60 protein-coding genes and 1 pseudogene (2 of these 61 only partly in view) are annotated in these 54,231 nt (G+C 67.8%); 30 read left to right on the top strand and 31 right to left on the bottom strand.

Annotated elements, in window-relative coordinates:
* Window positions 1–6, bottom strand: the 5' portion of a protein-coding gene (gene iolC, locus MRBLWS13_RS15440) for a 5-dehydro-2-deoxygluconokinase (RefSeq protein WP_349426219.1). It extends 954 nt beyond the left edge of the window; 6 of the gene's 960 nt are visible here — the first part of the coding sequence; its start codon is at window positions 4–6; the stop codon falls past the left edge of the window.
* A 172-nt stretch (window positions 7–178) separates the two neighbouring features.
* Between iolC and MRBLWS13_RS15435 the strand changes: the two genes are divergently transcribed.
* Window positions 179–937 carry a GntR family transcriptional regulator gene (locus MRBLWS13_RS15435; RefSeq protein ID WP_349426218.1) on the top strand — a complete coding sequence of 253 codons (759 nt, stop codon included), beginning with the start codon at window positions 179–181 and terminating at the stop codon, window positions 935–937.
* A 45-nt stretch (window positions 938–982) separates the two neighbouring features.
* On the opposite strand, the gene MRBLWS13_RS15430 is transcribed toward MRBLWS13_RS15435, so the two are convergent.
* The 8 genes from MRBLWS13_RS15430 to MRBLWS13_RS15395 form a co-directional block, all read right to left on the bottom strand.
* The gene (locus MRBLWS13_RS15430) at window positions 983–2,686 is read right to left on the bottom strand and encodes a M20/M25/M40 family metallo-hydrolase (RefSeq protein WP_349426217.1); all 1,704 of its coding nucleotides are present in this window, start codon (window positions 2,684–2,686) and stop codon (window positions 983–985) included.
* Window positions 2,617–2,973 (bottom strand): hypothetical protein, encoded by a 357-nt coding sequence (locus MRBLWS13_RS15425; protein WP_349426216.1) that lies wholly within the window; start codon window positions 2,971–2,973, stop codon window positions 2,617–2,619. Before MRBLWS13_RS15425 ends, MRBLWS13_RS15430 begins: the two co-directional genes overlap by 70 nt.
* Window positions 2,974–3,490: 517 nt before the next feature.
* Window positions 3,491–4,351 (bottom strand): 3-methyl-2-oxobutanoate hydroxymethyltransferase, encoded by an 861-nt coding sequence (panB, locus tag MRBLWS13_RS15420; RefSeq protein ID WP_349426215.1) that lies wholly within the window; start codon window positions 4,349–4,351, stop codon window positions 3,491–3,493.
* A complete protein-coding gene (panC, locus tag MRBLWS13_RS15415) occupies window positions 4,351–5,202 on the bottom strand; it encodes a pantoate--beta-alanine ligase (protein ID WP_349429080.1) in 852 nt (283 codons plus the stop codon). Before panC ends, panB begins: the two co-directional genes overlap by 1 nt.
* Window positions 5,199–5,993 carry a DUF2520 domain-containing protein gene (locus MRBLWS13_RS15410; RefSeq protein WP_349426214.1) on the bottom strand — a complete coding sequence of 265 codons (795 nt, stop codon included), beginning with the start codon at window positions 5,991–5,993 and terminating at the stop codon, window positions 5,199–5,201. Before MRBLWS13_RS15410 ends, panC begins: the two co-directional genes overlap by 4 nt.
* 68 nt (window positions 5,994–6,061) lie before the next feature.
* The gene (locus MRBLWS13_RS15405; RefSeq protein WP_349426213.1) at window positions 6,062–6,253 is read right to left on the bottom strand and encodes a hypothetical protein; all 192 of its coding nucleotides are present in this window, start codon (window positions 6,251–6,253) and stop codon (window positions 6,062–6,064) included.
* Window positions 6,250–6,540: a hypothetical protein gene (locus tag MRBLWS13_RS15400; protein ID WP_349426212.1), complete on the bottom strand. Its 291-nt coding sequence runs from the start codon at window positions 6,538–6,540 to the stop codon at window positions 6,250–6,252. Before MRBLWS13_RS15400 ends, MRBLWS13_RS15405 begins: the two co-directional genes overlap by 4 nt.
* Before the next feature lie 13 nt (window positions 6,541–6,553).
* Entirely contained in the window at window positions 6,554–7,144 is a 591-nt protein-coding gene (locus tag MRBLWS13_RS15395) for a cytosine permease (protein WP_349426211.1), read from the bottom strand.
* Window positions 7,145–7,323: 179 nt separating this feature from the next.
* Between MRBLWS13_RS15395 and MRBLWS13_RS15390 the strand changes: the two genes are divergently transcribed.
* The 7 genes from MRBLWS13_RS15390 to MRBLWS13_RS15360 all read left to right on the top strand — a co-directional run bounded on the left by MRBLWS13_RS15390 (window position 7,324) and on the right by MRBLWS13_RS15360 (window position 16,837).
* On the top strand, window positions 7,324–7,956 hold the full coding sequence (locus MRBLWS13_RS15390) for a helix-turn-helix domain-containing protein (RefSeq protein WP_349426210.1): 633 nt from the start codon (window positions 7,324–7,326) through the stop codon (window positions 7,954–7,956).
* A gap of 149 nt (window positions 7,957–8,105) precedes the next feature.
* On the top strand, window positions 8,106–10,244 hold the full coding sequence (helR, locus tag MRBLWS13_RS15385; protein WP_349426208.1) for an RNA polymerase recycling motor ATPase HelR: 2,139 nt from the start codon (window positions 8,106–8,108) through the stop codon (window positions 10,242–10,244).
* 32 nt (window positions 10,245–10,276) lie between these two features.
* Complete coding sequence (locus tag MRBLWS13_RS15380) at window positions 10,277–10,771, top strand: hypothetical protein (protein WP_349426207.1); 495 nt, start codon at window positions 10,277–10,279, stop codon at window positions 10,769–10,771.
* A gap of 27 nt (window positions 10,772–10,798) precedes the next feature.
* Window positions 10,799–11,263: a hypothetical protein gene (locus MRBLWS13_RS15375; protein WP_349426206.1), complete on the top strand. Its 465-nt coding sequence runs from the start codon at window positions 10,799–10,801 to the stop codon at window positions 11,261–11,263.
* A 76-nt stretch (window positions 11,264–11,339) separates the two neighbouring features.
* Entirely contained in the window at window positions 11,340–12,644 is a 1,305-nt protein-coding gene (locus MRBLWS13_RS15370) for an MFS transporter (protein WP_349426205.1), read from the top strand.
* A gap of 140 nt (window positions 12,645–12,784) precedes the next feature.
* Window positions 12,785–14,287 (top strand): SPFH domain-containing protein, encoded by a 1,503-nt coding sequence (locus MRBLWS13_RS15365; RefSeq protein ID WP_349426204.1) that lies wholly within the window; start codon window positions 12,785–12,787, stop codon window positions 14,285–14,287.
* 183 nt (window positions 14,288–14,470) lie between these two features.
* On the top strand, window positions 14,471–16,837 hold the full coding sequence (locus MRBLWS13_RS15360; protein WP_349426203.1) for an arylsulfatase: 2,367 nt from the start codon (window positions 14,471–14,473) through the stop codon (window positions 16,835–16,837).
* A gap of 9 nt (window positions 16,838–16,846) precedes the next feature.
* Here the strand turns inward: MRBLWS13_RS15360 and MRBLWS13_RS15355 are convergent, their stop codons facing one another.
* Window positions 16,847–17,524, bottom strand: a complete 678-nt coding sequence (locus MRBLWS13_RS15355; protein WP_349426202.1) for a response regulator transcription factor — start codon at window positions 17,522–17,524, stop codon at window positions 16,847–16,849.
* Window positions 17,525–17,758: 234 nt separating this feature from the next.
* Here MRBLWS13_RS15355 and MRBLWS13_RS15350 point away from each other — a divergent pair, with 234 nt between their 5' ends.
* Window positions 17,759–18,670, top strand: coding sequence for a hypothetical protein (locus MRBLWS13_RS15350; RefSeq protein WP_349426201.1), 912 nt, complete (start codon window positions 17,759–17,761; stop codon window positions 18,668–18,670).
* Window positions 18,671–18,704: 34 nt separating this feature from the next.
* On the opposite strand, the gene MRBLWS13_RS15345 is transcribed toward MRBLWS13_RS15350, so the two are convergent.
* The 3 genes from MRBLWS13_RS15345 to MRBLWS13_RS15335 all read right to left on the bottom strand — a co-directional run bounded on the left by MRBLWS13_RS15345 (window position 18,705) and on the right by MRBLWS13_RS15335 (window position 20,950).
* Window positions 18,705–19,295, bottom strand: a complete 591-nt coding sequence (locus MRBLWS13_RS15345; RefSeq protein WP_349426200.1) for a dihydrofolate reductase family protein — start codon at window positions 19,293–19,295, stop codon at window positions 18,705–18,707.
* 87 nt (window positions 19,296–19,382) lie between these two features.
* Window positions 19,383–20,180 carry an ABC transporter permease gene (locus MRBLWS13_RS15340; protein WP_349426199.1) on the bottom strand — a complete coding sequence of 266 codons (798 nt, stop codon included), beginning with the start codon at window positions 20,178–20,180 and terminating at the stop codon, window positions 19,383–19,385.
* Window positions 20,177–20,950: an ATP-binding cassette domain-containing protein gene (locus MRBLWS13_RS15335; RefSeq protein WP_349426198.1), complete on the bottom strand. Its 774-nt coding sequence runs from the start codon at window positions 20,948–20,950 to the stop codon at window positions 20,177–20,179. Before MRBLWS13_RS15335 ends, MRBLWS13_RS15340 begins: the two co-directional genes overlap by 4 nt.
* Before the next feature lie 137 nt (window positions 20,951–21,087).
* On the opposite strand from MRBLWS13_RS15335, the gene MRBLWS13_RS15330 reads away from it, so the two are divergent.
* Window positions 21,088–21,630, top strand: coding sequence for a helix-turn-helix domain-containing protein (locus MRBLWS13_RS15330; RefSeq protein ID WP_349426197.1), 543 nt, complete (start codon window positions 21,088–21,090; stop codon window positions 21,628–21,630).
* Between the two features lie 44 nt (window positions 21,631–21,674).
* Here the strand turns inward: MRBLWS13_RS15330 and MRBLWS13_RS15325 are convergent, their stop codons facing one another.
* A complete protein-coding gene (locus MRBLWS13_RS15325) occupies window positions 21,675–22,283 on the bottom strand; it encodes a hypothetical protein (RefSeq protein ID WP_349426196.1) in 609 nt (202 codons plus the stop codon).
* A 52-nt stretch (window positions 22,284–22,335) separates the two neighbouring features.
* On the opposite strand from MRBLWS13_RS15325, the gene MRBLWS13_RS15320 reads away from it, so the two are divergent.
* Window positions 22,336–22,605 carry a hypothetical protein gene (locus tag MRBLWS13_RS15320; RefSeq protein WP_349426195.1) on the top strand — a complete coding sequence of 90 codons (270 nt, stop codon included), beginning with the start codon at window positions 22,336–22,338 and terminating at the stop codon, window positions 22,603–22,605.
* A 116-nt stretch (window positions 22,606–22,721) separates the two neighbouring features.
* Here MRBLWS13_RS15320 and MRBLWS13_RS15315 read toward each other — a convergent pair whose 3' ends face one another.
* Together MRBLWS13_RS15315 and MRBLWS13_RS15310 are read right to left on the bottom strand one after the other, a co-directional pair.
* Window positions 22,722–23,138: an Hsp20/alpha crystallin family protein gene (locus MRBLWS13_RS15315; RefSeq protein WP_349426194.1), complete on the bottom strand. Its 417-nt coding sequence runs from the start codon at window positions 23,136–23,138 to the stop codon at window positions 22,722–22,724.
* Window positions 23,139–23,648: 510 nt separating this feature from the next.
* The gene (locus MRBLWS13_RS15310; protein WP_349426193.1) at window positions 23,649–24,146 is read right to left on the bottom strand and encodes a nucleoside deaminase; all 498 of its coding nucleotides are present in this window, start codon (window positions 24,144–24,146) and stop codon (window positions 23,649–23,651) included.
* 245 nt (window positions 24,147–24,391) lie between these two features.
* Here MRBLWS13_RS15310 and MRBLWS13_RS15305 point away from each other — a divergent pair, with 245 nt between their 5' ends.
* The 3 genes from MRBLWS13_RS15305 (at window position 24,392) to MRBLWS13_RS15295 (ending at window position 26,690) form a co-directional block, all read left to right on the top strand.
* The gene (locus MRBLWS13_RS15305; protein WP_349426192.1) at window positions 24,392–25,174 is read left to right on the top strand and encodes a serine hydrolase domain-containing protein; all 783 of its coding nucleotides are present in this window, start codon (window positions 24,392–24,394) and stop codon (window positions 25,172–25,174) included.
* Window positions 25,175–25,247: 73 nt separating this feature from the next.
* Window positions 25,248–25,919 (top strand): MerR family transcriptional regulator, encoded by a 672-nt coding sequence (locus tag MRBLWS13_RS15300; RefSeq protein ID WP_349426191.1) that lies wholly within the window; start codon window positions 25,248–25,250, stop codon window positions 25,917–25,919.
* Window positions 25,920–26,522: 603 nt separating this feature from the next.
* The gene (locus MRBLWS13_RS15295; protein WP_349426190.1) at window positions 26,523–26,690 is read left to right on the top strand and encodes a hypothetical protein; all 168 of its coding nucleotides are present in this window, start codon (window positions 26,523–26,525) and stop codon (window positions 26,688–26,690) included.
* Between the two features lie 135 nt (window positions 26,691–26,825).
* Here MRBLWS13_RS15295 and MRBLWS13_RS15290 read toward each other — a convergent pair whose 3' ends face one another.
* Window positions 26,826–27,650, bottom strand: a complete 825-nt coding sequence (locus tag MRBLWS13_RS15290; protein ID WP_349426189.1) for an alpha/beta hydrolase — start codon at window positions 27,648–27,650, stop codon at window positions 26,826–26,828.
* 6 nt (window positions 27,651–27,656) lie between these two features.
* On the opposite strand from MRBLWS13_RS15290, the gene MRBLWS13_RS15285 reads away from it, so the two are divergent.
* From MRBLWS13_RS15285 to MRBLWS13_RS15270, 4 genes are all read left to right on the top strand, one after another.
* Window positions 27,657–27,938 (top strand): hypothetical protein, encoded by a 282-nt coding sequence (locus MRBLWS13_RS15285; RefSeq protein WP_349426188.1) that lies wholly within the window; start codon window positions 27,657–27,659, stop codon window positions 27,936–27,938.
* Between the two features lie 294 nt (window positions 27,939–28,232).
* A complete protein-coding gene (locus MRBLWS13_RS15280; protein WP_349426187.1) occupies window positions 28,233–28,652 on the top strand; it encodes a hypothetical protein in 420 nt (139 codons plus the stop codon).
* Window positions 28,649–28,846 carry a helix-turn-helix transcriptional regulator gene (locus MRBLWS13_RS15275; protein WP_349426186.1) on the top strand — a complete coding sequence of 66 codons (198 nt, stop codon included), beginning with the start codon at window positions 28,649–28,651 and terminating at the stop codon, window positions 28,844–28,846. The genes MRBLWS13_RS15280 and MRBLWS13_RS15275 overlap by 4 nt, the downstream gene beginning before the upstream one ends.
* Window positions 28,847–29,163: 317 nt before the next feature.
* The gene (locus MRBLWS13_RS15270) at window positions 29,164–29,448 is read left to right on the top strand and encodes a hypothetical protein (protein ID WP_349426185.1); all 285 of its coding nucleotides are present in this window, start codon (window positions 29,164–29,166) and stop codon (window positions 29,446–29,448) included.
* A 153-nt stretch (window positions 29,449–29,601) separates the two neighbouring features.
* Here the strand turns inward: MRBLWS13_RS15270 and MRBLWS13_RS15265 are convergent, their stop codons facing one another.
* Both MRBLWS13_RS15265 and MRBLWS13_RS15260 read right to left on the bottom strand, forming a co-directional pair.
* Complete coding sequence (locus tag MRBLWS13_RS15265) at window positions 29,602–29,898, bottom strand: HigA family addiction module antitoxin (RefSeq protein WP_349426184.1); 297 nt, start codon at window positions 29,896–29,898, stop codon at window positions 29,602–29,604.
* A 13-nt stretch (window positions 29,899–29,911) separates the two neighbouring features.
* Window positions 29,912–30,193, bottom strand: a complete 282-nt coding sequence (locus MRBLWS13_RS15260; RefSeq protein ID WP_349426183.1) for a type II toxin-antitoxin system RelE/ParE family toxin — start codon at window positions 30,191–30,193, stop codon at window positions 29,912–29,914.
* Between the two features lie 348 nt (window positions 30,194–30,541).
* On the opposite strand from MRBLWS13_RS15260, the pseudogene MRBLWS13_RS15255 reads away from it, so the two are divergent.
* From MRBLWS13_RS15255 to MRBLWS13_RS15245, 3 genes and pseudogenes are all read left to right on the top strand, one after another.
* Window positions 30,542–31,000, top strand: a pseudogene (locus MRBLWS13_RS15255) (DUF6596 domain-containing protein); the annotation flags it as partial.
* 661 nt (window positions 31,001–31,661) lie between these two features.
* The gene (locus MRBLWS13_RS15250; protein ID WP_349426182.1) at window positions 31,662–32,240 is read left to right on the top strand and encodes a TM2 domain-containing protein; all 579 of its coding nucleotides are present in this window, start codon (window positions 31,662–31,664) and stop codon (window positions 32,238–32,240) included.
* 51 nt (window positions 32,241–32,291) lie between these two features.
* The gene (locus MRBLWS13_RS15245; RefSeq protein ID WP_349426181.1) at window positions 32,292–33,683 is read left to right on the top strand and encodes a DUF2252 domain-containing protein; all 1,392 of its coding nucleotides are present in this window, start codon (window positions 32,292–32,294) and stop codon (window positions 33,681–33,683) included.
* A 106-nt stretch (window positions 33,684–33,789) separates the two neighbouring features.
* Here MRBLWS13_RS15245 and MRBLWS13_RS15240 read toward each other — a convergent pair whose 3' ends face one another.
* Window positions 33,790–34,371: a hypothetical protein gene (locus MRBLWS13_RS15240; protein WP_349426180.1), complete on the bottom strand. Its 582-nt coding sequence runs from the start codon at window positions 34,369–34,371 to the stop codon at window positions 33,790–33,792.
* A 156-nt stretch (window positions 34,372–34,527) separates the two neighbouring features.
* A complete protein-coding gene (locus MRBLWS13_RS15235; protein WP_349426179.1) occupies window positions 34,528–35,217 on the bottom strand; it encodes a hypothetical protein in 690 nt (229 codons plus the stop codon).
* A 256-nt stretch (window positions 35,218–35,473) separates the two neighbouring features.
* Here MRBLWS13_RS15235 and MRBLWS13_RS15230 point away from each other — a divergent pair, with 256 nt between their 5' ends.
* Entirely contained in the window at window positions 35,474–36,364 is an 891-nt protein-coding gene (locus MRBLWS13_RS15230) for a hypothetical protein (protein ID WP_349426178.1), read from the top strand.
* Complete coding sequence (locus MRBLWS13_RS15225; RefSeq protein WP_349426177.1) at window positions 36,361–36,708, top strand: GntR family transcriptional regulator; 348 nt, start codon at window positions 36,361–36,363, stop codon at window positions 36,706–36,708. Before MRBLWS13_RS15230 ends, MRBLWS13_RS15225 begins: the two co-directional genes overlap by 4 nt.
* A 114-nt stretch (window positions 36,709–36,822) precedes the next feature.
* Here MRBLWS13_RS15225 and MRBLWS13_RS15220 read toward each other — a convergent pair whose 3' ends face one another.
* Window positions 36,823–37,185, bottom strand: coding sequence for an SdpI family protein (locus MRBLWS13_RS15220; RefSeq protein WP_349426176.1), 363 nt, complete (start codon window positions 37,183–37,185; stop codon window positions 36,823–36,825).
* Between the two features lie 167 nt (window positions 37,186–37,352).
* Here MRBLWS13_RS15220 and MRBLWS13_RS15215 point away from each other — a divergent pair, with 167 nt between their 5' ends.
* Both MRBLWS13_RS15215 and MRBLWS13_RS15210 read left to right on the top strand, forming a co-directional pair.
* Window positions 37,353–38,720, top strand: coding sequence for a hypothetical protein (locus MRBLWS13_RS15215; protein ID WP_349426175.1), 1,368 nt, complete (start codon window positions 37,353–37,355; stop codon window positions 38,718–38,720).
* 212 nt (window positions 38,721–38,932) lie between these two features.
* Window positions 38,933–39,772, top strand: a complete 840-nt coding sequence (locus MRBLWS13_RS15210) for an HIRAN domain-containing protein (protein WP_349426174.1) — start codon at window positions 38,933–38,935, stop codon at window positions 39,770–39,772.
* A 58-nt stretch (window positions 39,773–39,830) separates the two neighbouring features.
* On the opposite strand, the gene MRBLWS13_RS15205 is transcribed toward MRBLWS13_RS15210, so the two are convergent.
* The 3 genes from MRBLWS13_RS15205 to istA form a co-directional block, all read right to left on the bottom strand.
* Window positions 39,831–40,418: a hypothetical protein gene (locus tag MRBLWS13_RS15205; RefSeq protein WP_349426173.1), complete on the bottom strand. Its 588-nt coding sequence runs from the start codon at window positions 40,416–40,418 to the stop codon at window positions 39,831–39,833.
* A gap of 325 nt (window positions 40,419–40,743) precedes the next feature.
* Entirely contained in the window at window positions 40,744–41,541 is a 798-nt protein-coding gene (istB, locus tag MRBLWS13_RS15200) for an IS21-like element helper ATPase IstB (RefSeq protein ID WP_349426172.1), read from the bottom strand.
* Complete coding sequence (gene istA / locus MRBLWS13_RS15195) at window positions 41,541–42,752, bottom strand: IS21 family transposase (RefSeq protein ID WP_349426171.1); 1,212 nt, start codon at window positions 42,750–42,752, stop codon at window positions 41,541–41,543. Before istA ends, istB begins: the two co-directional genes overlap by 1 nt.
* Before the next feature lie 349 nt (window positions 42,753–43,101).
* On the opposite strand from istA, the gene MRBLWS13_RS15190 reads away from it, so the two are divergent.
* On the top strand, window positions 43,102–43,668 hold the full coding sequence (locus MRBLWS13_RS15190; protein ID WP_349426170.1) for a hypothetical protein: 567 nt from the start codon (window positions 43,102–43,104) through the stop codon (window positions 43,666–43,668).
* 95 nt (window positions 43,669–43,763) lie between these two features.
* The gene (locus tag MRBLWS13_RS15185) at window positions 43,764–44,075 is read left to right on the top strand and encodes a hypothetical protein (RefSeq protein ID WP_349426169.1); all 312 of its coding nucleotides are present in this window, start codon (window positions 43,764–43,766) and stop codon (window positions 44,073–44,075) included.
* A gap of 37 nt (window positions 44,076–44,112) precedes the next feature.
* Here the strand turns inward: MRBLWS13_RS15185 and MRBLWS13_RS15180 are convergent, their stop codons facing one another.
* The 3 genes from MRBLWS13_RS15180 to MRBLWS13_RS15170 all read right to left on the bottom strand — a co-directional run bounded on the left by MRBLWS13_RS15180 (window position 44,113) and on the right by MRBLWS13_RS15170 (window position 47,211).
* The gene (locus MRBLWS13_RS15180; RefSeq protein WP_349426168.1) at window positions 44,113–44,799 is read right to left on the bottom strand and encodes a tetratricopeptide repeat protein; all 687 of its coding nucleotides are present in this window, start codon (window positions 44,797–44,799) and stop codon (window positions 44,113–44,115) included.
* 420 nt (window positions 44,800–45,219) lie between these two features.
* The gene (locus MRBLWS13_RS15175; RefSeq protein WP_349426167.1) at window positions 45,220–46,143 is read right to left on the bottom strand and encodes a trypsin-like peptidase domain-containing protein; all 924 of its coding nucleotides are present in this window, start codon (window positions 46,141–46,143) and stop codon (window positions 45,220–45,222) included.
* Window positions 46,144–46,212: 69 nt separating this feature from the next.
* A complete protein-coding gene (locus MRBLWS13_RS15170) occupies window positions 46,213–47,211 on the bottom strand; it encodes a squalene cyclase (protein ID WP_349426166.1) in 999 nt (332 codons plus the stop codon).
* A gap of 108 nt (window positions 47,212–47,319) precedes the next feature.
* Here MRBLWS13_RS15170 and corA point away from each other — a divergent pair, with 108 nt between their 5' ends.
* A complete protein-coding gene (gene corA / locus MRBLWS13_RS15165; protein WP_349426165.1) occupies window positions 47,320–48,318 on the top strand; it encodes a magnesium/cobalt transporter CorA in 999 nt (332 codons plus the stop codon).
* 29 nt (window positions 48,319–48,347) lie between these two features.
* On the opposite strand, the gene MRBLWS13_RS15160 is transcribed toward corA, so the two are convergent.
* The 3 genes from MRBLWS13_RS15160 to MRBLWS13_RS15150 all read right to left on the bottom strand — a co-directional run bounded on the left by MRBLWS13_RS15160 (window position 48,348) and on the right by MRBLWS13_RS15150 (window position 51,755).
* On the bottom strand, window positions 48,348–49,715 hold the full coding sequence (locus MRBLWS13_RS15160) for an extracellular solute-binding protein (protein WP_349426164.1): 1,368 nt from the start codon (window positions 49,713–49,715) through the stop codon (window positions 48,348–48,350).
* A gap of 70 nt (window positions 49,716–49,785) precedes the next feature.
* A complete protein-coding gene (locus MRBLWS13_RS15155; protein ID WP_349426163.1) occupies window positions 49,786–50,736 on the bottom strand; it encodes a carbohydrate ABC transporter permease in 951 nt (316 codons plus the stop codon).
* Window positions 50,736–51,755 (bottom strand): sugar ABC transporter permease, encoded by a 1,020-nt coding sequence (locus tag MRBLWS13_RS15150; protein ID WP_349426162.1) that lies wholly within the window; start codon window positions 51,753–51,755, stop codon window positions 50,736–50,738. The genes MRBLWS13_RS15155 and MRBLWS13_RS15150 overlap by 1 nt, the downstream gene beginning before the upstream one ends.
* A gap of 295 nt (window positions 51,756–52,050) precedes the next feature.
* Here MRBLWS13_RS15150 and MRBLWS13_RS15145 point away from each other — a divergent pair, with 295 nt between their 5' ends.
* The gene (locus tag MRBLWS13_RS15145) at window positions 52,051–53,409 is read left to right on the top strand and encodes a D-alanyl-D-alanine carboxypeptidase (protein ID WP_349426161.1); all 1,359 of its coding nucleotides are present in this window, start codon (window positions 52,051–52,053) and stop codon (window positions 53,407–53,409) included.
* Between the two features lie 75 nt (window positions 53,410–53,484).
* On the top strand, window positions 53,485–54,231 hold the 5' portion of the coding sequence (locus MRBLWS13_RS15140) for a beta-propeller fold lactonase family protein (protein WP_349426160.1). It continues 294 nt past the right edge of the window; only the first 747 of its 1,041 coding nucleotides appear in the window; it begins with the start codon at window positions 53,485–53,487; its stop codon lies off the right edge, out of view.

Below are 54,231 nucleotides of genomic sequence, written 5' to 3'. Positions count from 1 at the left end.
GGTCATACTCCGCTGTACAACTCTCCGCGTGCGCCGATCGACGCCCGCATCGGTGGACAATTTGTCCTGACAATAACACAACGATCGAGCCTGCGACACTCCGCGCCGTGGTCGACTGACAAAGTGGCGACGATGTAGCATTGTCGGGACATTATGCTGTCGGGACTTGGAGTGTGTGATGGCAGACGACGTGGTCAAGCTGGACGACTTGCTCGCCGACCTGGATCGCACCGGTCCGGTGCCGCTGTACTTCCAGGTGTCGAGCGCGATGGAACGAGCGATCCGCTCCGGTGAGATCCCACCGGGCGCGCGCCTCGAGAACGAGATCGCGATCGGCCAGCGTGCGGGACTGTCGCGGCCGACGATCCGGCGCGCGATGGAGGAGCTCGTCGACAAGGGCCTGCTCGTACGGCGGCGAGGCATCGGCACGCAGGTCGTCCAAGGCCAGGTCACCCGTCAGGTCGAGCTGACCAGTCTCTACGAGGACCTCAAGAACTCGCAGCACGAACCGGGAACACTCGTCCTCGAGCACGACACCCGCCCGGCCGATCCGGTGACGGCCGAGGCGCTGCGCGTTCCCGTCGGCTCGGACATCGTCTACCTCCGGCGCCAGCGCTCGACCGACGGCGTGCCGGTCGCGGTGCTCACGAACTACCTGCCGCTCGACTTCGCCGACATCACGACGGAGCAGCTGCAGCAGAAGGGCCTCTACGAGATCATGCGCGCACGGGGCGTGACGATCCGCGTGGCGAACCAGAAGATCGGCGCACGCCGCGCGCACGGCGACGAGTCGGGGCTCCTCGACATCGACAAGGGCGGTCCCGTGCTCACCATGGAGCGGGTGGCCTTCGACGCCTCCGGTCGTGCCGTCGAGTTCGGCCACCACTGCTACCGCCCCGACATGTACAGCTTCCAGACGACGCTCGTCGCGAAGTGACGAGAGGGACGGATGCCGCCGGTCGCGGCATCCGTCCCCACATCGTCAGCGCAGCGCGCGGTCTCCCTTGAACGCGGGCGACCACTGGCCGAGGGCCTTGCCCTTGGCCGTGCCGTTCACCGACGACTGCGTGTCGGCGAAGACCAGCGTCGCGTGCGCCGCGGCGTCGGCCAGCTGTTCGAACAGCACCGGGTTGATGTTGGTCGACGTGTCGCACGCCTGGTGGTAGCAAGGGTCGAGCGCCACACCCGCTGTGCCGCCGAACTTCGTCACCTGCTCCGCGGTCTTGATGTCTTCGGCACCCGAGAACAGACCGCCGGCAGGGATGCCCGCGCCGATGAAGGCGAAGTAGTCGCTGCGGCCGTCGAACGCGGTCGGCTCGGTGACCAGGTTCTGCGAGGCGAACCAACCGTCGAAGACGCCCTCCACCACGTCGGAGCCGTTCGGACCGGTGGTGCCGAACGCGTCGCCGTCACCGTCGTACACGAAGCGGCCGCCGTTGGGGGAGCCGAGCATGTCGAAGTTCAGGTTGACGAGATGCTCCTTGACCTCCGCCTTGCTGAGCTGCGCCACATAGTGGTTCGACCCCTGGAGGCCGTCCTCCTCACCGCCCCAGAACGCGAAGCGGATGCGGTTCTCGGTCTCGATTCCGAGATCGGCCAGCTGCAGCGCCGTCTCCATGAGCGACGCCGTGCCCGAGCCGTTGTCGTTGATGCCCGGCCCCGCGGGAACCGAATCGAGGTGGGCGCCGACGACGACCGTGCGGTCGGTGCGGCCCGTCGGGGTGTCGGCGAGCAGGTTCCACGTGTCGATGGTGGTCGAGTTGGTGACCACGTCGATCCGCAGCACGAGCCCTGCCGTGCCGACGAACTCCTCGCCGACCTCGAAGGAGGTGCTGATGACCGGGACGGGCGTTGCCGTCCAGGTCGAGGTGCCGAGCGTGCCGCCGAAGACACCGAACCGGTCGTCTCCTTCGACGTCATTGCCCTGGTTGAAGATCACGACGCCGACCGCGCCGGCCGCCACGGCGTTCGTCGCCTTGACGCTGAAGTCGCACGATCCGCGCTGGATGAGGGCGATGGATCCGGCCAGGAACCCGGCGAAGTCCGCGGATTCGCAGCCGCTCGTGGACGCACGGTCACCGGAGAGATTCACGTCGACTGCCTGCACGGCCGCCTCGACGGTGCCGCTGCCCGTGTACTCCATCGGGTAGAAGTCGTCTTCGAAGGCATACGACTCGTCGCCGGGCGCGGTCTGGTCGAGCGTGGAGCCCTCGTAGTCGATGAGCTCGTACGAGAACGGCTGGCGCTGCGTGAGGTAGCCGGCTTCCCCCAGCGCCTCCTCGACGTACTCGAGTGACGCCAGATAGCCGGGAGTCCCTGCTGCGCGGTTGCCGCCGTTGGCAGTCGCGATCGCCTGGAGCGCATCGAGATGGGTCTGGAGCCCTGCCGCGGTGACCGCTTCCGTCAGGTCGGACGTGTCGGCAGGTGGCGCGGCGAGCGCCGGAGCGCCCTGCTCGCCGATGCCCGAGACGGCCTCCCCCGCACCCGAGACGAGGTCACCCGCGCCGCCCAGGTCGACGCCACCTGCGATCGCGTCGAGGTCCACCGCACTCGCGACAGCATCGAAGTCGATCCCCGTCGCCACTGCCTGCGCCAGCAGCGGGGCCGCGACGGCGCTCACCACGGCGGCACCCGCGATCGCACCCAGCAGTCCGCCGGCACCGACGAGCGCGGCGCTCTTCGCCATCCCACCGCCCTGCGGTGGATTGCCTCGACCTGGTGCGGGTCCGACGTCTGCAGAAGGTACTCGTAGCGTGCGATCGCGGCGCGGTCCGTGGCCGGCGGGGTCCAGCTGCCCGGCGCCGCGGGCGGTGCCGCCGACCGAGGCTCGCCGGTGACGGCGCCGCCGACGTCGCGCACCATCGCGCGCGAGTCGCGTCCGTTGCCGGATGTCTGCGGGCCGGAGGAGGCCTGCGAGCCCGAGGAGTCCAGCGCCTTGGCGGCGAAGTCGAAGAGGCGGTTGAGAGAGCCCATGGGGGTTCCTTCCCTATCGGAGACGTGGCGTGTCAAAAGACCGCCAAGGTCTCCTCCGCCCCGAAGGGCCGGCAACCCGGGATCCGGCGCTAGATCCGTAGTGACGAGTGTGCCGCAGGCGGGAGTACTCCCCTTGTGCTCTCCACCCTACGGTCGGCGACGCATCGCACCCGCCGCTTCGGCGAGCTCATCGGGCTCTCTCAGCGAATTGATCGGATCCGGCTGCGCCGGCCGCGGCATCCGCTCCCCACCGTTTCAACGCGGGACGAGCGCCTCGCTCACGTCGTACGCCCGCAGTCGCCCGCACATGCCGAAGCCGCGCTCGCCTGCCGGCGCTGACGACCGTGGAGGTCGACCTCGAGGGCCTGGGCTCACGCGCGATGGCACGGCTCATCAGGGCGCTGCGTGACGAGCCCCTCCCGACCGAGGTCCGACCGATCCACCGCGTCATCTGGCGCGAGTCGAGCGGCGCCGCACCGCGCTGACGGAATCGGACACCACGGGCCGCGGGATCCGCTCAGTCCGTGGCGGGCGTGGCGAGCGCGTCGCGGGCAGCGGAAACCGCAGCCTCGTTCGCGTTGTACCCGTGCTCAGCGCCGGGGAACACGCCGCCGCGCACCTCCGCCGCGTACGCCGCGACGCCGCCGACCATCTCGTCGCCGACGGCCGCGAAGCGCTTGACGAAGGCCGCCGTCTTGCCCTCGGTGATGCCGAGGAGGTCGTGCATCACCAGCACCTGGCCGTCGGCGCGACCCGCGCCGATCCCGATCACGGGGATGTCGAGGGCAGGAAGCACCACGTCGACGACCTCGGCCGGCACCGCCTCGACCACGAGCACGCTGGCGCCGGCCTCCTGCACCGCGACCGCTTCACGGGCGAACCGCGCCGCGGACTCGGCGGTGCGGCCCTGCGCGCGCATTCCGCCGAGCGCCACCGCGGTCTGCGGCGTCAGCCCGACGTGCGCGACGACCGCGATGCCGGCCGCAGCGATCGCGCGGATGCGGCTCAGCCGCGCCTCGCCGCCGCCCTCGAGCTTCACGGCGTCGGCCCCCGCCTCCCGGACGAACCGCACCGCTGTCGCGACCGCCTGCTCGTCCGACACCTCGGTCGAGCCGAACGGCAGATCGCACACGACGAACGCCGACCGCACGCCGCGACGGACGGCGCGGGCGAGCACGAGCATCTCGTCGATCGAGACCGCCACGGTCGAGTCGTAGCCGAGCACCACCTGCGCGCCCGAATCGCCGACCAGCACCATGTCGACCTCCGCCCGCTCGGCGACCCGCGCCGTCGGATAGTCGTAGGCCGTCACCATGACGATGGGCTCGTGGCCGGCCTTCATGTCTTCCAGCCGCCGAAGCGTCACCTGCGGGCGCATCACGAACCTCCTGCGTCGATCACGGTGTTGTCGATGAGCCGCGTCGCGCCGACGCGCGCGGCGATGGCGACCAGTGTCGGTCGGTCGACCTGGGGAACCGGCTCGAACGTCTCCGGGTCGACGAACGCGACGTATTCGAGCGCGATCATCCCCTCGGCCAGCACGTCCAGCGCCCGGTCGCGCAGCGCGCGGGAGTCACGGATGCCGGAGGCCGCGGCATCCGTCACCGCCTGAAGTGCGCGCGGAATGGCCAGCGCGCGTGCGCGCTCATCGGGCGACAGCCGCGCGTTGCGGCTCGAGCGGGCGAGGCCGTCGTCATCGCGGGACGTCGGGCACACGACGAGCTCGACCGGCACGTTGAGGTCGGCGGTCAGCCGGCGCAGCACCGCGACCTGCTGCGCGTCCTTCGCGCCGAAGTAGGCGGCATCGGGGAGCGCTGCGAGCAGCAGCTTTGTCACGACGGTCGCGACGCCGTCGAAGTGCGCGCGCCCGCGCTGGGCGCCCTCGAGGGTCTCGGCGACGGATCCGGTCACGCTCACCGTCGTGGAGAAGCCGTCGGGATACATCTCGCCGGCGTCCGGGGCGAACACCACGTCGACACCGGCTTCCTCGGCGAGCGCGACGTCGCGCTCCTCGGTGCGCGGGTAGGCGGCGAGGTCGGCCTGCTCGGTGAACTGCGCGGGGTTCACGAAGATCGACATCACGACGGTGTCGTTGTCGGCGCGAGCCGCCCGCACGAGCGTGAGGTGTCCCTCGTGCAAGGCGCCCATCGTCGGCACCAGGCCGATGGATCCGCCGCGGCGATCGCGCAGGGCGGCGCGCAGGTCGGCGACGGTGCGGACGACGATCACCACGTGGTCTCCCCCGCTACGGGTCCCGAACCACGGACGACCGTCGTGGCGTGCGCGGCGGCCAGCTGCCGCGTCGCCGTGACGAGGGCATCGAAGAGCTCGGCCTGCTCGGGCATGCGCTCCCGCACCGCCTCGCGCTGGCGTGCCACTGTCTCGTCGTCGCCGCGCGCGATGGGGCCGGTGAGGGCCGAGGCACCGCCGGCATGCCAGTTCTCGACCGTCGCGCGCACGAGCGGTGCGAACGCGTGGCGGGGGACCCCGGCCGTCGCGGCGAGGTCCTCGGCGAACCACTCGAGTGTCACGAGGAAGTTCGAGGCGATCGATGCCGCCGCGTGGTACGCGGCGCGATCGGCGTCGGCGACCTCGAACGGCGCCATCCCCAGGGCGTCCGCGAGGGCACGTGCGGCAGCGTCGGCGCGAGGGGTCGAGCCGGCGACGGCGGCCGGAACCCCGTCGAACGACGCGGCCGCACCCGCCACCGTCGTGAGGGGATGGATGCTGAACGCCTCGTGCGGTGCGAGCGGCTCGAGCGTCGACGCACCCGAGAAGTGCCCCATGAGGGGTCCCGGCACGATCACAGCCGCGGCTGCCGCGATCTCGGCATCCGGAACGGCCAGCAGCACGAGATCGGCACCGTCTGCGGTGTCACCGCGGCCGAGCGGTCCGCGCACCTCAGCGCCCGCGGCCCGCAGTGCGGCAGCCATCGACCGGCCGACACGCCCGTCGCCGACGATCGCGATCACGCCGAGGGCACCGCGGGGGCGCGCGCGCTCGGGGTCGAGGTCCGGCATCGTCGTCGTCTCCCGTCGCGCGCGGTGTAAGTGAACCTCGTTCAAAATACCCCGTTGCGCGGCGGACGTCAGGCGCGGGCGGGCCTCCCCGCCTTTCCGAGCGGCGTGCGCAGCAGCACGATGTAGACGCCGACCGACACCAGCATCCCGACCGGCACCGAGAGATCGACGTAGCCGAGACTCTCGGCGACGGGCCCGGTCCAGACCTCGGTCGACAGGCAAAACGCGGTCGCGATGCCGCCGATCACGACAGCGGTCATGCCTGGGATGCTCCATCCGCCGGCCCGAGCCACGCGGGCAGCATCCCGAGGAGCGCGGATTCGATGCCGGCCTCCATCACCGCGCCGGCGGCGACGGTCGCCAGCAGCGCTCCGACGATCGTGAACACCATGCCGGGCAGCGCGCCGCCGAGGGCGGTCGCGGCGATGATGTGCGAGGGCTTCGTCGACCGCGGCAGGTATCGCGCGATCTCGGGGCTGTTGATGAACGAGATCGGCGACGAGGCGATGATCGTGAAGCCGATCGTGATCGCCGACCACAGTGGCACGCCCGACAGCGGCTCAGGCTGCTGGAAGCTCCATTCGACCTGGGGCCAGGATGAACGCCGCGACGGTCACGAAGATGACGGCCAGCACGATCGCCAGCCATGAGTGGACACGCAGGATCAGCGCGTGGCCGTAGACCGCCACGAGCACGGTGAGTGCAGAGATCACGAGCGTCACGGCGATCGGCACGACGACGGGGTCGCTCAGCCCCAGTCCCGCGAGCAGGCCCGCGCCCAGGAACGACGACGCGAGCCAGTTGAGCGCCAGGAACACTGCTCCGATCAGCCACCCGGTGAACGCCACGACGGGCTTGTTGCCGATGATGCCGTAGATGGCCCGCGTGATGACCGAACCCGAGGTGCCTGCCGCAGGCCCGCTGATCGCGATGAGGCCGGGGAAGACCCACAGCACCGATCCGGCGATCACGACGAGCACCGCCTGCCACAGTTCCAGCCCGAGCAGCACGAGCGTGGCCCCGACGGTGAAGTTCAGGATGCTGACGCTCGGCGCCGCCCAGACGAAGAAGAGGTCGCGAGCCCGGCCATGACGCTCGCCGGCTCCGATCAGCTCGATGCCGCGCGTCTCGGGCTGGTTCGGGGCGTCCACGAACTGGCCGGCGGCGCCGGCGCCGGCGCCTGCGCGGTCTGCGGGTGCTGCGACACGGTGATCCTCTCGGGCGGACCGGACGACGTCCTCGGACCGCGGCTTCGTTGCTCTCGGGACACGGTGACTATTGGCCGTGCGGACAATAGGCTATTGGTCACACATCCAATAGCATGGGCGGCATGGTGTCAAGCGGCGATGCGCGACGCGTTCGCAAACGGCCGGAAGAGCGGCGCGAAGAGATCCTGGCGACCGCGGCCGACATCGCGCTCACCGAGGGCCTCGAGCGCATCACCCTGCGCGCGGTCGCTGACCGGCTCGGCGTGCGTCCGGGGCTGATCACGCACTACTTCCCCGCCGCCGAGGGTCTCGTCGTCGCCGCGTTCGCGCGCGCGGCTGCCGCCGAGCGCGCCGACCTCTTCCCGAGGGAGGGCACCGCGACGCAGCGGCTGGCACGCCTGGTCACCGGGTTCGAGAGCCGAGACTCGTGGGATCTCGCGCGGCTGTGGCTGAATGCCCGCCACCTCTCGCGTTTCAGCCGGACGCTGAACGAGGCGCTGGTCGAACGGGAGACGCTCAACCGGGCCGGCATCGTCGACATCATCGCGCACGGCATCAGCGCCGGCGAGTTCGCCACCGTCGATGCGCACGCGGCGGGCATCCGCATCCTGATGGCCGTGGACGGGCAGAGCGCCTCGGTGAACAACAGCCACGATGCCGGTGACGGCGCGCACGAGCAGTTCGTGTCGGACGTCGCCGAGTGGACGCTGGGTCTGGAGCCGGGAACCCTGCGGGCGACCGCCCGTTCGAACTGAGTTCCTCCCCCGCCCGCACTTCCAGGATACCGGGCGGAGGGCGCCTTGCGGCAAGGGCCCCCTGGGGGCGCATACTGGTCGATCGCGACGCCACCCCGCCCCTTCCTTCACCGAACGCCGCGTCGCGATGTCCGCCAGGAGCAGATGCCGTGAATCCCATCCAGACCGGCCCTTTCCAGCTGCCCGAACGCCTCTCCGCCAAGTCCGATCCCGCGCTGATCAGCGCTGACGAACGGCAGTTCGCCGCCATCGCCGAGAGCCTCGCCCGCTCCATCGACGGCCTCGAGGAGCGCCTTGCGGAGCTCCGTCGACGCCCCGGCGGGCACGGGCAGGCCGGTCTCGAGCGCGACCTCGAGATCCATCGCCTCTCCGCACGCTTGCGCGTGCTGCGCCGCTTCACGATGAACGCGTGCCTCGGCCGCATGGTGCCCGCGGACGGCTCCGAGACCGTCTACATCGGCCGCTTCGGACTCACGGATGCCGGGGGCCGGCGCCTCCTCGTCGACTGGCGCACGCCGGCTGCCGAGCCGTTCTTCGCCGCGACCCATGCGCACCCCTCGGGCCTGGTGAGTCGTCGCCGCTACCGGTGGACGGGCGGCCGCGTGACCGACTACTGGGACGAGGTGTTCACGGCCGACGGGTTGGAGCAGAGCGCCGCGCTCGACGACCAGTCCGCGTTCATCGCAAGTCTGGGTGCGAGCCGCTCGCCGCGCATGCGCGACGTGCTGGGGACGATCCAGGCGGATCAGGATGCGATCATCCGCGCCGGCTCGCGTGGCTCGCTGGTCGTCGACGGCGGTCCGGGCACCGGCAAGACGGTGGTGGCGCTTCACCGCGCCGCGTATCTCGTGTATTCCGACCCGCATCTGGGCGAGGGCCGCGGCGGCGTGCTGTTCGTCGGCCCGAGCCCCGCCTACCTGTCGTACGTCGAGGACGTGCTGCCGAGCCTCGGTGAGGAGAGCGTGCAGACGTGCACGCTGCGCGACCTCGTCGCCGAGGGCACGACCGCCGAGCCCGAGCGCGACCCGGTCGTCGAGCGGCTCAAGGCCGATGCGCGCATGGTGGACGCGATCGAGCCGGCGGTGCGCCTGTACGAAGAGCCGCCCGCCGATGGCCTCGTCGTCGAGACGCCGTGGGCGGAGCTGTGGCTCAGTCCCGAGGACTGGGCGGAGGCGTTCGCGTCGGCCGAGCCCGGTACGCCGCACAACGAGGCTCGGGACCAGGTCTGGGAGACGGTTCTCGACATCCTCGCCGACCAGGCGGACGGCGAGGAGGTGCCGCCGCATCAGCTGCGGCGAGCGCTCGCGCGTCACGAGGAGTTGACCCGAGCGTTCGGGCGTGCGTGGCCGCTGGTGGAGGCATCCGTCCTCGTGTCGGACCTCTGGTCGGTGCCCGCCTACCTGCGCCGCTGCGCACCGTGGCTCACGCCCGAAGAAGTGGCTGTGCTGCAGCGAGGCGACGCCACCGCGTGGACAACGTCTGATCTGCCGCTGCTCGACGCGGCGCGGCGCCGGCTCGGCGACCCCGGCGCCTCGCGTCGGCGGCGGGAGCGCGAGGCGAAGCTCGCGCAGGAGCGCGAGTACATGGCGCAGGTGGTCGACCGCCTCAAGGAGGCCGGCGACGAGATCATGCAGTGGCTCGACGGCGACGACCTGCGCAACAGCCTCGTCGACGACTCGGTGGTCGACGCGCACGACCCCGACCTGCTGGCGGGGCCGTTCGCGCACATCATCGTCGACGAGGCGCAGGAGCTCACCGATGCGCAGTGGCGGATGCTGCTGGCGCGCTGCCCGTCGCGCAGCTTCACTGTGGTCGGCGATCGGGCCCAGGCGCGGCACGGGTTCCGCGAGTCATGGCACGAGCGACTCGAGCACGCGGGGCTCACCGACGTGAGCATCGCCTCGCTCACCATCAACTACCGCACGCCGAGCGAGGTCATGGCGGAGGCCGAGCCGGTGATCCGCGTCGCGATCCCCGGCGCGAACGTGCCCACGTCGATCCGATCCAGCGGAGTCCCCGTGCTCCGCGCCGATGCGGCGGAGCGCGACGGCATCCTCAGCGCCTGGCTCACGGCGCATCCCGAGGGCACCGCCTGTGTCATCGGAGACCCGTCGTTCGTCGCCCAGGACCGCGTGCGCTCGCTGACGCCGGAGCTCACGAAGGGCCTGGAGTTCGACTTCGTCGTGCTCGTCGAGCCGTCGAGGTTCGGCGAGGGGATCGAGGGCGCGGTGGACCGCTACGTCGCGATGACGCGCGCGACGCAGCAGCTCGCGGTGCTGGAGGGTTAGCCCTGGGCGCGGCTCGCGCATATGGTCCGTGCATGGATGTGCAGCTCGTGGCGGGTTTCGGTCCGATCGTCCGGGACGACCGCGCCTCACAGTCGTTCTATCGCGATGATCTGGGCATCGCGCTCGGCGAGGCGGCGCCCGGCTATCTCGACACGCATGCGCTGGGCGGCGTGAAGGTCTTCCCCCTGTGGCGATTGACGGATGCCGCGGAATCCATCTTCGGCAGTGGAAATGGCCGTCACATCTGCCGGTTCCGCAGGCCTGGCTCGAGTTTGAACTCGCATCGCCTGAAGCCGTCGCCGCCGGGGAGCAGGAATTGCGCGAGGCAGGTCACGCGATCCTCACCCCTACCCACGTGGAGCCCTGGGGTCAGACCACCGCCCGGCTTCTCAGCCCCGAAGGGATGCTGGTCGGCCTCTCGTTCTTCGCCCGACTGCACGACGCCTGACTGGCCGCTCGCGCCGCGCCCGCTCAGCGACGCCGCCTCGATCAGCGCACCCATCGACGGAGCGCAGGGGCGGGCGTAGTCTGACGCGTATCGGGCGGGAGGGGTCGTGAAGAAGCGGCACGCACAGCACGCGATCAGTGACGACGAGCAGATCCCCCGCTACGCCTACGTTCTGGGGAACGTGCCGGCGAGCGTCGCCGACAAGGCCTACGCAGCCGCTTTCTCCCGGCTCTCGACGTCGCAGCGTCAAGAGATCGTCGGCCGGCTGGGCTCGCAGCTTCCGTTCGCACCGCAGGAAGCGGCATCCGTCGATCCCGAGGCATTCGCCGTGCTCATGCGCGACCTGCGGTCGCGCGACGCCGTCGTGCGCCTCAAGGGAGCCGGTGCTCTCGCAGCCGCATTCGTCGCGAGTCCTCCCATCGCCGCGTACTTCTCGGTCGGCGCGGGTTCGGTGACGCTCGATCAGCAGCCGCCCTGGCTGCATGCACTGGCCGGCCACGAGACCGCACCGATCGACGGCGGACGCACGCACCACGGCAAGGGCGTGGACTCCGGCATGTGGTACGGCTGACGCCGCGACGGCGCAACCTCACCCATGGACGGCGTCGGTGGGGCCGGATATCGTCGCGGTGTCGGCCGAAGATCCCATGAACCGAGGGGGCGCCGCCATCTCCAGGATCAGTTCCGCGCCATCGCTGCCCACTCCCCGCCGGGTGCAGGGCACGTACTACACGCTGATGCTCGGCAACACGCTCGCAGCGTCCTTCATCTGGGGCATCAACACCCTCTTCCTCCTCGACGCCGGGCTCACGAATCTCGAGGCCTTCTCGGCGAATGCGTTCTTCACCGCCGGGATGCTGATCTTCGAGATCCCGACGGGCGTCGTGGCCGACACCGTCGGGCGCCGGGCTTCGTATCTGCTCGGCACCATCACGCTGGCGGTGACGACCGTCATGTACTGGCTGCTGTGGGTCTGGCATTCGCCGTTCTGGGCCTGGGCGATCGTGTCCGTGCTGCTCGGACTCGGCTTCACGTTCTTCTCCGGCGCTGTGGATGCCTGGCTCGTCGACGCGTTGAAGGCCACCGGCTATCCGGGCAGCCTCGAGACGGTGTTCGGCCGGGCGCAGATCGTCGGCGGCATCGCGATGCTGTCGGGCTCGGTGCTGGGGGGTGTCCTCGCACAAGTCACGAACCTCGGCGTGCCCTTCCTCGTCAGAGGAGCGATCCTGCTGGTGATGTTCGTCGTCGCCGCCCTCCTGATGCGGGATCTGGGCTTCACACCTGACCGCAGCGAGAGCCCGCTGCGGGCGACGCGCACGGTGTTGCGGGCATCCTTCCGCTACGGCCTCGGCGATCCGCCGGTGCGCTGGCTCATGCTCGCGAGCCCCTTCACCGCGGGTGTGGGCATCTACGTGTTCTATGCACTGCAGCCGTATCTGCTGGAGCTGTGGGGTGACGAGGAGGCCTACTCGATCGCCGGGCTCGCGGCGGCTCTGCTGTCAGGGGCCTCCATCGTCGGCGGTGCGCTGGCGCCCTGGGCGCGCCGGCTCTTCCGCCGCCGCACCTCGGCGATCCTTCTCGCCACGATCTCGAGCGCCGTGGTGCTGATCGGGCTCGGGCTGATCCGCAACTTCTGGGTCGCTCTCGTGCTGGTGGCGCTCTGGGGCATCGCGTCGGCGATCGACGACCCCGTGCACCGCGCGTACCTCAACGACATGATCCCCTCGAAGCAGCGCGCCACCGTGCTCTCCTTCGACTCGCTGATGGGTTCTGCGGGCGGGGTCGTGTTCCAGCCGGTGCTGGGACGAGCGGCGGATGTCGGAGGATACGGCGCGTCGCTGCTCTGGAGCGGTGTGATCTCGGCGGTCGCCGTGCCGTTCGTGCTACTGAGCAGGGCGCAGCGCCCGCCGGCCGACACAGCTCGCGAAGTCACCGCGCCGGCGGATGCGTAGCGGTTCGAGGCGGCGCCCGGCACTGAGATGACGCGCCCCACCATCGTGCGGGCGGTTCCTGCGGTCGAAGGACATGCCTGGTTGCGCATAGATTCGGTGCATGGCCCGCAATCGGCGGGCTCAACCTGGAGAACCCCCACATGGATCTGTTCGGCCTCATCGGCATCGCAGTGGCTGCCGGAGTCATCCTCGTCGTCGTCCTCATCGGCTTCATCCTGTTCCGCGCCTGGTACCAGGTGCCCAAGGCCGACGAGGCCATCGTCATCGTCGGCAAGAAGGCCCGCGACAGCACCGAGGGCGAAGCGAACAAGATGACCGTCATCAGCGGTCGGGGTGCGTTCGTCAACAAGCTGACGCAGCGCTCCGACAAGGTCTCGCTGCGGTCGCGGCAGATCAAGTTCGAGCCGACCGCTCAGACCATCAACGGCGTCACCATCGACCTGACCGGGGTCGCCCTCGTGAAGATCGGCTCGACACCCGACCAGGTCCGCCGCGCTGCGGAGCGATTCGCGTCGCAGGACGATGCGATCGTCGTCTTCACGACCGAGCAGCTCGAAGGCGCGCTGCGCGGCGTCGTGGCGAAGCTGACCGTCGAGCAGGTCATGCAGGACCGGCAGAAGCTCAGCGACGAGATCGCGCAGGGGATCTCCGGCGATCTGCTCGCGCAGGGGCTGGTGCTCGACTCGTTCGCGATCCAGGGCATCACCGACAAGAACAACTACATCTCCGCGCTCGGCGCCAAGGAGGTGCAGCGCGTCAAGCGCGAAGCGGATGTCGCAGAGATCGACGCCACGCGCGAGGTGAAGAAGCGCCAGCTCGCCGCCGACGAGGCCAACCTGATCGAGCAGACCGCGCTCGACAAGAACACCGCCGCCGCGAAGTCGGAGGTCGGCCGGGCGAACGCGCAGGCCGAGCAGTCCGAGAACCTCGCCCGCGCCGAGGCCGAGCAGGGCGTGCTCCTGCAGGAGGCCAACAACACCCAGGCAAGACTGGATGCCGAGGTCAAGAAGGTCGCCGACGCCGACAAGTACAAGCAGCAGACGCTGGCGGACGCCGAGGCCTACCAGCAGCAGATCGCCGCCGACGCGGAAGCCTACAAGCGCGAGAAGAACGCCGAAGCGGACCGCAAGGTCGCCCAGGAGCGCTCAGATGCCGAGGCGTACGCGGTGAAGGCGCAGGCCGAGGCGCGTGAGGCGTCCGCCTCCGCCGAGGCTGCAGCCGTCCGGATGAAGGCCGAAGCCGAGGCCGCCGCGGTTCGCGTGCAGGCGGAGGCCGAAGCGGAGGCGATCCGTCTTCGCGGCAATGCGGTCGCCGAGGCCGTCGCCGCCGAGGCGGCTGCACTGCGCGAGAATCAGGACGCGATCCTCGCGAAGGAGATCATCGGACAGCTGCCGCAGCTCATGGCGGAGTTCGCGAAGGGCTACGAGAAGGTCGGCACCATCACGATGATCGGCGGCGACAGCGCGGCGACGCACCTGGCCCGCGAGCAGTCGGCGAGCCTCACGGCGACCTTCGAGAGCGTCAAGGCGGCCACCGGACTGGACCTCGGCGCGGTCGTGCAGGGCCGGTCCTTCGGGCGCGGCGTCGCGGAGGGAAACCAGGTGACCACCACGCCTGTCGACCCGGAGCCCGTCACCTCCTGATCTCGTCCGTCGTCAGCGCCCGTCTGCATGCAGGCGGGCGCTGCCGTTCGGTGCGAGGGAGACCGGCGGGAAGTCGACCGTCGCTCTGTGCAACGCTCGCGCCGGGATCCGTTCACTCAGATGAGGTGATGTGCGCGCGGCGGTGTGCGGTAACGTGCGCTTGGGGAACCGAGGAGGAAGACAATGACTGTCGATCGCCATGCCCGCACGATGCTCCCGATTCCCGACCGGCCGCGCCCGGGGTTGACCACCTACGACGCGAAGGACCCCGCAACCGCGTATCCGCCCATCGAGCCGCTCCTGCCACCCGCGGGCGCGCCGAACGTGCTGGTCATTCTTCTGGACGATGTGGGTTTCGGCGCCTCGAGCGTGTTCGGCGGCCCGTGCCGCACACCAGTCGCCGAGCGACTCGCGGCCGGGGGCCTCACGTTCAACCGCTTTCACACCACGGCCCTGTGCGCGCCGACGCGGCAGGCGCTCCTGACCGGCCGCAACCATCACTCCGTGGGTATGGGAAGCATCACCGAGACCGCGACCTCGGCCCCGGGGAACAGTTCGCTGCGCCCCAATACGAAGGCGCCGCTGGCGATGACGCTGAAGCTCAACGGCTACTCGACCGCCCAATTCGGGAAGTGCCACGAGGTGCCCGTATGGCAGTCCTCGCCGATAGGCCCGTTCGACGCGTGGCCGTCCGGAGGTGGCGGGTTCGAGACCTTCTACGGCTTCATCGGCGGCGAGAACAACCAGTGGGAGCCCGCGCTCTACGAGGGGACGACGCCCGTCGAACCGCCCGCGACGCCGGAGGAGGGCTACCACCTCACCGAGGATCTCGCCGATCGGGCGATCGGCTGGATCCGCACACAGAAGGCGCTCGCTCCCGACAAGCCGTTCTTCGTCTACTTCGCGCCGGGAGCCACCCACGCACCACATCATGTGCCGGCCGAATGGGCGGACCGGTACAAGGGTGAGTTCGCGGACGGGTGGGACGCGCAGCGCGACAAGACGTTCGCACGCCAGAAGGAGCTCGGCGTCATCCCGGCCGACGCCGAACTGACCGCGCGGCACGACGAGATCCCCGCGTGGGACGACATGCCCGAGGACCTGAAGGCCGTGCTCGAGCGCGAGATGGAGGTGTACGCGGGGTTCCTCGAGCACACCGACCATCACGTCGGAAGAGTCCTCGACGCGGTCGAGGATCTCGGGATCCTCGACGACACGCTCGTCTACTACATCATCGGCGACAACGGCGCCTCGGCAGAGGGCACGGTCAACGGCGCCTTCAACGAGATGGCGAACTTCAACGGCATGGCTGCGCTCGAAACGCCCGAGTTCATGCGGTCCAAGATGGCGGAGTTCGGCTCGCCGACCTCGTACAACCACTACGCCGTCGGCTGGGCGTGGGCGATGGACACCCCGTTCCAGTGGACCAAGCAGGTCGCCTCGCATTGGGGAGGCACCCGCAACGGCACGATCGTGCACTGGCCGCGGGCGATCCACGACAAGGGTGGCCTGCGGTCCCAGTTCACCCATGTCATCGACATCGCACCGACGATCCTCGAGGCGGCCGGGCTTCCCGAGCCGACACAGGTCAACGGCGTGCAGCAGTCGCCCATGGAGGGCCGCAGCATGCTGTACGCGTTCGAGGACGCCGACGCCCCCGAGTCGCACGACCTGCAGTACTTCGAGATGTTCGGCAACCGCGGCATCTACCACCAGGGCTGGAGCGCCGTCACCAAGCACCGGACGCCCTGGGTCATGGTGGGCGGCGCACTGCCGGCCTTCGACGACGACGTGTGGGAGCTCTACGACGGAGCGACGGACTACAGCCAAGCGCGCGATCTGGCGAGGGAGCACCCCGAGAAACTGCACGAACTGCAGAGACTCTGGCTGATCGAGGCGGTCAAGTACAACGTGCTGCCGCTCGACGACCGCACCGCCGAGCGCCTCGACCCCGGGATGGCCGGACGACCGACACTCATACGCGGCGACTCGCAGCTCTTCTTCCCCGGGATGGGCCGGCTCTCGGAGAACAGCGTCGTGAGCATCAAGAACCGCTCCTTCTCGGTCACCGCCGAGGTCGACGTCCCCGAAGACGGCGGACAGGGTGTCATCATCGCGCAGGGCGGCCGGTTCGGAGGATGGAGCCTCTACCTTCTCGACGGTGCCGCCCGCTTCGTGTACAACGCGCTCGGCATCCACCGCTTCACCATCTCGGCCGGAAGCGCCGTCGCCCCCGGCATCCACCAGGTGCGGGCGGAGTTCGCCTACGACGGCGGCGGCCTCGCGAAAGGCGGTGACGTCACCATCTACTACGACGGCGCCCCGGTCGGCACCGGCCGAGTCGGGCTGACCCAGCCCATGGTCTTCTCGGCCGACGAGACGACCGACATCGGCTACGAGTCGGGCACGCCCGTGAGCGACGACTACACGCCACAGACCAGTCGGTTCAGGGGCCGCATCAACTGGGTGCAGATCGACCTCGGCACCGACGACCACGATCACCTGATCGACCCGGACGAGCGGGTGCGGATCGCAATGGCCCGCCAATAGCGACCGCCATCAGTCCGCCTCGACGATCCCGGCCCGAAATGCCAGGACCGCGGCCTCGACTCGATTGCGCAGGCCGAGCTTCACGAGGATGGAGCTGACGTAGCCCTTCACCGTGCCCTCCACGAGGTGCAGCTGCGTCCCGATCTCGGCGTTCGAGGCGCCGGCGCCGAGCAACGCCAGCACCTCCCGCTCACGATCGGTCAGGGCCGCGGCCGACTCGCGAGCCTCGGCGCTGCGCACACGGTCGCCCTCGCGGTACGGCGCGATCACGCGACGCGCGATGTCGGGAGAGAGGTACGCGCCGCCCTCCGAGACCGCGCGGACCCCCGCGATCAGCTCGCGCGGATCCGCTGCCTTCAGCAGGAACCCCAGTGCACCACCGCCGAGCGCGCGCTCGATGTAGTCGTCCTCGCCGAAGGTCGTCAGCATCACGATGCGGGTGCCCGGCACGGTCGTCGCGATCTCGGTGGCCGCGCTCAGGCCGTCGAGGACCGACATCCGGATGTCGAGCACGGCCACATCGGGACGGTGACGCTGGCTGCCGTCGATCGCCTCGCGGCCGTTCGCGGCCTCGAACACGACGTCGATCTCGGGGTCGGACTCGAGCAACGGTGCCGCCCTGTCTTCGACCGCGATCACCATGTCGTGCGGCCACGTGTTTCCGGGGATCGGGTTGGTGGATCGCATGTTCCTCCGCTCGAAGACTCAACCATCGTGACGGAAAGTGGCTCGACCCGGAAGCGGCCCCCGACTCGCGTGTGCAGCGAACGGACCTCTTCGACCCGAAGACTCCGGGCTCGAAAACTCGCCGACAGATGGATCGGTCCGAGGTCGATCGACAGCTGAACGTCGGCACCGGGGATGTCAGGCTCGTTCGCGACGCCCCTATCCCGTGTGGGGCACCGGGCGGACAATGAGCGTATGGATGCCCCGCTGGGGTCGGGCGAGTTCGTGGAGATGGATGAGTTGGAGCGTCTGCGAGGACGCGCCTACGGACCGGACGCCGACATCGCCGGGGACGCGGGGGCCGAGGGGCGCCTCGCGGAGTTGGAGGCCGCCCGACGCCGCCAGCTGAAAAACGTGGATGCCGCCGCAGAGGTTCCTGCTCAGGTCGGGAAACCGGTGGCCGTCGCTGCACCTGCCGATGGGCCAGGCGCGGATTCGACATCGATCCTGCAGCCTTTGGACGGGGCGTTCGCCGAGAGTCTGCCAGGCCGAGGGTCGTTCACTGAGCAGAACCCCAGGAGGAGGCCGGTCAGCAACGGAACCCCGGCGGCACCGTGGTGGCGTCGCCCCCGCTGGTCGGTGATTCTCGGCGCCGCGATCGCTGCCCTCGCCCTGATCGCAGGTTACGTCGCAGGGACGTCGCGGCTCCTTGCTTCGGTGTTCACTCCCCTACCGCCCGAGTCGTCCACGGTGCAGATGCCGCCCGTACCGGACAGCTTTCCTCAGGGCCTCTACCTGCCCTCACCGCACGAGATCCTCGCACTGAAGTCGGTCGGCGAAGACGCCGATCGGCCGAACGATCGGCACGGCGTTCTCGAGTCGCTGGGTATCAGCCCCGATGAGCTGCGGCGCTACCAGAACTTCGACGGTCTCAACATCTGGGGCGGTGAGTCTCGTTACGGCATGGCATGCCTGTTCGTGGCCGTCCCCGTTCAGGGAATCCGCGAGGGATACAGCGCCGAAGGGTGTTCCCCCGAAGGCTTCGACACCATTGCGGAACTGCCGCAGCAGGGGACCGACAGCGTCATGCGATTCGTCCTGGGCAAAGACCACGTCAGCGTGTACGTCTACGAGAGGACCGCGGATCCGAGGGGGTTGCAAGGCTAGCGCGACGTCGGCACCGGACTCTTTCGAGCCCCGCTCAGATCGGCGAACGGCGCACCCGGTATTGCAGGCGAAGCACCCGGTTGCCCTGAATCACCACCTCGGGATCCTCCAGCAGGTGCTCCGCGTGAACCGGCCCGAAGTAGCGCTTGCCAGACCCGACCACGACGGGTGCGACGTCCATGCGCACCTCGTCGATCAGACCCGCAGCGAGCACCTGCCCACCGACGTCGCCTGCGGCGACCTCGATGATGCGCTCACCCGCGAGCTCCTGCGCCTTGGCCATGGCTGCCTCGACCCCGTCGACGAAGTGAAACGGCGCCTCGGGATCCCAGCCCTCGGGCGGCGGCCGGTGCGTCACGACGACCACGTGGTCGACGCCGCTGGGAGGCGTCCCGTCCCAGCCATCCGTCACGTCGAACACGTGGCGGCCGACGATCGTCACCCCGATCTGGTCCCAATACGGCCGGACGTAGTCGTAGGACGCCTGCGACACCTTCAACACGCCGCCCTCGTCCAACGGCACGTCCCCGCTGAGCAACCAGTCGAACAGTGGTCCAGGCTGATCATTCTCGTCTGCGATGAATCCGGCCACCGACACCGAGCTGTACAGGACGACTTTGCCCACGACCCGCTCCTCTGCTTGGCTGCCCCAAAAAGTAGCGCGTCCGCCGTGGCCGGGCCATCGCGGAGATGCGACGGCCGGTGGGCCTCTTCAGCGCAGGTCGCGGCGCAGCGGAACGGCCACCGCGACGCATGCCGCCGCCGCCGCATAGGCGAGCAGGACGAGCGCACCGATCGTCGGCGACGTCGGCACGGTCGGCGTCGTCGGGAGCTGCTCGGCGATGGCATCGCTGAGGAAGGTGAAGTCGGTGAGAGCCGCCGTCGCGCCTCCTGGGAGATAGGAGTGGATCGCGTTCACGCCGGGGATGATCATGAGCACGTGCTCGAGGAAGTAGAAGTACCCGAGCACGATGCCGACGGCGAGCAGCTGATGGCGTGCGAGCGCGCCGATGGCGACGCCGAGGATCATGTAGACGGCGGCCGCCAGCGAGAGACGTGCGAGCAGCGTGACGAGTCCGACCATCGGGACCCCGAGCTCGATGCCCTGCAGTGCCGCCCCGCCCAACACAGCTGCCCCGGCGAACAGCGAGGCGACGACCCCGTAGGCGATGCCGAGCGCGGCGAATACGACGAGCTTCGCGGCGAGCAGTCGCCCGCGGCGAGGGGCGGCGAGGAAGGTGGTTCCGATGGTGTGATGCCGGTACTCGCTCGTGACGGCGATCGTGCCGATGAGCGCGGGCACGAAGAGCAACAGGCCGCTCATGCCTACGACGATGCCGACGCCTTCGCCGGTGTCGAGGCCGGGCAGCGGCGGGGTGGCATTCTCGGGGCCGACGAGAGCCAGCAAGCCGGTCAGAGCGCCACCGCTGCCGGCGGCGATGATGAGCGACCACATCGGGAGCCGGGTAGCGAAGAGTTTCGTGAACTCGCCCCGGATCAGTCGATTCATGCGGAGACTCCTTCGGTGAGTGTTGCTCTGGATGCTCCGGGTGCGGCGTGGGATGCGGTCTCGGATGTGAGCCGCAGAAATGCCTCTTCGAGGCTCGTGCCGTGCGCGGTGAACTCGTCGAGCGAACCCTCCCACGCCACGTGTCCGCGATCGATCAGCACGAGGTCGTCGACGCCGTGCTGGAGTTCCGTGAGGACGTGGCTCGAGAGCAGGACCGTACGACGGCTAGCGGCGAATTCGCGCAGGAAGGTGCGCAGCCAGACGATCCCCGCCGGGTCCAGCCCGTTCGACGGCTCGTCGAGCACGAGTACGTCCGGATCTCCGAGGAGTGCCGTGGCGAGGGACAGCCGCTGTCGCATGCCGGTCGAGAAAGTGCCCACACGGCGGTCGAGATATGCAGAGACGCCGGTGAGCTCGGCCACCCGCTCTGCATTCGCCGGCCCATGTCCGCCCAGCGCGCAATACGTGCGGAGGTGTCCGCGCGCCGTCATCGCGGGGTGGGCGGCGGCGATGTCGAGCACGGCCCCCACCGTGCCGGACGGCTCGTCGAGTTCGCCGTACCAGGCACCGCCGATGAGGGCCGTTCCCGCATCGGGACGCGTGAGGCCCAGAAGCATCCGGAGCGTTGTGGACTTGCCCGCTCCGTTGGGACCGAGGAATCCGGTGACCCGGCCGGGACGCGCGCTGAAGGTGACGTCCCTCACCGCGTCGACGCCGGCGAAGCGCTTGGCCAGTCCAGAGACCTGGACGTCCGTGCCGCGGCCGGTCATGATGCGCTCCCGGCCCGGGAAGTCGACATGAAGAGTCGAGGTGTCGGTCGAATGGCGGTCATCAGGGTGTTCCTCTCACTGACGTACGCTGGATCAGGTCTTGAGAATGTTATCACCGTGAGAATGGTTGGTGTGCCGTGTCGAAGAGCTCGCCCATCGCCGATGTCGTCATGCACCCCGTGCGCCTCCGGATCATCCAGCAACTCGGCACCCGCCAGGTCACGACCGCGGATCTTCGAGCCGCCATGCCGGATATCCCGCAGGCGACGCTGTACCGTCACGTCGCCGCACTCGTCGAGGCCGACATCCTCTCGATCGTGGAGGAGCGGCGGGTGCGTGGCGCGGTCGAGCGGACGTTCACCCTCGGTGGAAGGATGGCGCACGTCGACCATGCAGAGCTCAGGGAGATGGGCGAACAGGAGTTGCGCCAGTCCTTCCTGACGTTCATCGCCCACCTCGGCGAGACGTTCGATCGCGCGAGCGCTTCGGATGCCGATGGCGACTTCCGCGACTTCCTCGGCTTCGGAGAGGTGCAGCTGCACGTCACGACCGCCGACCTCAGCGAGATCCAGGCACGTCTCGGCGAGCTGCTCGCGCCCTACCTGGCCGCCACGGGTCCCGAACGCCGCACCGTGACCTTCGCCACAGCTCTGATACCGGAACCGCCTCGCCAGGCGTGACGGTCGCCACGGCTCGGGACCGGGCGAGGGCTGTGTACTACGCGTCAGTCGCCGGAACTGCCGGGGAGGACGTCTCGGTCCACCCTGACCGACACGGAGTCCAAGCGGGGGTCGTCGCGGAGTCGTCTAAAGATCGACGGTTCCGCCGCCACGATGAGCGAATCCGGGTAGAGCCGGCTGCCCCACGCCAACCGCTTGTCCGCATCCCACGCGAACTCGGGAATGCGACGTCCCGATTCCACGTCAGCCGGAACGAGATCGGCTTCGAAGTACTCCTCCCCGAACACGCGGATCGGTGAATCGGTCGCCGGCACCTCGCCGTAGCCGACCCAGCGAAGACTTCGAAGCGACAGATCGCCGATGGCGTCGCGCAGCGCTTCCGCGGTCGATCCGTCCAGTTCGCCCATGCATGAGACGAGGTCGCGGACAGCCGGACGTTCCTCCGCGATCCGACGGGTCGCTTCGAACCAGTTCAGGGATGCCGAGTGCTCTTCGACGTCGACGAACCGAGACCAGGGGACTGCGGTCCCGTCTCTGTCGATGAACGGGAGATAGACACGCAGCATCGGCAGGTCGCGGTGGGACGCAGGGACGAAGTCGCGAGCGACAGTGCGCCATCCCGATTCGTCAAGCTGAGCCGTCCGGTCGACCATGCCTCTCACCGTATCGGGGCTGCGGGCACGCACGAACCCGGATAATGGACGCATGTCTTCCCCCGTCGAACGCCGTTCCAACCCGACCGCCTGGGCCGCTTTCTGGTTCGCGCTGGCCGGGCTCGTGCTCATGCCCATCCCCCTGTTCATCGGCCTGATACTTGGCGGTGGCCTTTCGATCGTCGCCGCAGTCCTCGCCGTGATCGCACTCCTCAAGGGACTCGCGCGCAACGGCAAGGGCATCGCACCCGTCGTGTTCGCCGCGATCTTCATCGCACTCACGTGGGGCGGCATCTCGATCGGCGGCGGCACCGTCTGGTAGGTCGGCCGACCGCCGGATAGCATGGCGCCAATCGGCGTCCGGGTCAGCCGAACAATCGGCGTCCGGGTCAGCCGAATGCCGCGCTGGCTTAAGCGTGGCATCCAGGCCTCACGGGGCTACGCCGCGCCGCCACTGATGGCGATCTTGCGGGGTGAGGCGGATTCGGCGAGCGGAATGGTGACTTTCAGGACGCCGCTGTCGAATCTCGCGGTGATCTTATCTTCGTCGGCCTGCTCGGGGAGGAGGATGCTGCGGTAGAAGCTCGTGCTGGATTCGCGCATCACGTACTTCTTGTTCGCGTCCTCGTCACGGTCACGCCGCTCGGCCTGGATCAGGAGAGCGCCCCGATCGACATCGACGCTGACGTCCTTCTCCTCGAAGTTCGGCAAGTGCGCCTCTACGATGAGGGCCGTGTCGTCTTCCATGTAGACGTCTGTTGTCGGCATCTGACCCTGCACGGATCTGATCCCACCGGCCTCGAAAAGGTCCCGCGTTAGTGCGCTCAGCTGAGCGAACGGATCGAAGCGGACCAAGTTGCGTGCCATGGTTGACTCCCTTCTACGTGCGCGCAAGTGCGCGCACCAACATGATCGATGCACAGGCGGCGGATACACGGGACGATGGTCCCGCCGTCTGCGGTTCACGCGTCGTGGACCATCGACCGTCGAGCTTCGCGAAGACGGTCGGCGACATGATCGCGGACGCTCAGCATGTACGGCGATCGAGCGCGACGCACCCGATCGTCAAGTGGCCGACTGGGTGCGGATGAGTTCCGTGATGTCGATCGGCTCCGTGGGAGGCAGTTGGAGGTCGGCGGGCCCGATGACCGCCGGAACGGGGATCGTGGGAGCAGAAGCGTTCATGATGATCCTTGGGCGAAGGTGACGAGATGCTGGAACACCCTCCACCGTGCACCGAGTGACGAAGCCCGGACAGGGTCGAAAGTCCTGCCGCCGCGTGCCGGTGTCGTCGTTCTCGACAGCCGCGCGCTCTGATCGCCGGCCAGTTGGGCCGCGACGTGGGCGCTGGCCCCTCGGACTGCCTTATCTGACCGCTCGTCCGAGCGCCTGCCGGTGCATCTCGTGCATGTGTGCGTCGAAGGGCGCCACCGGCGCGATCAGGACGACGTCCGGCGCGACATCCGTGAGTGGGATCGGCGACACCGGGCCGGCCGGCAATCCCCACGAGGCCCGCCATCCGGCGAGTTGCGCAGCCGACGCGGCAGCGACGACGCGTCCCAGTCCCGCCCATCCATGCGCGGCTGCGCACATCGGGCAGTGCTCGCCTGACGTGTAGACGGTCGATGTTGCCCGCTGGTTCGAAGTGAGGTGTGCGATCGCCCACCGCACGAGCGCCAATTCGGGATGGGCGGTCGGGTCGCCATCGGACTTCTCGCGGTTCACCGCCTCGGCCAGCACCGCTCCGTCCGCGTCGACGAGCACGGACCCGAACGGATCGTCGCCTGCCTCGAGCGCTCGCCTCGCGAGATCGACGCATCGCTGCAGATGACCCTCGTCGACACGGGAGATCTCGGTACTCATCCTCGTACTCCTCTCACTGACGGCTCCGTAGATCGCATCGCTGTTGTCCCGTCCGCGGTCACGGCGTCCACCGGCGCACGTCGTGCGCTTCACGGTAGATGGTCGCTGCCGAGACACCGAACAGCGGCCGCCGATGCGAGGTTCTTCGAGCTTTCGTCTTGACCTTGACCTTGGGTCGGGGTTCACACTCGCGACTGCGACGCCGGAACGGGCTCGCGGAACGAAGGATTCGAAGGAGCACAGACATGACCCTCCCCACCCAGCAGCACGCCACCGTCGCGGCTCAGGACCGCCCCGAGCTTCAAGCGATCCTCGACGACATCGTCGACTCGGGTATCACCGGCATCACCCTGCGGCTCCGCGACGAGCACGGCGAGTGGACCGGTGCGGCCGGCCGCAGCGAGATCGACGGCGACGCGAAGCCGCCGATCGACGGGCATGTCCGCATCGGCAGCAACACCAAGACGTTCACCGCCGCCCTCACGCTGCGGCTCGTCGCCGAGGGCCGGATCGCACTCAACACGCCGGCGTCCGAGTACCTTCCCGAGTTCGACCTGGACCCCCGCATCACGGTACGAATGCTGCTGCAGCACACCAGCGGCGAGGCGCACACGACCGACGTCACCGAGCACAACCCGTCCTGGATCTCCAGCGGCGGCGACATGATCTCGACGTCGCAGGACCTTCAGAGGTTCATCTCATCGATCGCGAGCGGGACGCTGCTTCCCGCTGAACTCCACGCCGAGATGTGCGCGACACGCGAGACGCCGATTCCTGGGATGGGCTACGGCCCGGGTGTCTTCGTCCAGGACCTTGGCGCGCACGGCAGGGTGATCACTCACAACGGCGGCGCGGCCGGGTTTGCGGCGCTGATGTACGCGACTCCCGACGGTCGCCGGACGATGACCGCGACCCTGAACTACGTCGACGACGCGGCGATGTCGCTGGCTGTCCCGTTCCAGCAGGGTTCCCAGCGCCTGGTGGATGCGGTCTTCCGCACCGGCCGGGCCGCGACGCCGGCCGCATAGACAGATGACGCGTTCGACTGTTCCGGCGGCGTGGATCACGCCGCCGGATGGTCGTGCACGGGAGGCTGGACGGATGAGCAGCGGAGTCACGATCGGCCAGGCGGCCGCGTTCGTCGGCGTCACTGTCAAAACGGTGCAGCACTACCACAAGCTCGGCCTCATCGCCGAGCCTGAGCGCGACCTCTCGGGGTACCGGCGCTACAGCGCAGACGACCTGCTGCGCCTGGTGCATGTGCGCACGCTGGCGGGAGCCGGCGTGCCATTGGCCGAGATCGCTCAGCTGCTCGCCGCCGATGGCGAGGAGTTCGCCGCGAAGTTAGGCGCCGCATCGAGCATGCGCGGGGCCGAGAACGCGGAGGCGGTCGGCGCGATGACGGTCGACATGATCGCCGGCACGCCGATGGAAGCCGCCTATCTCGCGAAGTCGCCGCACCCCGACCTGCAGCATCTCCAAGTGCTTCTCGACAAGCTCGGTGCAACGTACGAGGGCGGGTTCCCCGATCGCACGGATGCCGAGATCCGCGCGATCGCGGCGCCGACGCTCATCACTGTGGGCGACGTGGTCTCTCTCGAGCATGCGGTTGAGTTTCTGCGCCTCCGCGGCGGCGACGTGAATGGCGATTTCGTCGGTGTCCCGGCATCCCAGCTCGCGGTCTTTCCGGGCACGACCCATTTCTTCGGGCTGGCGCGAACCGACCTGGTTCGTGACGTGGTCGTCGGATTCCTGGACGACGCCTCGGCTTAGGAGTCAGGTCATCCCAGTCAACCAAGCGAGATGACGGACTGCGTAGGCGGTATCAGGATTCGCCCAGATGCGCGAATCCTGAAACGTGGGACGACGTGGATGCCGGTGGCTTCCTCGAATTCTCGGTGAGCGGCCAGGAGAAGGCGCTTTCGCTCGAGGTTCCCGTCGGGGCGATCTCGGAGTCCGCACCCATCCGCGGCGGCCATGAGACGATCGATTTTGAATCCGGCGTCCTCGAGGCTGGAACGCACCACGCCTACTCGATCTCATTGGTCGCAGCGGTCACTTATAGCATCTTCGTGCATTCCGCCGACTCATCGGCCGACTTCGACCTCGCTGTTTACGATGAGAATGGGGTCCTCGTCGGTCTGGACGATCATCCTGCGAGTGACACTTTATGCCAGGTGACGCCGCGGTGGACGGGGCCTTTCATCTGGCTGTCATGTGCCATCAGGGCAGTAGTGAGTACGAACTGCTCGTACTCGCCTAGGCCCCGCGGGCAGGATCACCTCGACCGATTGGATAGCCGGCGTGGAGGTCGCAGGCGCCGGCATTCCGGACGTCCGGCGTACGCTACCAATGCGGCCGACGGAAGGATTTCCCGTGTCCCCCTACGACGAGCACGCCGCTCCGCATCACGTCCCTGCTCCTGGCGAGTCGAGCATCCCGGAACTCGAGGTCGACGAGACCGTCGCCCCGCGGCCAGAGGAGGAACTCGCAGACCTCATGCGTGCGCAACCTGACGTCGAAGACCACACCCGCCCGGAATGACCGACTTCTCGGCCAAGCGACGATCGCCGGTCCCGTTCAGAGCGTTGCAGCGGCAGGCGGTATCCGCTGTCGCCCGCTTCCAGTAGCACCCCTGGGTGACCGCCCGACCAGCCCGGATCTGATCGCGCGCACTGGCTACTGGCGGCGAGCCGGTGCTGTGGGGATCCCGATCTCATCGAGCCAGTCGGAGAGGAGTGCCGCCACCAGACCGGGGCGCTCGTGAGGAAGTGCATGTCCGGCGTCGCCCGCGGTGACAACGGTGGCACGCGGGTACCGATCACCCAGCCGCTGTTGCCGTTCCCAGCCGACCCAGTGATCGTGTCGGCCCGAGATCACCAGCACCGGAGCGTCGACAGCCACCGTGTCGGGATCCGCGGTGTGTGGTCCCGCGGTGATCGCGCTCTCCAGCGTCTGCTCGTCGACGTCCCCGACGACCGGGACAACCGCGCGACGGAATCGCTCGAGGGTCTCGACCGTTCGAACGACGAAGTAACCCTCGTACTCGGCGCGCTGATCGGGATCTAGTGCGGTGGACACGTGATCGTCTCGGACCACCGCCGGGGCGGGGGTGCGCTGTTCCCCGGGGAGAGCCGGGCAGATCAATGCGATCCCGGCGACTCGGTCGGGATGCCGAGCCGCGATCGCGCGCGCGAAGTGTCCGCCGAACGAGTGCCCGAGTACGAGGAATCTGCCGGTCGGTGCCTCCTTGTCAAGGAGGAGGTCGACGAGGTCCAGCACGTCATCGGGTCGCCGGACTCCCGATGAGGGTCGGGAGTCGCCGTGCCCGGGCAGGTCGATGTACAGCCGACGCACCGGCCGCGCATCGATCATCGGATCGAGGAAGTCGCGCACCTCCCCCCTTGCGGAGTACGCGCCGTGCAGAGCGAGGAGCGGGATGCCGGCGCCGACGGCGTCGTAAGCCAGTAAAGCCGCATCGCTCAGCCCAACAGTCGTCGTCATGTCCCCATGATCGTTCAGGCGACGCAGCCGACCCAAGCCTCTAGTCCGGTCGAATTCGACACTCCGGGCGCAGGAGGGATCACCGTCCCGACACGGTATGTCCTCGCGTCCGGAACGTCGTTCGGCAGTAAGGGGGATGGGCAGGAGAAGATCCGGGCCAGCGTGCCCGCGGTGGCCGAACGCAACCCGCACATCACGATTCAGGCCAAGGTCGCGAGCAATCACGCCGCGATCCTGCGCAAGGATTTCCGCGCGATCGCCGAGGCGGTCCGCGGAGTCGCCGGTTGACGGCGTAGGAGGCCAGTTGGCTGATCGTGAGCATGGGCTCCATGACTGCCTCTGGCCCTACTGGACGCGGCCATGACCGAGTCGGCACCGGTCGCTCGACAGCTGCTGGCACTCCTCGAGCAACGCGGGTGGCGCGGCTGGAATCGACTCGGACGAATCCCCGAAGGGCGCATCCCCCGCGATCGCTGATGCCGAATCGCATGTCAAGTGAACTTGACACGCCGACTTCCAATCACCTACTTTGTCAAGCGAACTTGACACGCCGCGCGGCGGCGCGCCACAGAAGGGACGACCGTGAAGGCAGACACTCCTACCGGCGGATACCGGCAAGAGATCAGGGCTACCGCCAACCTCTTCGGGTGGGGACTCGCCTGGATCGCGACGCTGGCCCTGGCCAGATTCGGCCCCGAGTTGCTGTGGGGACCCACCCAGCAGGTGGCGAGCTGGGCCGCCGTCATCCTCAATCTCGCCGCCGGCATCGGATGGATCGTCGCTTTCACGCGCTTCCTCCGAGCTGTCGACGAACTGCAGCGACAGATCATCCTGGGTGCCCTCGCGATCACACTCGGCGCTGGGTGGGTTGCCGGCCTCGGCTACGTGGTTGCCGATGCCGCAGGTCTCCTCAGCTTCGATGTCGACATCGCAGCCTTCTCCGTGTTCCTCGGCATCGTCTTCCTGATTACCTTCCTCGTCGGAAGGATCCGCTATCGATGATGAATCGCATCTCGGACCTTCGCGCCGAGCGCTCCTGGACGCAGGCCGACCTGGCCGCACGGGCGAGCGTCTCGCGACAGACCATCAACGCGATCGAGACGGGCAAGTTCGACCCGAGCCTTCCCCTCGCGTTCCGCATCGCCAAGCTGTTCGACCTCCGGATCGAGGACATCTTCACGGACGATCGGGCCTAGGTGAACCGCGGCGACCAGTGAAGGTTGAGACCCGTGAAGCGAAAACGTCACGCAGCTGGTGGGGCAGGGCTCATCGCGATCGGCTCGGCCTGGTTGCTCGCGCGTCATATCGCCGTTTGGCGGTCTCTTGGGGACTGAGGGCTCCATCCAGTGGGTGGCGTTGGCTGCCGTCTGGCTCTTCCTGCTGGGCGGGGCCGCACTGCTAGCTCGCGGCAGCTTCGCCGTCCCGGCATGCCAGGACCAGAGCAGCCCCACGGATTCGTCCGCTTGCCGGTCGGTGTCCGCGCCGAGTGGCGGGCGTCGATTATCTTGATCGCATGGCACGCGGGCGCGACGAGGCGGGTGGGTCGTTCTTCGGTGCCTGGGCAGCGGCTATCGCGATTCTCGCGTTTGGACTAGGCCTGTGGTGGATCGCTACATTCCTGTACTCACCCGTGGGTGATGACCTATTCGCCCCGGTCGAAGACGGCCGGTGGGTGGGAGCGCCGATGATGGTGCTTCTCGCGCTCTTCACGTTCGTCGGGCTCGCCGCGGTGGGCGTTGCCATCTTCCTGATTTGGCTGTTGGTGTCGACTGCGTGGGAAGCCAGACGCCCGCGCTAGTGAGGCGTGTCGGTGGCGCCGTTCCGTCCTTCGAGTCGGCTCTCCGGTCTCCTTGTCGGCAAAGCGCTCCAGCTCGGCCGCCACCGCTGCTCGCCGGAACGGAGCGCACGGACGCCGGTCCTTATGCGTGCGCCGGCCCGCGTGAATCGGAAGTCAGGCTGGGATCAGGCGTTCGACGCGTGCGAGGTCGGCGTCATGCTCGTCGTGCTCGAGCTCGATGTCGTAGTCGTTCTGGATGTTGAGCCAGAAGCGCTCCGAGAGGCCGAACGCGCGAGAAAGCCGTAGGGCGGTGTCGGTGGTGATCCGCCGCTTGCCGCGGATGATCTCGCTGAGCCTGGTCTGCGGCAGGCCGGTCGCCTGCGCAAGGCGGTAGGCCGTGATCCCCAGCGGCTCGAGGAACTCAGTCTGGAGAATCTCACCCGGGGTGATCGGGTTGTGTGCCTTCGTCATCGGTGGTCCCTCCTCAGTGGTAGTCGACGATCTGGACGTCGGTTGGACCGCCGGATGTCCAGACGAAGCAGATGCGGTACTGGTCGTTGATGCGAATCGAGTGCTGTCCGTCGCGGTCGCCGGCCAGCTTCTCGAGCCGGTTGCCCGGCGGGATCCGCAGGTCGTTAATCGTCTCGGCTGCATTGAGCAGGCGAAGCTTCTTCTGTGCAGCGCGTTGCAGTTCCAGCCCGAATTGCCGGACATGCTCGCGCGCCCAGACCTTGCGCGTCGGCTCGTCCGCGAAAGACTGGATCACCCCGCCATGCTAACGCCAGTCGATAGTATTGGCAAACGTGAGCAGATGAATGAGTGCGCGATCGCCGGTCCCTCAGCGCGCCGATCGTGAAGCCTCAGCCGTGAAGGTCGGTTCGTGTGCGGGCCTCGTGCGCGGTGTTAGCCTCTGACTGGATCGGGCGACGTCGTCTCGGATCGTGAGGTGCCTATGGCGCGGTGGACCATGAGTCGCCTCGTCCGCAGCAGTGCACGGTCACCTGCTGGGCGATTCGCGTTGCGAGTCACCCGCGATCTGGTCGACCTGGGCCTTATCGATCGCGGCATGACCCTCGCGGCGCATACATTCACGTCGGTCCTGCCGATCTTGATCGCCTTCCTCGTGCCGGAGGCGACGATGGCGCAGCGCATCAGTCGCGCGAAACAGCGGCTCGCCGGCATCCCGCTCGATCAGCCGGGTGATCTGTCCCGTGTGCTGCGCGTGCTCTATCTGCTGTTCAACGAGGGTTACTCGGGCGAGATCGACATCGCGGCCGAGGCGATCCGCGTGACGCGGCAGCTCGCCGCGCTCAACGACGAGCCCGAGGTCTCAGGGCTCCTCGCGCTCATGCTGCTGCACCATGCGAGGCGGCCGGCGCGGGTGGTGGGTGGGCGGCTCGTGCCGCTCGCCCAGCAGGATCGCTCGCTGTGGGACGTGGATGCGATCACCGAGGGCGTCGCGATCCTGCAGTCGGCGCTCGCCCGGGACCGGCTGGGACAGTACCAGGCGCAAGCCGCGATCGCGGCGCTGCACGCGGATGCGCCGACGGCGGCCGAGACCGACTGGGTGCGGGCCCGCAGGATGCGCGAGATCGTAGGCGCGGGAGACCTTCGCCGGGACGACCATGCGCCAGGCTCAACGACGAGCTCACGGGCCTCGGCAGGCTCCAGCGCGGCAAGCTCGGCGTGGACCCAGGTGAAGCGCAGGTCTGAGTCCGAGGGCATCTGGAACTTGCGCGGATTCCTCCCGACGAGCGCTGCCCGCTCCTCCCTCGGGAAGGCGAACTCCATCACGCTCTCGTCGAGAGAGAATGCGACATAGACCATCTGACCGACGCGGAACTTCAATCGCCCGCGCACGTAGGCATGGTAGGAGCGCTCCAACTCTGCGCCCAGCGCCCGAACGTCGTCGATGACCGCCATGTCCACAGCCTCTCAGGCGTGTCTGACTCGGAGCTATCCCCTCTCCGCAGGCAGAGCATCGTGCGGTCAAGCTTCACGCCCGCCGCTCCTTACGTCTTCAGGTAACCGCGTGCCTCGACGATGCGGCCGTCACGGACGCGGATCAGGTTCATGCCCCTGACCCAGTCGTTTCACCGTTCCCCAGCGCAGGTTCCACGGCGCCATGACATGTACCGAGCAAGCAGAAGCGTCTGCGCGCACACGCTATGTTGAGCGCACGGATGTCTGGGTGGCTCCGTGAGACGAGGACGAGAATGACGGATACTCCTCCCATGCCTCCAGCAGGCTGGTACGACGTGCCTGCAGGCGGCAAGCGGTTCTGGAACGGACGCGAGTGGTCCACAGACGTCATCGGTGCCCCCAACGCGCAGGCTGATTACGCGGCGCTCGACCCCTACCTGCCAGTGCCGCGCACGGAAGTCCTTCCGGCGGCGCCGCAGGCTCGCGCTCACTCCGCAGCCCAGCTTCAGCCCGCCGGCTGGTACCCCGGTCCGACCGGGGCACTTCAGTGGTGGGATGGTCGGCAATGGGGGCCGTTCGCGCCGCCGACCGCCGCCATCTCGCGCCCGGCGAAAGAGGTCGGGATCGCGTACTTGTTCTTGTTCCTTCTCGGCGGTTTCTCGGCACAGCGGTTCTACCTCGGGCTTGTCGGATCCGCGATCGTGTTCAACGTGCTGTGGTGGGGCGGCTGGATTCTCGCCGGTTTCGCGATCGGGATTCCCATGATGGTCGCTGCTGGCATTTGGTGGTTCGTAGACCTGTTCCTCTTGCCCTCGCTCGTGCGCAACGCCAACGCCCGAGCGCTGGTACCCACGCCGATGACGTCCTTCCCGCCGATTCGCCGACTCTGAAGACAGCGCGTAGCACTTCGCGGCGCGCGAGCCCCGCGGTAGCCTGCCCGCATGGGCATCGGCGAGCGACGGTCATCCGCGAACGAAGCCGGACGCCAGGTGCGCAAGCGTCTGCCGCGACGAGGCTTGGCCGAGCTGGTCCTCCCCGTCGACCGGGATCCCATCGGCATCCTCGAGGAACAGCACGCGTCGAGACTGCAGGATCTCGTCCCGGTGCGGGTGGGACGGATGCTGCAATCGCCGTTCTCGTTCTATCGGGGCACGGCGGCGGTCATGGCGGCCGACCTGCGCGATGCACCCACCACCGACCTCGAGGTCGTCTCCTGCGGCGACGCCCACATCTCGAACTTCGGTTTCTTCGCCTCGCCCGAACGCGCGCTCGTCTTCGACCTCAACGACTTCGACGAGGGCGGCGTCGCGCCGTGGGAGTGGGACGTGCGCCGGCTCACCGCGAGCGTGCACATCAGCGGACGCGACATCGGATTGAGCGAGGACGCATGCCGCGACGCGGCATTCGCCGCGGCCGACGCATACCGCGAAACATTGCGGAGCTACTGCCGCCTCTCCACGCGAGAGCGCTACTACACTCGCGTCGACACGTCCGCGGTCGCACGTCACCTCGGGGAGAAGGGTGAGCGGACGGTTCGCAAGGCGGCGAAGAAGGCCCGCGCCCGCACGTCCGAGCGGCTCCTGCAGCGCCTGACGACGTTCTCGGTCGACGGCGGCATCCGCATCGTCGATCAACCTCCCATCCTGCGCCACATCGACCACGCGACCTTGGGCGAGGTCACCGACCTCTTCACCCAGTACCGCGCGACTCTGCGCGAGGACATCGCGTTCCTGCTGGAGCAGTACCGCGTGGTCGACTTCGCCCTGCGGGTGGTCGGTGTCGGCAGCGTCGGTACCCGCTGCTATCTGCTTGCCGTCGAGGGGCCCACCGGCGACATGCTGTTCCTCCAGGCGAAGGAGGCTCCGCCGTCCGTCTTGACGACGTACGGAGGCCGGCGTTCGATCATCCCCGGTCGCCCCGGCGTGACGGACTTCATCGAAGGCCACCGCGTCGTCGCCGCCCAGCGGATCCTGCAGGCGAACTCCGACCTCTTCGTCGGATGGATCCGCGGCTGGGCCGGTGACTCCGCAGAACGTCACCGGGTGGACTACTACTGGCGGCAGTTCCGCGACATGAAGGGTTCGATCGAACCGGCCACGCTCGACGCCGACCAATTCCGCTCGTACGGGGCACTGTGCGCCGCGCTCCTGGCCCGGGCGCACGGACAGTCCCCCGCCTCGGCCGCGATCGTGGGCTACCTCGGCCGGTCCGAGCAATTCGCCGAGGCGACGGCGGCATGGTCGGCCGCCTACGCCGATGTCGCCGAAGCCGACTTCGAGCTGCTGCGCCGAGCCGTCGCATCCGGACGCCTGCCGGCCGAGACCGGCGTCTGAGCCGGGTCTGGGCGCCTCTCAGCCCCGAGGGCGGGTCTGCCTCACATCCGCCCTCGGATGCCGCCATCGGTGCCCCCAGGCCGGTCCCTGAGCGATCGGTTCAGAGTCAGGGCCAGAGTTGCTGAGATTGTCGAGATAGGTCGGCGATGCCGCTGATGTCGACATGGGCTCGGCCTTCGGTGATATCCAGTGCTGGCCACCGGATGATGAGGTCCAAGTACTGGGAAGGCGGCAATCGCCAGAGCCAAAGGCCTGGCGCAGACTGCAGGCTAGACGGACCACCACTGCCTCCGAGCCGAGTCAGCGAGAGGGACCACCCACTGGGTTCCGCGTCGACAGGTCCGCGCGCGTGCGCGAGGGCGTCGGCCATGACGTCGGCGCCGCCATCGACAGATACGGCAATGGTTAGGGCTTGAACACGTTCTGCATCGCTCAGTAGCCAGCCGGGTCTGCTGAAGAAGGCCTCCCGGATCCGCTCCCACTCTTTGTCGTCTTCGTCGCGACGACGGGCATGCATTTCGAGCTGCAGTTCAAGACCGTTGCTGTATGCCCGCGCGCCGACAAAGGCGATCGCAACGCTGGGAGTGGATGCGAGGATCTCGACGGTCGGCAGGATTGCGGGAGCTTCATCGAGCGGAGGTTCCCGCCACGGACGCGCAGGTTGCAGTTCTCTGTTTGGGCGAGGCACGGACTCAGCCGACCACAAGTCTCACCCAGCCGGCAACCCGCTGAGGGCTCGTCAGATTCGACGCGGCTCGTCAATTGGGTCAGACGACCTGCGAGCGTCTGTCGGGGTACCGGTTCGTCCGGAAGCCGGTCCGCCACCGGGCGGCTCGAATCGCCGTCAGCCGGACCGGCGCTGGACAAACTCAAGGGTTAGGTACGGCAGATACTCGCGGGGAACGACCGCGGTCAGCGTGCCACCGCTGGGTAGCTTCGCGCCGACGGCGTAGACAAACGGGTCGGTGTCAATTTCCGCTCCTGAGAAGACCACCCCATCGATGGCGACGTCGACGCCGCGACGAACCACCCGTTCGGACGCGAGGGCTGGCGAGTCCCAGTCATGCAGGCCGAGTCCGAGCTCTTCGCGGAAGTGGTTCATGAGGATGTGGTTGGTGTGATGCACCAACCGAGCACCGAGGGTGCTGTATTCGGAATCCTCGCGTTGCCAGGTCGTCTGAACCGCCTCCCATAGCATCGGGTATCGCATGCGCTCGATGTGCTCGAGGAGCCAAGCCGGGCGCGGCCACGGCGGAACCTCGTCAATCGATCGACGAGTCCCTTTATCAAGGTCAGCGAGGTTGGCCGGATCAGACTTGTCGACCGGATTGCGCCACAGCGTCGCGGAGATGCTTACCGACATCTCATCCACCCCACTCCCGTTGCCGCTCGTCGTCGAGACGCTGAAGTCGGCGAACTCCACAGCGGCTTGGGGAACGAACTCGACTATCGGGATCGGCATCGACTTCACCAACCGCTCACGCTCAAGCCGCGGGTCGGGCGCATCCTCAGGGAGAACTCCGGCGAACTGCATGACGCCATCATGACCGAGGAGCCCAACACCCGGCCAGATCGGGTGGAGCCTTCACCTCCGCGCGACCGCTTGCGGGTCCTCACAAGCGGTCGCGTGGCCTTCCCTGCGCAATCGGTGAGGAGTCCCCGCTCGCGCGCGTTGAGACCTTGGGCGAAAAGACTTGTGAGCGTTCTATTCGATTGATACATTGTGTGTCACTTCGTTGATACACCTGGAGGTTTCGGTGCTCTCGATCTTTCTTCTGAGCCTCGCCCCTGTGATCGTCGGCACCCTGCTCGGCCTCGTGGTGTGGGCCGCCACGCGCCGTGGGCGTGACCCTCTGCGTGGTCGTTTGCGCTGGCTCGCGGTGGCGGCGGGGCTGCTACCCGTCCTGGTGACCGTGTTCTACGCCGTGGCGGGCATCATCCCGGCTCTGCTCGCCGCCCTCACGCCGGATGTGTTTTTCATGTTGTGGGAGACGCGGTTCGTGGCGCCGCTGGTTGCGGGGCTGGCTTCGCTCGCGTTGCTCACGGTCCCGGGCCCCGCCTCCTCGCCGATCCCGTTTGCGGCGGTTGCACGCCGCACCGCTTTCACCTACGTGGGGAAGGGGTGGCTGGTAACAGCGGTGGCGTTGATCGCAGTCACGGTCGCGCTGTCGGTCGCCGCAGGGATGGCATCGACCGTCGACGAGGAAGGCCGGTACACGATGTTCAGCTTCAACATCGGCACCTTCACCGTCTCGACCACCATCTACGGCTGGCACTACTCCCTGCCGGCGCTCGCCCTCGTCCTGGCCCTCGCGGGCTGCGGCTGGGCCGCGCTAGCATTCGTCGCGAGGAGCCCGCTGTCCGAGCCGTGGGAGCACCAGGCCTCAACCCGTCGGACGCGGAGCAGGAACATTGCCGTGGCGATCACCGCCGCCCTCTCCCTCCACCTCGGCCTGATCCTGGGATCACTAGCGGGCACGTCGACACTTCAGGGCGGCATGCCCACCGACTCCGCGGGCGACATCACTGTCCAGGCACCGTTCGCGGCACTGACACCCCTCCTGAGTGCCAGCAGTTTCGTTTTCGCCGCCGTCGGGATAGCGCTGTGGCTGAGCGTGACCCTCACCGCCGTGCCGGTCCCCGGGCGAGTGCGGCGAACAACCTCCGCATTGGCGTCATGATCCTCACTCTGACCGCGAGTGGCGGCACGCCCGCGGAGCAAGTCCACGACCAGATCCGGGGTCTCATCACCACAGGTGCTCTGGCTGCCGGCGAACGCCTGCCGTCCGTGCGTCAACTGGCCGGCGACCTCCGCGTGGCACCCGGCACGATCGCCAAGGTCTACAAGCAACTCGAAGAAGAACAACTAGTCGATACCCGGATCGGCTCGGGCACACGCGTCAGCCGTCACGCATCAGCGATCTCCGCGAACGTCGCTCACGCCACCCGACATCTCGTCGACGTCGCAAAGCGCGACGGCCTCGACCTCGACGACGTGCTGCAAGTCATTCGAGTCACCTGGTAAAACCCGCGATCCGCTGAGAGTGCCGTGTCGTGGGTATCCACCGACGGTGGCGATGCTCAGGCAAACCGTCGGCGCGAACAGCGGTCCTTCATCGGACGGGTCGAATGCGTGCGGTCAGGACTCGGAAATGGCCTTCGCGGCCGTGCCCCCGACTTGAGCCCCATAGAGGACGAATCCGAGCGCGGCAACCGCGGCAAGAAGCACCCCGATAGTCACCACGGGCATCGGAACGGGAACGAGAGCGAACGCCCCGCCCAGGATGCTGATGACTCCGGCGCAGACCGTCGCTCCCCGCGCTCGAACATGTGCGGCCAGCCAGGCTTCTTCACTCGCCATCGTGCTGGGAATCCGAATGCCCGCGAGCTGATTCCGCTTCAGCCGCCCAGACGCTGCCGCATTCGCCATCCAGATAAGGAGGATGCCCGCGCCAACCATCACGACGAACAAGACGGCCCTCGCCATCCACTCGTTCTCCACAGCTCCGACGCTATCTCGCTCCCGATCAGCCGCGGCTCGCATAAGCCAGCTTGCGCGATTGGCCTGTGCCCCTAGCCGGTCCTCCAACGCGCTGCTGCGCGAAATGTCGGAGACCACGGACGGATGCCGCTAGCGTTCGGGTAGATCGTGTCGATGACGGAGTCGAAATGGCAGAAGAGAATCCTTGGAACGCTGCTCGTCTAATCCCGACGTCTGGGATCAATGGTGCTGACGAGCAGGAGCGGCGGGCAACATCCGCGCTGCTCGCGGTGATGAGTTCGGTGAAGGAATACGGTCGCGTGCTTACCGCCCGCATGGGTGCGCCGGCGGGAGCGATCGAGACGTTCATCGAAGTGCCGTTTGTCCTGGCCGATCGAAAGGTCTTTCCAGACGGCCTCATCCGGGTAAAGCGGGGAAGCAAGGTCTGGACTGCGCTCGTCGAGGTCAAGACGGGCAACAACGAGCTCCAGCGCGAACAACTGGAGAACTATCTCGATGTCGCACGAGAACACCACTTCGACGCGCTGCTGACGATTTCCAATGAGATTCCGCCGGCGGCGGGCGCCCATCCGACGATCGTCGATAAGCGCAAGTCGAAGTACGTGCCGATGCACCATCTTTCTTGGACGGAAGTGCTGACCGCCGCGGTGATGCAGAAGGAGTTTCGCGGCGTCGCGGATCCTGACCAGGCATGGATCCTGGGTGAGCTGATCCGCTACCTAGAGCACCCGAAGTCAGGCGCCGTCGAGTTCACCGACATGGGCCCGAGCTGGGTACCGGTTCGAGATGCCGTGTCGAGCGGCACTCTTCGCAAGAGCGACAAAGACGCCGCGCAAGTCGCTGGCCGATTCGATGCACTGCTCCGCTACGGCGCGCTCAAGCTCGGGCAGCGACTTGGCGCCGACGTTACCCAGGTGTTGTCGAAGGCGGAGATCGCGAACCCAGCGCTGCGGGTCGCAGCCGTGACGGAGATGTTGGTGAGCGAGGGCAAGATGTCAGGAGCGATCCGGATCCCCAACGCCGTGTCGCCATTGACCGTGACCGTCGACATCCGCGCGGCCCAGATCACATGCTCGTTCTCAACAGGCGCCCCTGCCGAGGGCAGGCCGACAACGCGGGTGAACTGGTTGCTCCGTCAGCTCAAGGATGCGCCCGACGCACTGCGAGTCGAGGCGTTCGCCGCACGTCAGCGGGGCGGGACCGCGGAACTGCTCGGTACAGCGCGCGAGAATCCAGGCGCGCTGATCGTCGATCCCGCAAAGGAGATCAAGTCCTTCACGGTTACGTACCTGGGGAAGATGGGTGGTGCCCGACTCGCCGGCAGGTCCGGCTTCATCGACTCCGTAATGGACGCCATCCTCATGTCCTACGACGTCGTGGGACAGCGACTCAAGGACTGGTCAGCCGCCCCGCCTCGGCTACGCAAGCCCGAAGAGGTCGTGGTGGACGAGCACGTGTCGAAGGACATTCCCTCCGCCGCGCTCTCATCCCAGGACGATGAACTCGCAGGCGCGCCCTCAGCTGACGCCTCGTAGCGCCGCCCGTGCTACCTCCAGCAAATCAAGTCACCATTTGTAGACTCCGCTGCGCAGACCAATGAAGGGCGTATGTCGCCCGACAGCCGTCGTTCGTTGATGCCGTGTCACCGGTCGCGGTCTCGAATAGCGCGTCAACAAGCGCGCGACATCTGACCAGGTGTTGACGCGCGCCACCCCTATGCTTCGAGCACCGACGTTTGGGGGAACCGATGGCCTTCTGGTCGACACTTTTTGGCAAGAGCAAGGAAGTCGCCGCTTCCTCGCCAACACCCGTACACGACCTCATTCCACGGTGGGGTGAGATCGAGGTGCAGGGAGAGAGTTTCCGCCGCGACGCAGTGCGTCGCCTGTTCGATGAGCTCGGGCTGCCTGAGGGTGGGGTGACCCAGCAGGCCGCACACCTCGTGCCCGAGCCCTTAAATCAGTATGACCGAAACGCCGTCAAGGTGGTCATCGGCGGGTGGCACATCGGCTACGTGCCGAACGAGATCAGCGCTGAAGTGGCGGCCGTCTTGGACGGGGGCCAAGGTGTCGCGCCGGTACGGGTCTGGGCCGACCCCAAGGACGGAACTTGGCGGGCGCGAGCCACACTCTTCCCGTCTGCGGTGGAGCCTGACCGCGACTTTGCACAGGAGCAGCGCGCGGTGGTGCACGTGCCGGATGACCGCGAGATTATTCCCCCAACGACGCTCACCGTCTCAGAGCCCATGGATCTACGGTTACTGGACTCGACGCGGATGCGGATCAAAGGCATCGGGAACTACGTCGGCTGGAACGAAAGGCGCGCAGTCGGTGGCACCACGTACGTTCTCGTACGCGAGCCTGACAACCCTCACGATTCTTGCGCTGTGCTGGTCCTGAGCAACGCGCGAAAAGTCGGCTACGTCTCTGCCGCAAGGGCGAAGATCCTCGCGCCGCTGTTCGATAACCTCGGGTCCGACGGCTATCTGGTGGGTGGGACCGGGCCATCAGACGAGAGCGTTCAGCTTTGGGTCGACATTCCGAAGGCTGACGTATTGCGAGCATTCGTGAAGTCCCGTTTGTCGTGATCGACTCGTGCGTCCGACGGGCGACGGACGGTCCCTCACCGCGCCCACCTCGTGTGCATCAGCCCGCCCTGGTCACTGTGCAACTGTTTGCATTGAAGTCGATCCCAAGTGGCAGGTCCTGCACGGCGGCTGGTTCTCCAAACACCCACGTCAGTCTGAGGCCGAACAGCTGACCGCTCGTTTCGCCACCGGTGTCCACAACGCCAACAATGACGCCGGTCGTCTCGGTCTCGCCGAATTTCATCGGATTCTCTTCGGCGTCGTGAACGATGCGTTCGAACTCGCTGTCGTCAAGTGTCGAAAGGCGCGGCAGGGACGGGACCACGCCGACTGCTTCCACAGTCCATCCGGATGGCACGAGTGTGGTCGCGCCCGTCAGTGCGCCGTCCATCAGGGCGGTCGCCTCGGCGGCGATATAGACTTTCGGAGTTTGCGGGTCGGTGCTTGTACGACAGTCGCGTGGAGATGACACAACGACCGGAGCCGGCTTGGTGAAGAACAACAAGTGGAAGAGCACAGCACCAAGAATCAAGGCGCCGACGACCACGACGGCGGCAAGCGCGATGACCCAGCCGCGCAGCACGCCAACGCTATGGCGGTGAAGGTCCTGGTGCACCCATTGCGTTTCGTGTTGCGGAGTAGTCACCCGGACTCCCTCTCTACGCGAGATGCCACATACTTCCGGGCTCGGCCCAATCGCACACCCCTGGGAGCAGGATCGTCACGCAGTCGTGATGCACACGACGCCCCGTGCGCAGCAGGGGCCGCTTGCGGCCAGCGCCCGCATACGGATCCGAAGTCGCGACCAATCGGTCGCGATCCGTCGCGCGCCGAGGTATCAGGCATGATCAGCATGTGCGAGAAGAAACTCGACGTGCCCGCGAAGATCCGCGAAGGAGAGCGCTCGACTGTCGGCGGCGCTGCAGAACTGGTCGATTCCGGCGCTTGAAAAGTGAACGGTTGCGGGCAGTCTAGTCAGGCGTTTCCGCGGTGGTGGTGCGGATGCTGGGGAGGCTGTCGATGCCGCGGCCGCGGAGCCGGTAGCTGGCGCCTTTCAGGGTGAGAACGTCGGCGTGGTGAACGATCCGGTCGATCATCGCAGCCGCGACGGCCTGGTCCCCGAAGACGCCGCCCCACCCGCTGAACGGCAGGTTGCTGGTGAGGATCAGCGACGCGTGTTCGTAGCGTGACGAGACGAGCTGGAAGAACAGGTTCGCGGCGTCTTGCTCGAAGGGCAGGTAGCCGACCTCGTCGACGATGATCAGCCCGTAACGGCGCAGCCGGGCGAGCTCCTTCGGGAGCAGCCCCTGCCGGTGGGCGTCGGTGAGACGGGTGACCCAGTCCGTCGCGGTCGCGAACAATACCCGGTGCCCGTGCCGGGCGGCGACGATCCCGAGCGCCGTCGCCAGGTGGGTCTTGCCGGTTCCAGGTGGGCCGAGCAGCACCACGTTCTGGGCTTCGAGGAGGAACCCGCCGGAGGCGAGAGCGGCGACCTGCTGGCGGACGGCGGGTTGGGCGTCCCAGTCGAAGTCCTCCAGCGTCTTGCGAGCCGGGAACCCGGCCGCCTTGATCCGCAGCTCCGCGCCCGACGCGTTCCGTGCGCTCACTTCGCGTTCGAGCACGGCGGCGAGGTAGTCCTCGAACGACCAGCCGGCATCCCGTGCCTGGTCGGCCATCCGGGTCGCGGCTTCGGTGATGCGGGGTGCCTTCAGTGCGCCGGCGAGATACGTGATCTGCTTCACCGACTCGGTGGTGTTCTTTGCGGCCATCAGCTCAGCCCGCCGTCAATGATCCCGAACGCCCGGTCGTAGTCGGCTAGATCCCTGGCGAGATCATCACCGGCAGCGACCGCTCGCGGTTGCTGGAACTCGCGGCGCAGCACCGCCGCCATCTCCACGTGGGCGGGATCGGTGACCACCCTGCCGCGCGCCCAGAGCCGAGGGTGGTCGGCAACGATCCGCCCGTCGCAGCGAACCCGGACCCGCTCCAGGTCCGCGGTGACATCGACGATCCGGCCGATCACGTGCGGGTCGACGGAGTAGTCGTTGGTGTCGATACGGACGTAGTAGTCCCGGCCGAGACGGAGCCGGTTGCGCCAACCCAGATGCAACGGGATCGGCGGCAGCGGCAGCATCGCTGCCCGATCCGCATCGAGTCTGTCGACCGGGGCCGCGCCGGTGGTGCGCACCACCCGGGCGTTCGCGCGGCCCAGCCAGTCGGTGAACTGGGCGTTGAAATCCTCCGACGACGTGAAGGACCGACCCGGCATGAACGAGGTCTCGAACCAGCCGTTGCGGCGCTCCACCACGCCTTTCGATTCCGGATCCCTCGGCGGCAGCAGCATCAGCTTCGTCGCCAGCGTCCCCATGAACGCCGCGACCCCGTCCGCATGGCGCTGCCCGCGGCCGATGCCGGGCTCGTTGTCCCAGACCAGCCGCCGCGGCACCCGCCCCAACTGCTGGATCAGTTCCCACGACCCGAGCAGCAGATCCTCGGTCTTGCGGGTCGGGATCATCCGACCGGTCACGAACCTGGAGTGCGCCAGGGTGATCACCAGCACCGGCAGCAGCTTCGAGGTGCCGTCCTCGAGTGGGATCTTCCGCGGCGGGAACCACAGATCGCACTGCGCCGCATCTCCCGGCTCCCACACCAGCCGGTCCGCCGGATCGATCCGCCGCTGCTCCGGCCGTAATCGCTTCACGTTGTCCCGGAACCACCGGATCGACCCGGTCCATCCGACCCGCTCCGCGAGCACCGTCGCCGGCATATCCGGTGTCTCGGCCAACAACTCCCGCACCCGCGGCTCGAACACGGTGAACGACGTCGGCGCCGGTGTTCGCTCATATCTGGGCGGCGAGTCGGAGTTCACCGCCTTGATCACCGTCGTCCGCGAGATACCCAACCGCTCCGCAATCCGCGCTTTCGGAACCCCCTCCGCAGCCAACCTGCGGATCAGCGCCCAGTCCTCCAAAGTGATCACTCTCCAATCGTTGAGTGTTCACTTTTCACCGCCGCAAGTGTTCAGTTTTCGAGCGCCGCCGACACTCGACCGGTGGACTGCACGGGTGAGGGCTGGTCGGACCGCTCAAGGCGGTGATGAGATTCCTGTCGCTGGCGGCGGAACTTGCTGGGCGCCAACAGGGTCGGCGGCCATGCAGCGAGCCTGGGTCGAACTGTATGGCTCGCATACGCGAGCGAACGAGTCAACTCCCACATGGCGAGCCTGGGGCTGGCTACTCGCTCCGGTGCTTCTTGCTTCGCTGCTTGTAGTTTCGACGGAATTGTCCTTTCGTCTGCTTGCCCCGGGCTGGCTCGCAGGTCGGACGCTGATGGAGACCGCGCTGAGCTGGATCGAATGGCCCACTTCAACCTGGCTGGATTGGTTCGGCGACTGGCTCGGAGGTGTGGTCGTGCTGGCGCGCCCCGCCACCTGGGTATTGGGCGTCGCCGTCGTGCTCATGCTCGTGCTCAGCATCGTCGCCAATCGGTGGTCGATAGAGCTGGCCTTCGAGACGCAGGTCAAACCCGAACTCCTCGGTAGAGCGCTCATGCGAGCGAGCAATGACGAACACGATCTGTTGTGGTCGAATTCGCTGAGGGGTACTTCCCAAGACCGCGTCCTTGAGGCGAGCGCCAAGGTGCGCGCAGAGCGCCGCTTCGGCCCCGTGACCATGAGCGCGAAGGCGTTCCTCAGCGGCGCATTCATCGCGCTCGGATGCATCCCTGTGGCAGGAATCGTTGCAGGCGGCTTCTCGGCCATATGGGAGCAGGGTGCGGTGACTTTGCTCCTACTCCTGTGGGGAGTGGCACTCTGGTGGGCGATCGAGGCGACTCTCAGCTTCCTACGCCGGCAGCAACAAGCTTCCCTCGCCCACGTCGCGGCTTCCAAACCCTGAGGGCGGTCGACGAACGCCCCTCCCTTGAGCGGCATCCCCACGCGCCATCCGCCCCATCGGGATGCTTCCGCCCGCGGTTCTGAGAGGATCCGATCATGACTGGGCGGCGACGCGAAAAATTTGACGAGCGGTCACTCGAAATCGCCCGTCGGCTATACGACTGGGACGTGCTCGGTGTCTACTCAATCGACGACGGGCCGGACGATGACGACGAGTATGACGACCTGGTTGCACCGCTCCGTGGATGGCTTGAGGAGGGCGCCTCGCCGAGTCAGTTGAGCATCCGGCTAGTCGGCATTCTCCGGCGCGACTACGGCCTTCCGTACGCCGACGACTTTGCAGAGCTGGAATTCGCGAGATCGCTCCATGACTGGTGGAACGCCCTCCCACCCGACAACGACCGATAGCCGGTCCCTCTGAGAACTTCCTTCTGCCAGCGGAGGACTACAAGTCGGGATGCTGGGACGAAAGGTAGGCGATGGCTACTTCATCACCCATCGACGCGGCCAACCATTGCAGTTCTTCCGCTTCGGAATCGCGGCCTTCCTTGAGCAGATCTGAGGCAAGGTTCCACGCAGAGTGCGCGTCTCCCAGCGCGATAGCGCGCCGGTACATTGCCTCGGCCCCGTCTCGGTCGCCATCGTGCGATAAGAGGTTGGCAAGCGGAAGCATGCACTCGACGGTGTCGTCGTCGGCGCCCTCTTGCAATACGCGGCGTCCTTCGGCGGGCCGGCCGGTTGCGATCATCAGATGTCCGAGGTCGGCTCTGGCCGTTCCGTACGCGAGCATTCCGGCCAGCAGCTGTGTCTCGGCGCGCGGATCATTGAGGTAGTGCCAACGCCAGTGCCCGATGATCCCGTGCAATAGCGGCAGATCATCCTCGTCCTGCAAGGGGAGTGCTTCAGTCATGAGGGTGATGGCCCGTTCGACGTCGCCACGGTCCTTCACAATCCAAGCAGCGTCGACACGGCCTGACGGGAAGCCGAGTCCCCACATTTCATCGCAGACCTCGAGCGCTCTTGAGTACTCCCCACTCGCCTCGAGTGCGTCGATGTATCGGCGCCCTGTCAGGATGTCTCGCTGCGTGACCCATGCCCCGCGGAAGGCTTCCAGATCGGCGAGGTCGCTCACACCCGCACACTATCTGACACGCCACACACCCTTGACGGCGTCTCAACCGATGATTGCCCGCAATTAGCCCAGAGCGAATTGACGAACCGATGCGACCGGAGGTCGGTCCCTGATCGAGCGGCTGTGCTGGTCGGGGCCGGCGACCCCCTGCAGTGTCGAAGGTCCCGCCTCGTGGGCGCTCACCCCGTCAGCGCGGCTGGCGGGGACGCCGCCACGCTGGGTTCACCCACCGCGCTCCCACGTGCGGTAGGAGCGGGCGGGCTGACAAACGCCCCTGCATGACCGCTAACCCGGCCCGCTGATTTTGCCCGCGCAGGCCCGCTAACAGATGCACGCCGCCGCGCTCTCGGTGGGTGGCGGATCCGCAATCTCCGGTGCCCGGCTTTCGGCCCCGCACCGAGGATCGCATAACCACCGGGCTCAGCCGACGCGGAGTTCCTCGGGCTCGACCACCACATCGACGAGGGCGCCGTTGCGCCAGACCGTCATCTCCATCCGCCGCCCGATCGCGCCCGCGACCATGCGGCGCTGCAGCGCGGTGGGGTCGGCGATCGCAACGCCGTCCAATGACAGCACGATGTCGCCGGTGCGGGCACCGGCTGCGGCGGCCGGGCTGTTCGCCACGACCGAGACCACCTGCATCCCGACCCGCGCCCCGGCCTTGAGTGCCACGTCGGGGCCGAGCGGCACCGTCGCACCGGCGATCCCGAGCCAGGCGCGCCGCACCCGGCCGGTCGTGCGCAAGGCCTCGATGATCTCGCGCGTCGTGGCGTTGATGGGCACGGCGAGTCCCAGTCCGATGCCGGCGACGGCGGTGTTCACGCCGACCATCCGGCCGGCGCTGTCGGCCAGCACGCCGCCGCTGTTGCCGGGGTTGAGTGCGGCGTCGGTCTGGATGACCTCGTCGATCACCCGCCCTGAGCGGGTCGGCAGCGATCGTCCGAGTGCCGACACGATGCCGGCCGTCACGCTTCCCGAAAAGCCGCGCGGGTTGCCCAGCGCGACCACGAGCTGCCCGACTCCCAAGGCGGCGGCATCCCCCATCCGCACCGGCGGCGGCGTCGGTCCGTCGGCGTGCAGCACTGCCAGGTCTGAGAGCGGGTCGGCGCCGATGACGGATGCCGCTGCCACCGTGCCGTCGGGGAAGGCCAGCTCGACACCGGTCGCCCCTTCGACGACGTGAGCGCTGGTGAGGAGGTGTCCCCCATCAGTGATGACCGAGGCGCTGCCCGCGCCCATCCCCTGACGGGTGCGCACGCTCACCGCGGCGACCGACGGCATCACCGTCTGCGCGACGCGCATCACCGTCGATGAGTACGCGTCGAGCGCCTCCCTGTCGTCCATGCGACCAGTGTCGACCTCTCACAGCTCACACGGCGCGAGTTCGCGCACGGCGGAAGCCTGGGGCCGACGTCAGTCCTCGGAATCCGCCCCCGGCGAGGAGCCCGCCGACGAGTCCCACCAGTCGAGCACGCGGGTGCCCATCAGGGTGAGCCAACGCGAGGGCTCCCCCTCGCGCGCGTCGACGTCGAACCAGGTCCGCCCCGGCAGCGGCGTCGTCTGCAGCCACGTGCCGTCGGGCTGCCGGGCCGCCCTCACGACGTCGATCGCCTCGGCGAGCCGCGGGTCGGGCGTCGTGCCTTCGAACAGCGCGACGTCGCGGAAGTGGTCGACCGCGGCGAGTGCGCTGTACCGGTGCCGGTTCGGGTAGACGAAGCGGGTCACGAAGTCGCCGACGACCTCGCCCGTGCTGGCGCGGAACATGAGCCGCCGCGAGAGCAGGTACTCCTCGCCGCCGTGACGGGCTTCGCGCATGCTCGTGTCGCCGGTGATCCGCTCGTACGCGAACATGCCCCGCACGGCATTCAACGTCGAGTGGAACGACGAGCGGACGGAGTCGCCCTCCTCGGCCTCGCAGTTCCAGCCACCGTCGGCGAGGCGATGCTCGGGGAACCACGCGACGAGCTGCGACACGTCAGCGCCGAGCCAGGCACCGCTCGCGAGCGTGTAGGAGTTGATGCAGACGTCGACCTCGCCGCCCCAGTAGGGCAGGTCCTCATACTCCCACCGGCTGTTCGCTGCGAGCTTCTCAGCGGTGCCTTCGAGCACGGCAGCATCCACGCCCCACTCCCCCAGGTCTTTGAGCACCCAAGTCGTCGCGACCCAGGGCTGACCCGGCGCCTCCGCCTCGGCGCTGCCGAAGAAGCCCGCCGGGAAGAAGGCGCCGCGGGCCCACTGACCGTCGGCGTCCTGCTCCGCGAGGAGCCGCGCGCCGAAACCTTCGGTCGCGACGCGCGCTCGTGTCGCCTCCCACACGGCGGGCGGAGCGCCGACGAGGTCCCGCTCGACCTGCCAGCGCAGCGACGGGTCGCAGTCGAGCAGCCAGTCGAGCACGGGTCGCGGCGTGGACATGAGGGCAGAGTACCCAGGGCCGCCGACGTGGCGCAGCGTCCGGCACCCGCTCGTCTGGATACTGTGAGGATCGTTGCCGGGTGCCCGGCGGCGAGGGAGGATTGCCCGATGCCCATCGTCGACAACGGCGTGTACGTCGCCGGACAGCGGATCAAGAATCCTACGAGCCTGGCCGAGACGTTCGAGTACACGCGCGCGCAGCATGGAATGGCCTGGATCGGGCTGTTCCGCCCCACCGCCGAGGAGATCGCGCAGGTCGCCGACGAGTTCTCACTGCATTCCCTCGCCGTCGAGGACGCCCTGACGGGTCACCAGCGGTCGAAGCTCGAGCGGTACGGCGACATCCTCTTCATCGTGCTGAGGCCCGCGCGGTACGTCGACGAGACCGAGACGGTCGAGTTCGGCGAGCTTCACGTGTTCGTCGGCCCGGACTTCATCGTGACGATCCGCCACGCCGAGTCTCCCGATCTGAGCCGCGTGCGCCACCGCATGGAGCGCGACCCGCAGCTGCTCGCCCTCGGTCCGGAGGCCGTGCTCTACGCGATCCTCGACGAGGTCGTGGACGAGTACACGCCCGTGATCGAGGGCGTCGAGAACGACATCGACGAGATCGAGGACGCTCTGTTTGAGAGTGGCGGGGTCACCCTCTCCAAGCGCATCTACGACCTGTCGCGCGAGGTGATCACCCTGCAGCGCGCGGTCGCGCCCCTCGCCGACATGCTCGAGGCCCTCCAGCGCGGGGCGCCCAAGTACGAGGTCGACCTCGAGCTGCAGCGGTCGCTGCGCGACGTGCATGACCACGCGCTGCGGATCATCGACAAGGCCGCCGCGTTCCGCTCGATCCTCGACAACGCGCTCACCGTGAACGCCACGATCGTGACGCAGCGCCAGACCGACACCGCGCTGCTGCAGAACGAGCAGGTGAAGAAGATCTCGGGCTGGGCCGCGATCCTGTTCGGTCCCACGCTCGTCGGCACGATCTACGGCATGAACTTCGTGTACATGCCCGAACTGGAATGGCCGCTCGGCTATCCGATGGCGCTCGCCCTCATGGCGGCGACGAGTCTCACGCTGTACTGGGTCTTCCGCAAGCGGCACTGGCTCTGACGAACTCCTCGAGCTTCTTGGCGAGCTCCTCAGCCGGCGGTCGCGTTCTCGTACGCCCGCATGGCCGCGGCCTGCGCGTCGGCGAGCGCTTCTTCCGGCGTCTTGTCTCCGAGAAGAGCCGCCGTGACGGCGTTGTTCAGTTCGTTCTGGATGTCCTGCCCGGCCGGCGACGAGCCGAACGACCGGCCGTAGTCCAGCACGTCGTAGTACGTCGCGATGGTCTGGTCGAAGCCCGCATTGCCCGACTCCACGACGTATTCGTCGCGGATCGACTGGTCAGGACCGGGTGCGCCGGTGAACAGTCCGGTGTTGATGCCGCCGTCCTCTTCGCGCGTCGCGGCGCGGGCCGCGCCCGCCGCCGCCCAGGCCTCCTCGTTCGTCAGCGCGATCATCCAGGCGCAGGCCGCGGTGGGATTCTCCGCGCCGGCGGGAATCACGAACGCCTGTCCGCCCGCCACCGAGAACGGGTTGCCCTCGCTGTCTTTGAACGGCACCGCCTCGATCTGGATCTGGTCGACATACGGCGACAGCACGTTCGGGTACCACTGCGCGTTCACCTGCGCACCCACCTGGTCGGCGACGAACTGGTTGTTCTCTCCGAAGGTGTCGAACGAGTCGGTGAAGCTCTTGACGGAGGCGTAGCCGCCCTGCGCGTCGTTGATCTGCGTGAGCATGTCGATGCCGGCGATGTTGCTCGGGTCATCGAGCGTCGGGGTGCCGTCCTCGTCGGTGAGCTGGCCGCCCATGCCGAGGATCCACAGGGGCGCCTGACCGGTGGACACCGGGTCCAGGCCCAGGCGCGTCGGAACGCCGCCCGACTCCTGGTACATCTTGCCGATCGCGCCGAGGAGGGCGTCCGGGTTGGACGTGTCGATCTCCTCGGTGGTGACGCCCGCCTCGTCCATCACCCTCTTGTTCAGGATGATCGCCGGCGGCTGGTAGAACTGCGGCACCGCCCAGACCTCGTCGTCGTAGCGCACGTCGTCCACGACGAACGGGTACCAGTAGTCGTCGGGCGTGACGTCGTGCGCTTCGAAGCACGCGTCCAGCGGGATGATGAGGTCCTGTGCCGCGTACTGCGTCACGTAGCGCCGATCCATCTGCACGACGTCGGGCACGTCGCCGCTCGCGATGCGCGTGGTGAACTTCTGCGCATCGAAGGCGGTCGCGTCGAGTTCGACCTCGACGTCGCTCAGTTGATCCTCGGCGTAGTCGAGGCGTGACTGGCCGACATCGTCGGCGTTCTCGAAGCCCCATGCCGACAGAGCGCCGGTCGGTTCGGCCTCGAAGTCCACGTCACCGCCAGTGCCGCCCCCGCCGTTCCCACCGCCTCCGCAGCCGGCGAGGAGGACAGCGGATGCCGCGAGTGCGGCGACTCCGATCATGCGCTTGCGCATCTGTTTCCCTTTCGATCCGGTGTTGTGTGTACCTCGTGGAATCGATGTCAGCCGCATCGCGGCATCCGTCTCATCCCTTCCTGCCCTGAGTCGCCACGCCTTCGATGAAGTAGCGCTGCCCGAACGCGAAGATGATCAGCATCGGCAGGGTGACGAGGAACGACGCCACCATGACGTACTGGTAGTCGCCCTGGCCGCCGGCCGTCGGGCTGTACTTGGTCATGGCGTACGCGATCCCCAGCGGCGCGGTGAACTCGTCGACCGAGCCGGCGTTGAGGTAGATCAGGGCGGCCTGCAGGTTGTTCCAGCTGGCCTGGAACTCGAAGAGGAAAACGATGATGAACGACGGGATCGACAGCGGCATCGCGATGCGCCAGAACAGGCCCCAGTAGCTGGCGCCGTCCAGGCGTGCCGCCTCGAACAGCTCCTTGGGAAGCCCCAGGTAGAACTGGCGCTGGAGGAAGATGTAGAAGGCCGAGCCGAAGAGGTTCATGCCCCACAGCGGCACCCACGTCCCGAGGAACCCGGTCTCCTTCCAGATCAAGTAGATCGGGATCATGGTGACGGCGCCGGGGAGCATCATCGTGGCGAGGACCAGGCCGAACAGAAGGCCGCGACCCGGGAACGTGAAGTACGCGAACCCGAATGCGACGATCGAGCTCGAGATCGCCACGGTCCCGGCCGCCAGCACCGCGATGGCGACGCTGTTCCACATCCAGCTCAGGAGGGGCAGCTGGTTCCACACTTCGACGTAGTTCTCGGGCATCCATGTCTTGGGGATGAGCGCGTTGTCGAACACCTCGCCGCGTGGCTTCAGGCTCGCCGAGAGCAGCCACACGAACGGGTAGAGGAACAGCAGGCCGAAGCCGATGAGGACGATGGTCAGCGCGATGCGGCCGACGAAGGTCTTGGGCCGCGCGATGTGCCGACGCCAGCGCGAGCGCTTCGGGACGGTGACCGCGACGGCCGCCGCCTCGGGCGCGGCTCGGGTGACGCCCGGGGTCTGCAGCGACGCCGACATCAGCGGTCTCCTTCGTAGTAGACGAAACGGTTCCCGAACTTCACCTGGATGACGGTGATGATCATGATGATCACGAACAGCAGCCAGGCCATCGCCGCGGCGAAGCCGAAGTTGAACTGCCGGAACGCCTGCTGGAACAGATAGATTGCATAGAAGAGGGATGCCTCGGGCGAGGCGTTGCTCTGATCTCGCCAGAACAGCAGGAAGGCCTGGTCGAATACCTGGAACGCCGCGATCGAGAGCACGATGACGTTGAAGAACATCGCGCCGGAGATCATCGGCAGCGTGATCGAGAAGAACTTGCGGACCGCGCCGGCGCCGTCCAGAGAAGCCACCTCGTAGAGTTCCACGGGCACGTTCTTGAGGGCTGCGAGGAAGATCACCATGGTGCCGGCGACCGTCCACAGCGTCATGATCACGATGCTCGGCTTCACCCATGCGGGGTCCACCAGCCATTGCGGGCCCTCGATGCCGAAGACTCGCAGGAACTGGTTGATCGCTCCGGTGTTGCCGTTGAGCATCAGGAAGAAGACGGCGGCCGTGGCGACGGCGGGCGTCATCTTCGGCAGGTAGTAGAGCGTGCGCCAGAAGCCGGCCGCGCGTGCGGCGCGGTTGAGGAGCATGGCGAGGGTGAGGGCGAAGATGATCTCCAGCGGCACCGCCATCACGACGTAGAAGAGCGTGTTCGCGAGGGACACCCCGACGCGGGGGTCCTCGAAGAGGTTGGCGTAGTTCTCGAAGCCCACCGGCTTCGCCGTGTTGGAGGCGAGGTTGTAGTTGCTGAACGAGATGTACAGGCTGTAGACCATCGCACCCGCCGTGAACACGAGGAAGCCGATGATCCAGGGCGAGATGAACAGGTAGCCGGCCAGCGCCTCGCGCTTGTTGTAGTGCACCTTGACCTTGCGGGCACGCTCCCTGCGGCGGGAACGGCCGGCGCGGCCGCGACCGTCCCTCTCGTCGGACGCCTCGTGCAGCGCCTCGACGACGGCGTCGTTCTGCGGCGTCGTGATGCTCATCGCGGGTCCTCCGCGTCGGGCTCACCAGGAGCCCGACGCCCGGTGTCAGGGGCCGTCATGCGGGTGATGCTAGGCACGCCGTGTCGCGCCGATCACGGGGCTTGCGCGAGAGCCGTCTCGTGTGCTTCTGATCGAGGACCTGCGACACCGGGGCTGACGTTATCCACAGCTCGGCATCGAGCGATGCGCCCTCGCGCCGCGCATGAGAGTGTGGCCTGATGTATGGTCTCGGCGACTCGCATCCGATGATCTCGCCGGCCCTCCTCCGCACCGGTCACGTCCCGGTGTTCCTGCGATGACGACCGACCAGCAGACGCCCGACGAGCTGTCGGAGTTCGCGGACCTCATGCGGCGCGAGGAGGAGTTCCCCGGTCGCGGCTACGGGGTCGACCCGAGGGTGCGACGGGCCCGACGCCGCCGTGGCTGGATCATCACGGCCGTCGTGTTCGCCCTCCTGCTCGGCGGGTCGGGAACCTACATCGGCTGGGCGCTGACCGCTCCCCTCGCCGCGCCCGACGCCGTGGTGTCGAGCACGCCCGTGGGGGCGGCGCCTGCTTCCGCCACCCTCGCCTTTCCGTCCCAGGGCGCGGCGGCCATCAGCGTCTCGGGAGGCGACGCCTACCTCGGTCCGACCGCGAGCGGGATCTGGGCGACGTCCGGTACCGATGAGGCGCGCGCCATGGCCAGCCTCACGAAACTGATCACCGCGATGGTCATCCTGGATGCGAAGCCGCTCGCCGACGCGAACGACCCCGGGCCGACGATCACCTTCGACAAGGCCGATCACGACCTCTATGACGAGTACTACGTGATGGGCGCGACGATCGCCCGCATGCCGACCGGCAGCACGATGTCGTTGCGCGACGCGCTGGCCACCATGCTGATCCCGTCGGCCAGCAACTACGCCGAGGCGGTGTCCACCTGGGCGTTCGGCTCCCAGGGCGCCTTCCTCGATGCGGCGCGGAGGTGGCTCTCCGCCCACGGACTCACCGGTACCACCATCGTCGAACCGACCGGCATCAGCTCCCGCAACACCAGCACGCCCGCCGACCTCCTCACGATCGGCAAGCTCGCCATCGCCCATCCGGCGATCGCGAGCATCGCCGCGACGCCTTCACTGTCTCTGCCCGGTCCCGGCGGGATGTCCAACACGAACACGCTTCTCGGGGTGAATGGGATCACGGGGCTGAAGACCGGCAACCTGGGCGAGGACAGCTACAACCTGCTGTACTCAGCGACCCTCGATGTGGGCGCGACCGAGCCGCTCACCGTCGTCGGCGTCGCCCTGGGCGGAGCGACGCGCGACTCGGTCAACCGCGACGTCATCCGCACGCTCGACAGCATCCGGGCGGGCTTCCAGCACGTGCCACTGGTGTCGGAGGGCCGGGAAGTCGGGTCCTTCTCGACGCCGTGGGGGTCGACCGCCCGGATAGTCGTCGCCGACGACGCGTCGATCTTCACCTGGTCCGACACCCCGATCACGGCGACGATGACGACCACGACGCCGAAGACATACGAGGACGGCGAGATCGTCGGCAGCATCACTTGGACGGCGGGTCCGAACACGACGACGGTCCCGCTCGAGGTCGACGGAACCATCATCCCGCCGACCGAGTGGTGGCGCCTGACGCACCCGTCCGAGCTCGGCGACTAGCAGTTCCGCCCCGGCTCTTCGCAGCCCTCGGCACCTGTGGGACGAGGCGGGGTCGCCCCCCCCTACGATCGGTGCATGACCGACTCCTCACTCGTGCTCGCGGCCAACGCGGGCGGCGGCAGCATCAGCACCTTCCGGCTCTCGGGCGATTCGATCGAGCGGCTCGCTGTGAGCGGGGGCCTTCCTGGCTGCTCGTCCTTCGTCGTGGACTCGGCCCGGGACCTCGTCTACGCGGCGGTGAAGGGCGGGGCGGATGCCGAGCCGGCGGGCATCGTGACGCTGCGCCTCGACCGCGAGACCGGGCGGCTCGACCCCGTGTCGCGGCTCGATCTCCCGGACGGCGGCATGAACTATCTCGCGCTGTGCAGGGACGGCGCGGGTCTCCTGGGCGCCTCCTACGGCGGCGGCTACGGGATCAGCTGCGCGGTCGCCGATGGTGTCGTCGGCGCCCCCGTGTCACGTATCGAGTTCCCCAACCTGCACGCGGTGCTGCCGAGTGCGGACGGCCGGTTCGCATACTTCGTGTCGCTCGGTGCCGATCTGGTCGCGCAGTACGCGCTGACCGACGACCTGCGACTCGTGGCGCTGGAGCCGGCGACGGTAGCCGCGCCCGAAGGCAGCGGTCCCCGGCATCTCGTGATCAATGACGCGCAGGACGCTGTGTACGTGCTCACCGAGTTCTCTGGGCAAGTGCTCCACTTCACACGCGACGCCGAGGCGGGGACCCTCGAGCTGCGGGACGCCGCAGACGCCTTCGACCCGTCGAAGGGCCTTCACCACAGCCGCTTCGGGGCCGATCCGCGCGCAGAGCACCTCATCTGG

It is taken from the genome of Microbacterium sp. LWS13-1.2, assembly GCF_040144835.1.
Taxonomy (GTDB): Bacteria; Actinomycetota; Actinomycetes; order Actinomycetales; family Microbacteriaceae; genus Microbacterium.
Note: the sequence above shows the minus strand (reverse complement) of the source record. Positions and strands in the feature narration are given on the sequence as shown.

What these genes read in the sequence shown, in the direction of transcription:
- MRBLWS13_RS15435 (WP_349426218.1), top strand. Translation starts at nt 179, where the DNA reads ATGGCAGACGACGTGGTCAAGCTGGACGACTTGCTCGCCGACCTGGAT.
- MRBLWS13_RS15430 (WP_349426217.1), bottom strand. Translation starts at nt 2,686, where the DNA reads ATGGCGAAGAGCGCCGCGCTCGTCGGTGCCGGCGGACTGCTGGGTGCG.
- MRBLWS13_RS15425 (WP_349426216.1), bottom strand. Translation starts at nt 2,973, where the DNA reads ATGGGCTCTCTCAACCGCCTCTTCGACTTCGCCGCCAAGGCGCTGGAC.
- panB (WP_349426215.1), bottom strand. Translation starts at nt 4,351, where the DNA reads ATGCGCCCGCAGGTGACGCTTCGGCGGCTGGAAGACATGAAGGCCGGC.
- MRBLWS13_RS15410 (WP_349426214.1), bottom strand. Translation starts at nt 5,993, where the DNA reads ATGCCGGACCTCGACCCCGAGCGCGCGCGCCCCCGCGGTGCCCTCGGC.
- MRBLWS13_RS15405 (WP_349426213.1), bottom strand. Translation starts at nt 6,253, where the DNA reads ATGACCGCTGTCGTGATCGGCGGCATCGCGACCGCGTTTTGCCTGTCG.
- MRBLWS13_RS15390 (WP_349426210.1), top strand. Translation starts at nt 7,324, where the DNA reads ATGGTGTCAAGCGGCGATGCGCGACGCGTTCGCAAACGGCCGGAAGAG.
- MRBLWS13_RS15380 (WP_349426207.1), top strand. Translation starts at nt 10,277, where the DNA reads ATGGATGTGCAGCTCGTGGCGGGTTTCGGTCCGATCGTCCGGGACGAC.
- MRBLWS13_RS15370 (WP_349426205.1), top strand. Translation starts at nt 11,340, where the DNA reads ATGAACCGAGGGGGCGCCGCCATCTCCAGGATCAGTTCCGCGCCATCG.
- MRBLWS13_RS15365 (WP_349426204.1), top strand. Translation starts at nt 12,785, where the DNA reads ATGGATCTGTTCGGCCTCATCGGCATCGCAGTGGCTGCCGGAGTCATC.
- MRBLWS13_RS15360 (WP_349426203.1), top strand. Translation starts at nt 14,471, where the DNA reads ATGACTGTCGATCGCCATGCCCGCACGATGCTCCCGATTCCCGACCGG.
- MRBLWS13_RS15355 (WP_349426202.1), bottom strand. Translation starts at nt 17,524, where the DNA reads ATGCGATCCACCAACCCGATCCCCGGAAACACGTGGCCGCACGACATG.
- MRBLWS13_RS15350 (WP_349426201.1), top strand. Translation starts at nt 17,759, where the DNA reads ATGGATGCCCCGCTGGGGTCGGGCGAGTTCGTGGAGATGGATGAGTTG.
- MRBLWS13_RS15340 (WP_349426199.1), bottom strand. Translation starts at nt 20,180, where the DNA reads ATGAATCGACTGATCCGGGGCGAGTTCACGAAACTCTTCGCTACCCGG.
- MRBLWS13_RS15335 (WP_349426198.1), bottom strand. Translation starts at nt 20,950, where the DNA reads ATGACCGGCCGCGGCACGGACGTCCAGGTCTCTGGACTGGCCAAGCGC.
- MRBLWS13_RS15325 (WP_349426196.1), bottom strand. Translation starts at nt 22,283, where the DNA reads ATGGTCGACCGGACGGCTCAGCTTGACGAATCGGGATGGCGCACTGTC.
- MRBLWS13_RS15320 (WP_349426195.1), top strand. Translation starts at nt 22,336, where the DNA reads ATGTCTTCCCCCGTCGAACGCCGTTCCAACCCGACCGCCTGGGCCGCT.
- MRBLWS13_RS15310 (WP_349426193.1), bottom strand. Translation starts at nt 24,146, where the DNA reads ATGAGTACCGAGATCTCCCGTGTCGACGAGGGTCATCTGCAGCGATGC.
- MRBLWS13_RS15305 (WP_349426192.1), top strand. Translation starts at nt 24,392, where the DNA reads ATGACCCTCCCCACCCAGCAGCACGCCACCGTCGCGGCTCAGGACCGC.
- MRBLWS13_RS15300 (WP_349426191.1), top strand. Translation starts at nt 25,248, where the DNA reads ATGAGCAGCGGAGTCACGATCGGCCAGGCGGCCGCGTTCGTCGGCGTC.
- MRBLWS13_RS15290 (WP_349426189.1), bottom strand. Translation starts at nt 27,650, where the DNA reads ATGACGACGACTGTTGGGCTGAGCGATGCGGCTTTACTGGCTTACGAC.
- MRBLWS13_RS15285 (WP_349426188.1), top strand. Translation starts at nt 27,657, where the DNA reads ATGATCGTTCAGGCGACGCAGCCGACCCAAGCCTCTAGTCCGGTCGAA.
- MRBLWS13_RS15275 (WP_349426186.1), top strand. Translation starts at nt 28,649, where the DNA reads ATGATGAATCGCATCTCGGACCTTCGCGCCGAGCGCTCCTGGACGCAG.
- MRBLWS13_RS15270 (WP_349426185.1), top strand. Translation starts at nt 29,164, where the DNA reads ATGGCACGCGGGCGCGACGAGGCGGGTGGGTCGTTCTTCGGTGCCTGG.
- MRBLWS13_RS15265 (WP_349426184.1), bottom strand. Translation starts at nt 29,898, where the DNA reads ATGACGAAGGCACACAACCCGATCACCCCGGGTGAGATTCTCCAGACT.
- MRBLWS13_RS15250 (WP_349426182.1), top strand. Translation starts at nt 31,662, where the DNA reads ATGCCTCCAGCAGGCTGGTACGACGTGCCTGCAGGCGGCAAGCGGTTC.
- MRBLWS13_RS15245 (WP_349426181.1), top strand. Translation starts at nt 32,292, where the DNA reads ATGGGCATCGGCGAGCGACGGTCATCCGCGAACGAAGCCGGACGCCAG.
- MRBLWS13_RS15235 (WP_349426179.1), bottom strand. Translation starts at nt 35,217, where the DNA reads ATGCAGTTCGCCGGAGTTCTCCCTGAGGATGCGCCCGACCCGCGGCTT.
- MRBLWS13_RS15225 (WP_349426177.1), top strand. Translation starts at nt 36,361, where the DNA reads ATGATCCTCACTCTGACCGCGAGTGGCGGCACGCCCGCGGAGCAAGTC.
- MRBLWS13_RS15215 (WP_349426175.1), top strand. Translation starts at nt 37,353, where the DNA reads ATGGCAGAAGAGAATCCTTGGAACGCTGCTCGTCTAATCCCGACGTCT.
- MRBLWS13_RS15210 (WP_349426174.1), top strand. Translation starts at nt 38,933, where the DNA reads ATGGCCTTCTGGTCGACACTTTTTGGCAAGAGCAAGGAAGTCGCCGCT.
- istB (WP_349426172.1), bottom strand. Translation starts at nt 41,541, where the DNA reads ATGGCCGCAAAGAACACCACCGAGTCGGTGAAGCAGATCACGTATCTC.
- MRBLWS13_RS15190 (WP_349426170.1), top strand. Translation starts at nt 43,102, where the DNA reads ATGGAGACCGCGCTGAGCTGGATCGAATGGCCCACTTCAACCTGGCTG.
- MRBLWS13_RS15185 (WP_349426169.1), top strand. Translation starts at nt 43,764, where the DNA reads ATGACTGGGCGGCGACGCGAAAAATTTGACGAGCGGTCACTCGAAATC.
- MRBLWS13_RS15175 (WP_349426167.1), bottom strand. Translation starts at nt 46,143, where the DNA reads ATGGACGACAGGGAGGCGCTCGACGCGTACTCATCGACGGTGATGCGC.
- MRBLWS13_RS15170 (WP_349426166.1), bottom strand. Translation starts at nt 47,211, where the DNA reads ATGTCCACGCCGCGACCCGTGCTCGACTGGCTGCTCGACTGCGACCCG.
- corA (WP_349426165.1), top strand. Translation starts at nt 47,320, where the DNA reads ATGCCCATCGTCGACAACGGCGTGTACGTCGCCGGACAGCGGATCAAG.
- MRBLWS13_RS15160 (WP_349426164.1), bottom strand. Translation starts at nt 49,715, where the DNA reads ATGCGCAAGCGCATGATCGGAGTCGCCGCACTCGCGGCATCCGCTGTC.
- MRBLWS13_RS15155 (WP_349426163.1), bottom strand. Translation starts at nt 50,736, where the DNA reads ATGTCGGCGTCGCTGCAGACCCCGGGCGTCACCCGAGCCGCGCCCGAG.
- MRBLWS13_RS15150 (WP_349426162.1), bottom strand. Translation starts at nt 51,755, where the DNA reads ATGAGCATCACGACGCCGCAGAACGACGCCGTCGTCGAGGCGCTGCAC.
- MRBLWS13_RS15145 (WP_349426161.1), top strand. Translation starts at nt 52,051, where the DNA reads ATGACGACCGACCAGCAGACGCCCGACGAGCTGTCGGAGTTCGCGGAC.